Raw genomic sequence first — 57,671 nt, forward strand, 5'->3', positions numbered from 1 at the left:
CAGGCAGCGATAACCGGAGTCGTGAAAGAGAATCATTATCAGCATAACTTCTGCTTTGGACATAGTGGAGGAACGATGATACTTTCTCTTGTGAACCAGCCTTATAGTATATTTTGCCATCATGGCATCAAAAAACTTGCAGAAATCGTCTGCCATACAAAATATTTCAATAACTTTGTCTTCGGTGATCATAGCGATTTTTGTTTGTAATCCTTTGTTTTTTAGTACTATAAAGTTACAACAAATTTCGCTAATCACCAAATTTATAAGCACTTACAATTCGTCGAACTCACGTTAAAGTTACAACAAATTTATCAAATCTTTTAAAGACCGGATATGATAAGTAGGATGAAAAGGAAATTCCGTACGCCCCGTAACATTATAAAAAACTTGATGCATCCCTACGCCCTTGGCCCCGGTAATATCGGCTTCCCAACTGTCGCCTATCATCAACGAATCGCGCAATCCTGATTGAGTGGCGGATAAAGCAAAATGAAAAATCTCCGGCCAAGGTTTCATCACTCCCAAATCTTCGGACAAGATAAGTTTTTTAAAATAACCGTCTACTCCCGACGCACACATCTTACGCCATTGCAACTCTCGAAATCCGTTCGAAAGTATATACAGATTGTATCGTGGCGCCAAATACTCCAGCACTTCTTTCGCATGGGGCATTAAGCCGCTTTTGGTGGGAATGATTGAAAAGAAATCGGCAGAATACCGTTTCGCCAACGCCTCATCATGAATTCCTACAGATTGCAAGGGATAAAAGAAACGCATGCTGTTGAGCTCGTCTTTGCTAATCTTGCCTTCTCCGTATTCGCTCCAGAGCTCCACATTCTTTTGTTCATAAAGGGTGTAAAAATGGTCGAACGAATCGAAGAAACGGTCAAAATGATTTGCGCAATATACTTCTTCGAAAGTGTCGCGCGCGTTCTTGGAAAAAGCCCAGATGGTGTCGTCCAGATCAAAAAATATGTTTTTATATCTCACGTAAATAATGAATAAATAGAATAGCCGGTGTGCAAATTCAGAGGCATCGGCACATCGGCTATTCAGTTACAAGAAATAGTCTTCGTTTATTTCACCAAAATAACCAAGTATTTGGATACGCTCCAGAAATCGGCAGCTTCTTTGATTTTAAAAGTCAACTGTCCTTTATCGTCTTTCACAAATTCATAAGAACCTGCGGGGTGATTGGTCAGCAACTCCGCGCGCTTCGAATAAAGCTTGATTTCTTTTGTTGTACGGATGTCTATTTGAGTAAAATAATCTTTATTGAAATCCGCGCTCTTCAACACGTCTCCGCTTTTCAGAATCTTCTGGTCTTTCAGCTCTGATTTCGTACCGAACACAAACCAAGCAGTGTTCAGACTCTTGTCTTGCTCGGCGACAGTCTTGGATTTTGCTTCGTTTTCCGAAGTTAAAGCTTCTTTGGCAGCCGACAAATCGCTGACAGCCGCATCCAATTCTTGAATACGAATGTTCTTGGAAGCCAGCTCAACCTGAAGTTCTTCAATGCGTTGCTGCTTGGTATTCAGCTCGGCAGTCAACGATTCTACCGCTTTTTTCAGTTGGGTAGAGCTGTATTTGCTGTTCTTGAGTTGCGACTGCAATTTCTCAATCTGAGCCTTATTCTCTTCCATCTGTTTAGTGATAAACTCGATATCGGCAGCAATCTTCTGCTTTGCGCTTGCCGAATTCTCGGTAATGGTGCCACGCTGCAAATCCACACGGCTTTCGGCAGCGTTGATCTTACGGAACCCTTCCTGAATTTCATTGAAAGTTCCCATCATATCATCCAGTTCCGCATTACGCTGTGTCAATTCCAATAAAAGAGAGTCATTTTGGGCCTTCAAACCTTTTCCGCCCTTTAATCCGTCGCACGAAGCCAACATGGCCCCGCATACAAATAAAACTACTAACTTTTTCATACATTTAATTTTTTAAATAAAGTTATTTTTAAATGTCTATTCCTGCTAATACTATCACAATTTCTCCTCGCGGTTCGATAGCGGTAAAGTGTTCTACCAATTCACCCAAAGTTCCACGAACTGTCTCTTCATGAAGTTTGGATATCTCCCGCGAAACCGAAGCCGGGCGTTCAGCGCCGAAACATTCGACAAATTGGTTCAATGTCTTCAGCAAGCGATGCGGTGATTCATAAAAGACCATCGTACGCTTTTCATCGGCCAAAGCTTTCAAACGAGTTTGCCGCCCTTTTTTCTGAGGTAGAAAACCTTCGAAACAAAACTTTTCATTCGGCAATCCCGACGATACCAACGCCGGAACAAAAGCCGTCGCTCCGGGAAGGCACTGTACTTCGATTCCGTTGCGGACACATTCGCGAACAACCAAAAAGCCCGGATCGGAAATTCCCGGCGTACCCGCGTCCGAAATCAAAGCCACCGTTTCACCCGCCTTTATTCTATTAACAACACTCTCCACCGTCTTATGTTCATTAAACTTGTGGTGAGATTGCATGGAATTCTTTATTTCAAAATGCTTCAGCAAAACTCCCGAAGTACGCGTATCTTCGGCTAAAATCAAATCGGCCTCTTTCAAAACCTTGATGGCACGAAAGGTCATATCTTCCAAATTTCCTACCGGTGTAGGCACTACATACAATTTTCCCATACCTTTCGATTATGCCGGTTGATTAAAATATTTTTTCAGCAACTCCAAGAAATCGTTCATCGCTTCGTTTTCCTCCCCTTCTTCCAACTTTGCTTTCGATGAAAGAAAAGCAACGGCGGCATGATAAGAATTCATGGCTGAAATCTGTTCGACCACACGATTCATCAGTTCGTTGTCTCCTCCGAAAATCTCGCGCGAGAAACGAAAAGAATCATTCAAGCTGATGGAACGTCTCAAGTCGACAGCAGGTAGAATGCTGTCCCCCAACACGGAGTTGCGATTCAAAGCCTCCCCTTCTTTCACCATCTGCGCTGTTTCGGCTTCAAGTTCGCAAGATACGGAGAGCGGATTATCCGCCACATAAGCAGCTACCGACTCTTTAGTATCCGAAGCAACTTCTCCGCAATCGGCATTCAACTCTTTCAACAATTCGTCCAGCCTTCCACGCATCTGCAACACATTCCGCGCCATCAGTTCGCGAAAAACCGTGGTAGGTGTTTTCGAAAAAGAATCTGCAAGGCATTTAAGCTCCTGAACATCCAGTTCTATATCTGTCAACAACTGTCGTTTCATCCTCTTTTCTCTGAATTATCATGCGAATGTATGAATAAATTAGTCAAAACCTTTAAAACATCCCAATTATTTAACGGTTCTTAAACTACTACACAGTTTAAAAACCATATTGAAAATGAGGGGAAAGCAAACAAATGCAACGGTTTAACGCAGAGTTTTCCACAGAGTTGCAGCCAATAAACCCAAACGAAGCCAACGCCTTTTCCATAATTAATGCATCATTTGCCAATCCATATTCATTCCATAGAACGAAAAATACCCGGATAAAAACATTAAACCACACAAGAAGAAACTGTTTCATCGGCAGAAACACTTTGTTTCATCAGCAGAAACACTTTGTTTCATCGGCAGAAACACTTTGTTTCATCGGCAAGAACACGTTGTTTCATCAGCAAGAAACACTTTATAGCCAACCGTTTTCAGAGAAAGACATATTAAAGAATAAAAAAACATTGTCCGGCTAATGAATAAAATTCGCAAGGTTTATATACCTTTGTACTTAAATATAAAAAGAAAAACATACAAGAACATAATGGTAGTATATTCAGAAGACCACACGCAAGAAACCCGAAGAAGAGGAAGAATTGAAGTTATCTGCGGCTCGATGTTTTCCGGCAAAACAGAAGAACTCATCCGCCGAATGAAACGCGCCAAATTTGCCCGCCAACGGGTGGAAATATTCAAACCGGCCATCGACACCCGTTATTCCGAAGAAGATGTAGTGTCTCACGACAGCCACTCCATCGCCTGCACTCCGATCGACTCCTCCGCCAGTATTCTGCTGTTCACCTCTGAAATAGAAGTCGTGGGTATCGATGAGGCACAATTCTTTGATGAAGGATTGATCGACGTGTGCAAACAATTGGCCGACAACGGAGTAAGAGTCATTGTTGCCGGACTGGACATGGATTTTAAAGGAAATCCTTTCGGACCTATGCCTCAACTCTGCGCCATTGCCGATGAAGTTTCCAAAGTACATGCCATCTGTGTGAAATGCGGAGAACTGGCATCTTTCTCACATCGTACGGTCAAAAGCGACAAGCAGGTTCTCCTTGGTGAAACCGCCGAATACGAACCTTTGTGCCGAGTATGTTATTTACGCGCGCTCGAACAGGACGACTCAAATAAATAAAGAATTTAATTCCATATTTAACATGAAGAGGAAAAAGATCACATTCGACACGTTTATACGAAGCTCCATCACCATAGTCCTCATTATCGGTCTGCTAATACTCGTAAAACGATTGAGCGGCGTATTGCTGCCTTTCTTCATAGCATGGCTCATCGCCTATATGATATACCCTCTGGTGAAATTCTTTCAATACAAACTACGCCTAAGGAGCCGTGTTCTTTCCATTTTCTGTAGTCTGTTTCTTCTCACCCTTATCGGAGTGGTGTTTTTTTACCTGCTGGTTCCTCCCATCATTTCTGAAATGGGAAGAATGAACGAGCTGATAATGACATATATTACCAACGGAGCAGGCAGCAATATACCTCAAAACCTCTCTGAATTCATCCGCGAATATGTAGATCTCGAATCGCTCAACCGCATATTAAGCGAGGAAAAACTCTTAATTGCCATTCAGGAGGCAGTTCCCAAACTATGGAGTTTAGTAGCCGAATCGGTCAACATCCTGTTCAGCGTCTTCACTTTCTTTATCATCCTGCTATACATCGTATTCATTCTGTTGGATTACGAATCGATAGCCGAAGGATGGCTGCATCTGCTCCCCAATAAATATCGCAAATTTGCGTCCAACCTCGTCCGCGATGTACAAGACGCCATGAACAGATATTTCCGCGGCCAAGCTTTGGTCGCTTTCTGTGTGGGAATTCTTTTCAGTATTGGCTTCCTGATCATCGATTTTCCCATGGCCATCGCTTTGGGGCTTTTTATCGGAGTGCTCAACATGGTGCCATACCTGCAGATCATCGGCTTCCTCCCTACGCTTCTTTTAGCCATTCTGAAGGCGGCCGACACCGGACAAAACTTTTGGGTCATCATTGCAAGCGCAATAGCCGTTTTTGCAGTAGTGCAAACCATACAAGACACGCTCCTGGTACCCAAAATCATGGGAAAGATTACCGGGCTCAATCCGGCCATCATTCTCCTATCCTTGTCCATTTGGGGATCATTAATGGGAATGCTGGGGCTGATCATCGCCCTTCCTCTCACTACGCTCATGCTCTCGTATTACCAACGTTTTATTATCAACAGAGAAAAGATGATAAAACAAGACTGCGTAGAACCAACTGATAATCAAGAAGCAAATTAAAACGGTTGAAAAAAGTTTGCATCTTTTTCGACAAAACACTTGCAGATTAAATAAAAGTAACTACCTTTGCACCCGCAATCAGGAAATAACCGATTCGCAAAAAGGATTGATTCGCTAGCTCAGCAGGTAGAGCACAACACTTTTAATGTTGGGGTCCTGGGTTCGAGCCCCAGGCGGATCACGAAAAACAAACGCAAAACAAAGAAAGAGGGTATGCCGAAATGCACGCCCTCTTTCTTTATGTACAAAGCCCGGACTTTCGCAAGCCAAGGCTTTGTTAGGACCTAAAATAAATTAGAACTAAAGTAAACCCATAACAATGGATTGCCGCGGATCATGAAAATAAAAGAAATCTCCAATAGTCGCTTGTATTATCGGAGATTTCTTTCATCATACTGCGAATTGGATCAAAGAGCGGCGCCGGAATCCACAACCCGCTTTAAAAGATCATGAAGTTCCCGAAGAATATCCGGATGTTTTTCCGCCAAATTCGTTTCTTCGTAAATATCTTTGCTCAGATTATAAAGTTGTGGAACGTTTAAATAACCGGTTTCAATCTTCGGTCCCCATGGAATCATTTTCGGTCCGTCACTTGGCTCTATGTACTTCCAATCTTTTGTACGCACGGACAATGTATGATTAGCGGCTTGTTCGATCACCCAAGAACGCCCTATCCCATCTTTTCCCATCCAAGCGTCCAGATAATCTCTGCTATCGGGAGCCGCTCCTTTCGGAAGTTTGGCACCGATCAAACTCCCCAAGGAAGAGAACCAATCAATTTGCGAAACCAATGCATCCGAAACATGCGCTTCTTTCATGACTTTAGGCCAGCTTGCAATGGCTGGGATACGAGTTCCTGCCTCAAATGCGCTGTATTTACCTCCACGTAAAGGTCCGGCGGGTTTATGCCCTTTTAGCAGTTCTTCAGAACGATCGGCATATCCGTCGTCGGTAACGGGCCCGTTATCGCTGGAAAGAATGATAAGCGTATTCTTTGTCAGCCCCAATCGATCCAAAGCAGCCATGATTTGACCTACACTCCAGTCGAACTGGGCGATAGCATCGCCGCGAAGCCCCATAGGGTTCTTTCCTCGAAAACGTTCGTGCGGGAAACGGGGCACATGCACATCGTTTGTTGCAAAGTACATGAAAAAAGGTTTATCTTTGTTTTGTTCAATAAACGCAACAGCATGCGACGTGATGGAGTCGGCAATGTTTTCATCCTTCCACAATGCTTTTCCGCCGCCTTTCATATAACCGATCCGGCCGATGCCATTCACAATGGCCATATCATGTCCATGGCTCGACTTCAGGTTAAATAACAATTCCGGATGATCTTTCGCCAAAGGTTCTCCGTCGAAAGGTCGTTTATAACTAACCTCAATCGGGGCTTCCGGATCGTAATTGGCTACTTTCCCGTTTTCGATAAAGACGCAAGGCACACGATCGGCGGTAGCTGCCATAATGTAGGAATAGTCAAAACCCAAATCTCCTAAAGCGGTAGCCAACGGCGCATTCCAATCTTGTTCTCCTGTCTTATCTCCAAGACCTAAATGCCACTTTCCAATAGCAGCCGTAGCATAGCCGGCATTTTTAAACATATCCGCTATCGTATAACGCTCGGGACGTATAATCAAACCTGCGTTTCCGGCAGCAACATCTGTCCCGGGTTGCCTCCATGCATATTCACCCGTAAGCATGGAATATCGTGAAGGAGTGCTTGTTGCAGCCGTAGCATAAGCGTTTGTAAAGCGAACCCCTGCGGCCGCCAACCGATTTACATTCGGTGTTTCCACATTTTTAGCGCCATAACACTCCAAATCTCCGTATCCTAAATCGTCTGCATAAATAAAGATAACATTCGGTAAATCAGCTTCACCTTCACCATTTGACGACGCAAAACGATAATCCACATGTTGAGCGCTTACAGATACACTCGCCAATGGAGAAAAAGCTGTAAGTAAAAAAATCTTTTTCATATTATGTTTTTCATTTTAATTTTCTGACTTACACGATAAAAAGAGAGCGATTCTTTATCGAAAAGCAAAAGTAATAATTTGCCATATATAACAGGAAGAAAAAATAAATAAATCATCAAAAATACCAATTATTTGTTCACAAAGCAGCCCGTTTCGTTAAAAATAAACAAAAAGGTTGGCATACGGGTAGGGAGTAAGAGCAATCTCGTGTATTTAAAATAAATTCGCATACGATATCAAAGTTCTAAAACACAAAAACAACTATAATTTATAAACCTTTTAAAACCGAAAAACATTATGCGCAAAATTATTACGATTTTAATCGTTACTGCAACTTTGTTCGGAATCCAAAACGGATATGCACAGAAAACAAAAAGTGACTTCTCTCCTATTCGGATAGAAACTCCCGAACGACCTGCCGGACAAAAAGATGTTCTCCAACTTACTACCCCCAAAATGGAAACGGTTCGTGTAGGATTCATCGGACTCGGCATGCGTGGTCCCGGAGCAGTGGAACGTTTCACACATATTCCCGGCACCCAAGTGGTAGCCCTTTGCGACATTTATCCCGAACGTGTGGAAAAAGCTCAAAAATATTTAGTTAAAGCCGGTCTTCCCAAAGCAGCCGAATATTCCGGTAGCGAAGATGCCTGGAAGAAATTGTGCGAACGGACTGACATCGACCTTGTATATATAGTAACCGACTGGAAAAATCACGCAGAAATGGGAGTTTATGCAATGGAGCAAGGCAAGCATGTAGCCATCGAGGTTCCGGCAGCCATGACTTTGGATGAAATATGGAAGTTGATCAATACTTCGGAAAGAACCCGTAAGCATTGCATGCAGCTGGAGAATTGCGTATACGACTTTTTTGAACTGACCACACTAAACATGGCTCATCAAGGAGTATTCGGAGAAATTCTGCATGCCGAAGGAGCTTATATCCATAATCTGGAAGATTTCTGGGGGCATTACTGGAACAATTGGCGCATGGATTATAACCGTAAATTTCGTGGAGACGTATATGCCACACATGGCATGGGGCCTGCTTGCCAACTGCTCGACATTCACCGCGGAGACCGTATGAAGACTCTTGTGTCCATGGACACAAAAGCCGTTAACGGTCCGGCATATATCAAAAACAAAACCGGAGAAGAGGTAAAAGACTTCCAGAACGGCGACCAAACCACCACAATGATACGTACGGAAAAAGGAAAGACTATGCTGATTCAGCACAATGTGATGACGCCTCGCCCTTACAGCCGTATGTATCAAGCAGTAGGAACTGATGGATTCGCTGACAAATATCCGATGGAGATGTATTGTCTTCGTCCGACTCAGGTAGATTCGGATATAGCACCCGACCACGAGAAACTGAACGCGCACGGTCCTGTAACAGAAGAAGTGAAAAAAGCTCTGATGGAAAAATACAAACACCCGATTCACCGTGAATTGGAAGAAACTGCCAAGAAAGTAGGTGGACACGGAGGAATGGACTATATAATGGATTACCGTTTAATATACTGTTTACGGAACGGATTGCCATTGGACATGGACGTATACGATTTAGCCGAATGGTGTTGCATGGCAGAGCTCAGCCGTATCTCTATCGAAAACGGTTCCGCTCCGGTAGAAGTACCTGATTTCACCCGCGGAGGATGGGAAAGAATCAAAGGATATAGACACGCCTTTGCTAATTAAGAACTTTTAAACATAGCCAACACAGATTGCCCGAATATTTTTACTTCTTTTGTAAAGATATTCGGATGATCTGTGTTTAGTGTGTGAAAATCTTATTAATCTTTATCGTCGGGGCGGCATAATAGTATGAAAACATACATCGGCAAAACCTCTAAGCAAGTTGTGTACAGGGAGGCTAAGGATTATATAACCATTGCTTTCGGGATGGTTTTGTATAGTATAGGATGGGTATTGTTCCTTCTCCCCAATGACATTACTACCGGTGGTGTACCCGGTATTGCTTCCATCATTTATTTTGCCACCGGCTCTCCTGTGCAATACAGCTACTTCGGCATCAATTTTTTCCTTTTAATTCTGGCTCTAAAAATATTAGGCTTCAAGTTCAGCATTAAAACAATCTTTGCGGTATTCACGCTGACTTTTTTTGTTTCAGTGATACAGGAAGTAACCAAAGGAACGCAGTTGCTCCAGAGTCAACCTTTCATGGCGTGTGTTTTAGGCGCATCTTTTTGCGGAGCCGGGGTAGGAACAGCCTTTTCGGCTAATGGGAGCACGGGAGGAACAGACATTATTGCGGCCATTATACATAAATATCGGGAAATAACACTCGGAAGGGTTATATTATTGTGCGATCTGGTAATTATCTCTTCCAGTTATTTCGTTTTAAAAGACTGGGAAAAGGTTGTATATGGATTTGTCACCCTTTATATTTGCAGTTTCGTAATAGACCAAGTGGTAAACAGTTCCCGACAGTCGGTTCAGTTTTTTATTATCAGCAACCAATGGGAAGAAATTGCCCGACATATAAATGAATATCCCAAGCGGGGAGTTACAATCATCAACGCAACCGGTTTCTACTCGGGTAAAGAACAAAAGATGATGTTCGTGCTGGCACGAAAACGAGAATCGGCAACGATTTTCAGACTAATAAAAGACATCGACCCACACGCCTTTGTATCACAAAGTGCCGTTATCGGTGTCTACGGTGAAGGATTCGACCGTATAAAAGTAAAGTAACAACCACCATAAATAAATAACATGAGAAAGAACATCTATCATGCCATCTTCGGCATACTGCTCTTCGGAAGTCTCACACTTCTTCCCCATGCTGCATACGCGCAGGCAGACAAAACACAAACGCCTTATTGGAAAGATGTACAAGTAGTAGCTGTCAATAAAGAATATCCGCGAACAGCATTCATGACATACGATAACCGGACAGACGCTCTTTCCGGCAGATACGAAAAGAGTAATTACTACAAGTTGCTTAACGGCACATGGAAATTCTATTATGCAGACAGCTACAAAGATCTCCCGGCCGGCATTACCGAAGCAAACACAAGTACAGCGAATTGGAATGACATAAAGGTTCCCGGAAACTGGGAAGTGCAAGGATACGGGACGGCTATTTACACCAATCACGGATATGAATTCCGCCCGAGGAACCCGCAGCCTCCCGCATTGCCGGAAGCGAATCCGGTAGGCGTTTACCGCCGTGATATCGAAATTCCTTCCGATTGGATGGATCGGGATATCTATCTGCATTTATCAGGAGCCAAATCGGGAGTATATGTATATATCAACGGAAAAGAAGCAGGATACAGCGAAGATTCGAAAAATCCCGCAGAGTTCCTGATCAATAAGTATGTCACGGCAGGAAAGAACGTACTGACACTGAAAATATTCCGTTGGAGTACAGGATCTTACTTGGAATGTCAGGACTTCTGGCGCATCAGCGGTATCGAACGGGATGTATATATATACTCTCAACCGAAAGCTTCAATCAAAGACTTCCGCGTCAAATCTACTTTGGACGACAGTTATCAAACAGGTGTCTTCTCGTTGGACATAGATTTACGCAACCGCCGGACGGATGCAAGTAATCTGACGGTAATTTACGAACTGCTAAACGCACAGGGAAAAGCCGTTTCTACCGAAGAAAAGGCGATGAACGTTCCCGCAGGCGAAGTGCGTACAGTCTCTTTCGGCAAAGAAATTCCCGAAGTACTCACATGGACTTCGGAACATCCGAATTTGTACAAGCTGATGATGACCATCAAAGAAAACGGCAGGGTAAGCGAAATCGTGCCTTTCAATGTAGGATTCCGCCGCATAGAAATTAAACCGATTGAACAAAAAGCAGCCAACGGTAAACCCTACGTTTGTCTGTTCATCAACGGGCAGCCTCTAAAATTAAAAGGGGTCAACGTACACGAACATAATCCGGAGACAGGACATTACGTGCCGGAGGAACTAATGAGACGTGACTTTGAATTGATGAAACAACACAATCTGAACACCGTTCGCTTGTGCCATTATCCGCAAGACCGCCGTTTCTATGAACTTTGCGATGAATACGGTTTGTATGTTTACGACGAAGCCAACATCGAAAGCCATGGAATGTATTACGATCTTCGCAAAGGCGGCACATTGGGCAACAATCCGGAATGGCTGAAAGCGCACATGGACCGCACGATCAACATGTTCGAACGCAATAAAAACTATCCTTCCGTGACATTCTGGTCGTTAGGAAACGAAGCAGGCAACGGATACAATTTCTATCAGACTTATATATGGGTGAAAGAAGCCGACAAGAATCTCATGAACCGCCCCGTGAACTACGAGCGCGCCCAATGGGAATGGAACTCGGATATGTATGTTCCCCAATACCCCGGAGCGGCTTGGCTTGAAAGCATAGGCAGAAACGGAAGCGACCGTCCGATAGTTCCATCCGAATATGCGCATGCCATGGGCAATTCTACCGGTAATATCTGGGGGCAATGGCAGGCGATTTATAAATACCCGAACCTGCAGGGCGGATATATCTGGGACTGGGTAGACCAGGGTATTCTGCAAAAAGACAAGAACGGAAGAGAGTATTGGGCTTACGGAGGCGATTTCGGAGTGAATGCTCCGAGCGACGGAAACTTCCTTTGCAACGGAATAGTAAACCCCGACCGTACTCCGCACCCTGCCATGGCTGAAGTGAAATATGTGCATCAGAATGTTGCCTTTGAAGCTATCGATGCCGGAAAGGGAGTATTCAGAATCACCAACCGATTCTATTTTACGAATCTGAATAAATACCGGATACACTACAACATATCGGCGAATGGAAAAACCGTTCGTAACGGAAAAGCCACACTGAACATCGCTCCTCAAACTTCGCAGGAGTTTACCGTACCGGTAAGCAATATGAAGGCGAAAGCAGGAACCGAATACTTTGTAAACTTCAGCGTTGTCACAGTAGAGCCGGAACCGTTGATTCCTGCAGGATTTGAAATCGCTTACGACCAATTCCGCCTACCTATTAACGCCGCAAAGACCGCTTACAAAACAGGAGGTCCCACGTTGAAAACCAATGTAGACGGTGACAATTTTGTTGTTTCTTCATCGAAAGTCAACTTTACATTTAACAAGAAGAGCGGATTGGTAACTTCGTACCGAGTAGACGGAACGGAATATTTTAAAGACGGATTCGGCATCCAGCCCAACTTCTGGCGCGGACCGACGGATAACGACTATGGCAACGGAACCCCGAAACGCCTGCAAGTATGGAAACAATCGAGCAAAAACTTCAGGGTGACAGACGTGCAAATGAGTACGGAAGACAAAGCCGTATTATTGAAAGCTACGTATCTCTTGACCGCAGGAAACCTGTATAACATAACTTATAAGATTTATCCGAACGGAGTGGTCAATGTAAAGGTGCAGTTTACTTCCACCGATATGCTCGCTGCTGAAACAGCTGTTTCGGAAGCCACCCGCACGGCAACATTCACTCCGGGCAACGAAGAGGCACGAAAAGCCACATCGAAGCTGGAAGTTCCGCGTATCGGCGTTCGTTTCCGCCTGCCGGCTTCCATGAATCAGGTGGAATATTTTGGACGCGGACCGGAAGAGAATTACATCGACCGCAACCACGGAACACTGGTGGGTATTTATAAAACAACGGCAGACCGGATGTACTTCAACTATGTACGTCCTCAGGAAAATGGCCACCGCACAGACACGCGTTGGCTGACTTTAAGCCAGGCAAAGGGCGGAGGGCTTGCCGTTGTAGCCGACAGTATCATCGGCTTTAACGCCCTGCGCAATTCCATTGAAGATTTTGATTCGGAGGAGGCTCTTCCACATCCTTACCAATGGAACAACTTTACCCCCGCAGAAATAGCCAACCGCAATGAAGAAGCTGCACGCAACGTGATGAGAAGAATGCATCACACCAACGACATCATACCGAGAGACTTCGTAGAAGTATGTGTCGACATGAAGCAACAAGGCGTAGGCGGATACGACAGTTGGGGATCACGTCCGGAACCGATGTATCAGATTCCCGCCAACCGCGAATACAACTGGGGATTCACGTTAATGCCCGTACGCTCTTCAGCACAGGCAAACGAAGCAATTAAATATAATTACTAACCACTTTTAAAATATAAAGAAAACTTTCATGAAAGATTTATCAAACATTGTAGCTAAGTTCAACATTAAGGGTACGGTAGATAAGATCCAACCTTTAGGCTCCGGGCTTATCAACGATACGTACAAAGTACAGACTTGCGAAAAAGACGCACCCGACTATGTATTGCAACGCATCAATCATGCCATCTTCCAAAATGTAGAAATGCTCCAATCCAATATCTCGGCTGTAACCCGCCATATCAGGAAGAAACTGACGGAAGCAGGCGAACAGGATATCGACCGCAAAGTGCTTACCTTCCTTGAGACAGCGGAAGGGAAAACGTATTGGTTCGACGGAGAAAGCTATTGGCGTGTAATGGTATTCATTCCTCGTGCAAAAACATACGAAGCGGTGACTCCGGAATATTCGCGATATGCCGGAGAAGCTTTCGGACATTTTCAGGCAATGCTGGCAGACATCCCCGAAACGCTGGGTGAAACTATTCCCGATTTCCACAACATGGAGTTCCGCCTGAAGCAATTGCGCGACGCGGTGGCTTCGAACGCCGCAGGAAGAGTGGCAGAAGTTCAATACTACCTGGACGAAATAGAGAAAAGAGCGGATGAAATGTGCAAAGCCGAGCGCTTGCACCGGGAAGGCAAACTGCCTAAACGTGTTTGCCATTGCGACACGAAAGTGAACAACATGATGTTCGACGAAGACGGCAAGGTGCTTTGCGTCATCGATCTGGATACGGTAATGCCGAGCTTCATCTTTTCCGACTACGGAGACTTCCTTCGTACGGGCGCCAACACCGGAGATGAGGACGATAAAGACCTGAACCGCGTGAATTTCAACATGGAGATTTTCAAGGCTTTCACCGAAGGATATCTGAAAGGAGCCCAATCGTTTCTGACTCCCATTGAGATTGAAAATCTTCCTTACGCTGCCGCATTGTTCCCATACATGCAATGTGTACGGTTCCTTGCCGATTATATCAACGGTGACACTTATTACAAGATCAAGTACCCCGAACACAATCTGGTTCGTACCAAAGCTCAGTTCAAACTACTGCAAAGCGTAGAAGAGCATACTCCGGAAATGGTAGCATTCATACAAGAATGCCTGAAGAAATAAGAGCCGGTCAGAGAAGGACGGTTTTCTTTTGGAAAGAGCCGTCTTTCCATTCATACACTATAGGGCGGCGGAGAAACGGTTTCAGTTTCTCCGCCGTTTCTTTTACCATATAGTCAAATACGGGTTGCACCGTCAGTTCCGTATTCTCCTTATTCAACAGCACCTTCACCAACGGGATATCGGCAGAACGACGCGAAGTCTCGAAAAGTTGGCTTTGGAGAGAATCGGGACGATTGAAAAAATCGTCCATCGCCGGAAGAACAATAAACGATGAAGCCGGAAGAGACTTCCAGTCGGACGTATAGAAACGGACGGTACTATCGCAAGCAGGCGCGCAGGCAGTGGATACGGTGCAAATCACACGAACGGAATCGTTTACGGGCAACACCTTCATTTGCCAGGAAGTTTGTGCGGACAACTGCATGCAAATGTAGTCTTTCCCCAGTTCGGTCATTTCCGACTTTCCTCCGAAGCGATTGTCTACCTCCGCTTTCATTTTACTTTCCAGAAAGTCGATGCAGTCTGCCCGGTTTACCGAAGTAAGTAAAGGCAGCAGCGAATCGGGCATATTTACAAACAGCGTTTTGGCCTCTTGCGCACGAAGAGGGGTTAAAAAGAAGAAACCTAACGCCACACTCAGTATAAAAGATAAAGACAATTTTCTTTCCATATTTATTCTTATTTTATCCGCACACAAGACAGAACGTCGCTCTCTTTCCGCCTTTTTACCGGCACGTATTTTCTTTCGTGCCTGCTGCTCCGGCGGTTGCGTGCGTTATCGCCGATGATTTGCACGTGCAAATATACATGATAACCTTGAGTTATAAGTATATTCGGCAAAAACATTTTTCTTTTTGGGAGAGAACATGCCGGATTGAAAGGGAAATACAGGTCTTAAACCATATGGGAGTGAGAAAATTTTCCCAAAGGAAGCAACAGGAAGCGGGCAGGAATGAAAGTACGTTAAGTAAGAGGAGTGTCTACACAGGAAGAAAGCAGGACTGTAGAGGGGCAGGAATGAAAGAGTGTTAAGTAAGAAGACTTCACCGGGCACTTCACTCGGGAGCCGAAAACAGGTAGAAGTGGAAGTGTGTTGAACAAGACGAACAATCGCTAAGGTCTTGGGCAAATAAGTTTACAACGTATAAATAGAAGTTGTGTTAAAGAAGATGCTTAATAAAAGGAAAGGCGAAGAGAAACCACACCGCCGCCAAAAGAGAACGGTGCAAGATTACGTTCTCTCCTCCTTTCTATTTGGTTCCCAAGTATAAAAATATCATCCCGATCAGCACCAGAGCCAAGTCGACGGCTTTGCTCCTCAAATTTTTCTCGCGGAAAAGCAAAGCTCCGAAGAGGAAAGAGACGATGACGCTTCCGCGGCGAATCATGGAGACAATGGAGATCATCGAATCGTCGTGGCTCAAGGCGTAGAAATAAGCGAAATCGGCGGCGGAGAGAAAAATCGAGATGAAAACAATCGCCCAACTCCAGCGGAAAGGCGTGGTGGTTCTTCTTCTCGGCCACCAAAGCATCAACAGGATGGGACACATGATGAATACCTGATACACGTTGTACCACGATTGCACCAACATGGGGTTGAGTTGTTTCATCAGGTATTTGTCGTACAATCCGCTCGCGGCTCCCATCACCGCCGCAAGCACGATGAAGAAAATCCATTTGTCGCGCCTGAAATCAATTCCCTCTTTCTTTCCCGAACGGCTCAGCAGGAAGAAAGAGGCGACGGCCAAGACCACACCCGTCCATTGATAAAGGTTTAGCCGTTCGCCGAAAAGCAGCATCGCCCCCACCAGCACCATTACCGGGCGGGTGGCGTTTATCGGCCCGACGATGGTAATGGGCAGATGTTTCATTCCGAAATAACCGCATATCCACGAAGAAAGCACGATGAACGACTTCAGAAGGATATATTTATGCTCTTCCCACCCGGCTGCGGGAACATGAAATATCGTTCTTTCCAGCACGGAACCCTCACCGGCGGAGAGCAAAATAAAAGGAATAAAGATGAAACTTGAGAAAAGCGTGTTGAGGAAAAGTACCGGAAGCACGGCGTTGTCTCGCAGCGAATATTTCTTGAAAACGTCATAGAATCCGAGCAGTGTAGCGGAAAGGAAAGCTAACAGTAACCACATAATGCGATATTAAAAGTCTTTAGTTGAAGATGAAATCAAACCGACGGCTCTCCCGCCATCAGTCCGCAAAAATATCCTGCGGATATGCCACATCGACGAGAAACAAGGCTTGCCCCGGTGCGGAAGTGCCCGCTTTACAACGGTCTTTCTGCTCAATGATGCGGCGGAAACCGTCGACAGAGAGCTTTCCGCGCCCTACTTCGACCAGAGTACCGACGATGGCGCGCACCATGTTCCGCAGAAAACGGTCGGCACGTATCGTAAACACCCAAGTGATATCATCTTCCTGCGTCCATTCGGCATGGGTGATCCGGCAGATATTCGTCTTCACATCAGTGTGCAGTTTGCTGAAACTCGTGAAATCGGAATATTCCAACAACGTGCGCGCAGCCTCGTTCATCCGGTCGTAGTCCAACCGGCTGTGGATCCTCCAACGGTATTGGCGGTTGAAAGGGTATTTGGCTGAAACGATATAATACTTGTAAGTGCGCTCCACGGCATCGAAACGGGCGTGCGCGCCGGGCTTCACCCGTCGGATACGGAAAACGGAAATATCGGGGGGCAACAAACGGTTCAGCTTATCCGCCACCGCGTCAGGCTCCAAAGACAGGCCGCAATCGAAATGAGCCACCATCAGAGACGCGTGTACTCCCGCGTCGGTACGTCCGGCTCCCACCACTTCGATGTCTTCCCGCAGGAAGGTGGCCAACGCTTTCATGAGGCATTCCTGCACGCTGATACCGTTGGGTTGAACCTGCCAACCGTGGTAACGGGTGCCGTCGTAAGCCAAATAGATGAAATATCTTTGCACGAAATCTTTCTTTTTTAGATTTTGACTGCAAAAATAATCATTTTTTCATTCAGAAACTCGAATAATCAAATTTTCCGGTTTCGAACCGGCGCAGAGAACATTCCGTATTCTTTACGGCAAGCAAGCATTTTATACGATGCCGGAAAGCAACGTTTGCCGAAAAACGTTCGGGTTCTTTTACGCTCCTTACGCAATAAACATTATCTTTGCAGACAAAACATAAACTTGTGGCAATGAATCACCGCATACCTCGTTACTCACTCTTTTTCTTCCTGATTGCCGGGTGCATCGCCTTCGCGGCAAGCTGCAAAAAGAAAGACATGTCGCTGAAACTGAATCATCCGCGCAATATCCGGGGCGTAATCAGCTACAAGCGTTCGTTCCCGGACATGAACGAAAAGCACCTGAACGTGGCGCAGGCCATCGGCATCCGCCCCTTGGCCGATCGCAAGGAAGCCGCCCGGATGAAAGGAAAGCTGGTGCATATCACGGGCAACCCATATTACGAAGTGGACTCGCTGACGCACTCCATCCCCTATCTCATACCGCGCGCCGGAGCGCTTCTCGATACCATCGGCGCGCGCTTCATCGACTCCTTAGACGCGAAGGGGCTCAATCCAAACCGGATAATCGTGACTTCCGTACTGCGCACCAAAGAGGATGTAAAGCGCCTGCGCCGCCGGAATGTGAATTCATCGGAAAATTCGGCACACTGTTACGGCGCGACTTTCGATGTTAGTTGGAAGCGGTTCAAGAAAATAGAAGATGAAGACGGTCGCCCCACACAGGATGTCGGCCCCGATACGCTGAAGCTCGTCCTTTCGGAAGTGCTGCGAGATTTGCGGCAGGCAGGCAAATGCTACATAAAATACGAATTGAAGCAAGGGTGCTTCCACATCACGGCCCGGTAATTTTACGGCAAGTGTTTTTCACGGAGGCATATCCCGGCGAATGGAACAGAGGCTCTGCTCAGGCGGAACAGAAGCTCTGCCGGAATGAAACAGAGGCTCTGCCGGAGCGAAACAGAGGCTCTGCCGGAACGAAACAGAGGCTCTGCCGGAATCAAACAGAAGCTCGCTAAGAAGAAACCCTAAGCTCCTCCCCGGCAAAGCACTGCCGCAAAGTAGCGGAAACGCACCGCACGTCATACACAAACACTATTTTGGAAACGCAATCTGCAAAATTCCGTCTCCAAAGTCTAAGAATACGAAAACGATTCACTAAATTTGCAGAAACTTTTCTTTAATACAACTCAATGATAGAAAAACTGATAGTCCTTGAAGATATCGACCCCGTTATCTTCTATGGAGTGAACAACACCAACATACAATTGATAAAGGCTTTATACCCGAAGCTGCGCATCGTTGCACGCGGAAATGTAATCAAAGTGCTGGGCGATGAGGAAGAGATGTGCGCCTTCGAAGAAAATATCACCAAGCTGGAAAAGTACTGTGCCGAATACAACTCGCTGAAAGAGGAGGTAATCATCGACATCATCAAGGGAAATACGCCGCAGGCGGAGCAAAGCGGAAACGTCATCGTGTTCAGTGTCACAGGCAAACCCATCATTCCCCGAAGCGAGAACCAGATGAAACTGGTGGAAGGATTCGCCAAGAACGACTTGCTGTTCGCCATCGGTCCCGCCGGTTCGGGAAAGACATATACCGCAATCGCTCTCGCGGTACGCGCACTGAAGAACAAAGAAATCAAAAAGATTATCCTCTCACGTCCCGCCGTCGAAGCCGGAGAAAAACTCGGTTTCCTTCCCGGCGACATGAAAGAAAAGATAGACCCGTACCTGCAACCGCTTTACGACGCGCTGCAAGACATGATTCCCGCCGCCAAGCTGAAAGAATATATGGAACTCAACATTATCCAGATAGCTCCGCTGGCTTTTATGAGAGGACGCACGCTGAACGATGCTGTAGTCATTCTGGACGAAGCGCAGAACACCACTACGCAACAAATCAAGATGTTTCTCACCCGCATGGGAATGAATACGAAGATGATCATAACGGGAGACATGACGCAAATCGACCTCCCCACCTCTCAAACGTCGGGTCTGATACAGGCGCTGCGCATCCTGAAAGGAGTGAAAGGCATCGGATTCGTGGAACTGGGGAAAAAAGACATCGTGCGCCACAAGCTTGTGGAACGCATCGTAGACGCTTACGAGAAATTCGACAAAGAGGTGAAAGCGGCGAAAGAGGCAGCGAAGAGCACGGCACAAAGCGATGCGGAGCCGCGCAAAGCGGACGGGAAAGAGAAACGGAACGAAACGGAGCGGAAGGATGTTTCCGAAGGCGGTGGCAAACGCGAAAAACCGCAGCAGGAGAATCCGGCGCCGGAAGCTGCAAAGAGCCGAAACAACAAATCAGAAAAACCGTCTAACAATAAATAAAGATGAAAGCATTAACAAAAACAGATTTCAACTTTCCGGGACAGAAAAGCGTATATCACGGAAAAGTGCGCGATGTGTACAACATCAACGGTGAGAAACTCGTCATGGTGGCAACCGACCGTATTTCGGCGTTCGACGTGGTGCTACCCGAAGGCATTCCATACAAAGGACAGATGCTGAATCAGATTGCGGCGAAGTTTCTCGACGCCACGACAGACATCTGCCCGAACTGGAAGCTGGCTACTCCCGACCCGATGGTGACGGTCGGCGTTTTGTGCGAAGGGTTCCCGGTAGAGATGATCGTGCGCGGATACCTGTGCGGAAGCGCGTGGAGAGCGTATAAGAACGGGGCGCGCGAAATTTGCGGCGTTAAGTTGCCCGAAGGCATGCGCGAGAACCAGAAGTTCCCCGAACCTATCGTTACACCCACCACCAAAGCCGAAATGGGACTGCACGATGAAGACATCTCGAAAGAGGAAATCCTCAGACAAGGCTTGGCTACTCCCGAAGAGTACGCCACTTTAGAGAAATACACGCTGGCGCTTTTCAAACGCGGAACGGAGATTGCCGCCGGGCGGGGACTGATTCTCGTAGATACGAAATATGAATTCGGCAAGCACAACGGAACCATCTACCTGATGGATGAGATTCATACTCCCGACTCCAGCCGCTATTTTTATGCCGACGGCTACCGCGAACGCTTCGAAAAAGGCGAACCGCAGAAGCAGCTTTCGAAGGAGTTTGTCCGCGAATGGCTGATGGAAAACGGATTCCAGGGGAAAGAAGGGCAGCAGGTTCCCGAAATGACTCCGGCCATTGTGCAAAGCATCAGCGAACGATACATCGAGCTGTTCGAGAACATTACCGGCGAGAAGTTTGTAAAAGAAGACACGGGAAACATCGCCGAACGGATAGAGAAAAACGTTCTGCAATACTTGAAATAAACGTAAGCGGCAACCATGGATTACCCGCAACAACATATCAAGCCTTACGACAAAGAGGGCAAAAAGAGCGAGCAAGTGGAACGGATGTTCGACAACATCGCACGAACTTACGACAGACTGAATCATGCCTTGTCATTAGGCATCGACCGCCGCTGGCGCCGCAAAGCCATCGCATGGCTCCGCCCCTTCCGCCCGCAACGCGTCATGGACGCGGCTACCGGAACGGGCGACTTCGCCATCCTTGCCTGTCGCAAGCTGCGCCCCCGGCAACTGATAGCCACAGACATTTCGGAAGGCATGATGAACGTGGGGCGCCAAAAGGCGAAGGAGCAAGGTCTGGCGGATACAATATCGTTCGTCCGCGAAGATTGCACTTCCCTTTCTTTTGCCGATAACGAGTTCGATGCCGTTACCGTGGCGTTCGGGATACGTAACTTTGAAGATCTGGACCAAGGTCTTTCGGAGATGTGCCGCGTGCTGAAACCGGGGGGGCATCTGGTTATCTTAGAGCTCACCACCCCCGACCGTTTCCCGATGAAGCAACTGTTCGCGATTTACTCGAAGGCTGTGATTCCGCTGTTGGGTAAAATTCTCTCTAAAGACAAGAGTGCGTATCATTATCTGCCGGACACGATCAAGGTGTTCCCCCAAGGGGAAATCATGAAAGAAGTAATCGGCAAAGCCGGGTTCAGGGAAGTGAATTTCCGGCGGCTCACCGGTGGCATCTGCACTCTTTATACGGCTACTAAGTAACAGACAACCAGCAAATCGGCCGAAGGAGACAAAATATCCCGCCGTTTGCGCAACCACTAAGACGATGGATAAATACGGTTTAATAGGGTATCCCCTGAGGCATTCGTTCTCTATCGGATACTTCAACGAGAAATTCAATTCCGAAAGAATCGACGCGGAGTACGTGAACTTCGAGATTCCCCGCATCGAAGATTTCATGAAAGTAATCGAAGATAATCCCGACCTGCGGGGGCTGAACGTCACCATCCCGTACAAGGAGCAGGTGATTCCTTTTCTCGACGGGCTCGATCCGGACACTGCCGAAATAGGAGCCGTCAATGTAATTAAACTCATCCGCGAACCGAAAAAGAAAGCAAGGCTGGTCGGTTATAATTCAGACATTATCGGATTTGTCCAGTCTATCCAGCCGCTATTGCTGCCTCATCATAAGAAAGCGCTGATTCTGGGAACGGGCGGAGCTGCCAAAGCGGTTTTCCACGGACTGAAAAAACTGGGCATCGAAAGCACGTTCGTCTCTCGCACGCAGAAAACGGAAAAGACGCTGACCTACGAGGAACTGACTCCCGAAATCGTACAGGAGCATACCGTCATCGTCAATTGCACGCCGGTAGGCATGTATCCCAAAGTGGATTTCTGTCCCGACATTCCTTACGAGCACCTCACACCGAGCCATTTGCTGTACGATTTGCTCTACAATCCCAATACCACGCTTTTCATGAAGAAGGGAGAAGCCAAGGGGGCTGTCACTAAAAACGGGCTGGAAATGCTTTTGCTACAGGCTTTCGCAGCTTGGGAAATCTGGCAAAAATAAAAAGAAAGGAGACGGAATGAGAAAGAAATCGCGGAAATCGCTCTTGAAATTTATACTAAGTCTGTCGGTTATCGTACTGATATTTGTGGGCGGGGGAAGCTGGTACCTGATTCGGTATGCGCTGACGCCCTCCCGGCAAATCAAGCAAAAGAACGATTCTACCGACTTGTTCATGGCCGAACGCTATCCGTTTTACAAGTCATGGACAGACAGCCTGAAGCAAGCCGAAGCGTTGCGCGATACGTTCATCACCAACAAAGAGGGTATCCGGCTGCATGCATACTATGTGCGCGCGGCACGCCCCACGCGCAACACAGCCGTCATTGTGCACGGATATACGGACAATGCCATGCGCATGATGATGATCGGCTATCTGTACAGCCGCGATTTAGGGTTCAACATCCTGCTTCCCGAGTTGCAATATCACGGAGCAAGCGGCGGGAATGCCATCCAAATGGGATGGAAAGACCGGTTGGATGTAATGGAATGGATGGATGTGGCCGACCGCCTGTATGGCCCGGACACGAAGATGGTGGTACACGGTATTTCGATGGGAGCGGCTACGACGATGATGGTATCGGGTGAGCGGCAGCCTCTTTACGTAAAGGCTTATGTGGAAGATTGCGGCTATACCGACGTGTGGGATCAGTTTGCCAAAGAGCTGGACGAAGGTTTCCGCCTCCCCCCTTTCCCCCTCCTCCACACGGCAAGCCGGCTGTGCGATATCTTATACGGATGGAACTTTAAAGAGGCTTCGGCGCTGAAGCAGGTCGCCCGATGTAAGCTTCCCATGCTTTTCATACACGGCGACAAGGACAGGTACGTCCCCACTCGGATGGTATATCCGCTGTACGAAGCCAAATGCGAACCGAAAGAACTCTGGATTGTCCCCGGAGCCGCGCATGCGGTTTCCTATCAGGAAAACCCCGAAGAATATACCCGCAAAGTGCGCGGCTTTATCGATCGCCACGTCCGATGATGCCGAATAACACAAGGAGTATGGAACGAGTTTCCGAAAAGTTGCTATATTTGCAAAAGTAAACGAATTCGTATGAAATCAATCCTCACTCTGATATGTGCCGTTTTCCTGTGGTTTCCCTTACAGGCAAAGGAGAAAATATATACGGTAGACAATCTTCCGAAGGTTCATCTGCAAAACAAAATGAAATATGTGTGCAACCCCGAAGGAATTCTTTCGCAAGCGGCCTGCGACACGATAGATGCCCGGCTTTACGCATTGGAGCGACAAACAGGGATCGAGACCGTAGTGGCGGTAGTTCCTTCCATCGGGGAAGCGGAATGTTTCGATTTCTCTCACGAACTGCTGAACCGGTGGGGAGTGGGGAAAAAAGGGAAAGACAACGGGCTGGTCATCCTGCTGGTGACCGATCAGCGGTGTATCCAGTTCTATACCGGATACGGGCTTGAGGGGATTCTCCCCGACGCCATCTGCAAAAGAATCCAGACACAATACATGATTCCTTATCTGAAAGACAAGAAATGGGACGAAGGAATGGTGGCGGGAGTCGTAGCTACCTGCGGTCGTCTCGACGGTTCGATGGAAAACGATACGGAAAACGAATCGGAGGACGGCGCAATGGGCATCATTCTCATCGTATTCGGATTCATGGCCATAGCTATAGGCGTTTCGTTATTCGCCGCATGGAAGGAAAGCCGCTGCCCCAACTGCGGAAAACACCGGTTGCAGAGAAGCGGTTCGCGAATCGTTTCGCGCAGCAACGGAATAAAGGCGGAGGACATCACATATACGTGCGGCAATTGCGGGCATACGATCGTCCGACGTCGGCAAACCTATGACAGTAATTACCGGGGCGGAGGCGGAGGACCTTTCATCGGAGGTTTGGGAGGAGGAAGCTTCGGTGGCGGGCGAGGATTCGGCGGTGGAAGTTTCGGTGGAGGAATGGGCGGAGGCGGAGGTGCCGGCTCACGATTTTAAACGGACAGAAAATATAAAAGGGAAACTTCGCAATAGAAACGGCGGGAATAAAAAAAGAACAAATCTTTATCACACTATATCATTAAAAAAACGATGAACGAGTAGAAACTATAAAGCAAAAGAATTATGAAAAAGTCAACTATTATCTTTTTAGTCGTAGCAGGTGTTTTGGTTATCTGGGCTATCAGCGCTTACAACGGATTGGTAACCATGGAAGAGAAAGTAAGCAACCAGTGGGCGAATGTAGAAACACAGTATCAGCGCCGGGCCGACTTGATACCCAATCTCGTGAACACGGTGAAAGGATATGCCGCACACGAGAAATCGACACTGGAAGGCGTGATAGAAGCTCGCAGCAAAGCCACGCAAATCAAAGTGGAAGCTAAAGACCTGACACCGGAAAAGCTGGCGGAATACCAGAAAGCTCAGGGAGAGGTGACATCGGCATTGGGCAAACTGCTTGCCGTGAGCGAAAGGTATCCCGACCTGAAGGCCAACCAAAACTTCCTCGAATTGCAAGCACAGTTGGAAGGTACGGAAAACCGCATCACTGTAGCCCGCAAAAACTTCAACGATACCGCCAAAGAGTATAACACAGCCGTCCGCCGTTTCCCGAAAAACATCTTTGCGGGTATCTTCGGATTCGACAAGAAGGCTTATTTCGAAGCGGAAGCCGGATCGGAAAAAGCGCCTAAAGTAGAGTTTTAAACGATAATCTGTGTCGATGGACTGAGAGGTTTTGCCGGAAAAAAGTTTTTAAAGCAGAACCCTAAGGCATCGGCTCGAAGAATATTCTTTTTCCTGTAACATCCCCTCCTGTTATTTTCTGCGACATTACTACCGATTTCTGAGATAAACCGGCACGATGCGAAGAAAACGACAGGAGGGGATGTAGTATATGGCATATTGCATCTGCCTAAGAAAGCTGTCGCGTTTGCGTAAGAAAAAAATTCCGCGTTCGTTCGAATACGAAAAATCTCTTAGGGAAATACGGTCTTTTCAGGCAATAACCTTTTATCGTTTATGGGAGAAATAAGCGTAAATCTCCCGAAAACGAGTATCGCGAGTAAAGGCAATATGAGTCGGTTGAAAGAAATTAATACCACTGAATATTGCTTTGCGTCTGGCTGCGTTGCTCGTATTTCAAATCTTGCAGAATGCTTGCATTGGCGCGAATCATCACATTGTAGTATTTCCAGCGTCCGAACGGGGAAAGGCTGGCGGAAAGATTGAAGCAGTGCAAGTCGCGGGAAATGGTGCAGGAGGTCTGAGTAATCTCTTTCGCCTGAAAGTCATATCCCGAGCTGAACGAGATCGACCATTTGTTTGAGATCTTCACATTACCGTTTGCATTGATATTGTGCGTATAAGTATAAGGATACCTCATTGAATGTCGGTTGATAGGCTTCGAATGGTCTTCACGGATATTGAACGAATAACTGACATTCAATGACCAGGGCATCTTGAAAGCCTGGTAGCCGTCCGGATCAGATTCCGCCTTCTTGACCTTTTTAGTCTTTACCTCTTCCTCCTTGTACTCATCCTCCGATTCGTCGTCTTCCTCTCCGGGTTTCTTTTTGGTTTTCTCCTCCTCTTCTTTCGGGCCGAACCACTTTTTCCAGGTATCGTTGTTGAAAGTATAGCTGAACGAAGAGCCATATCCTTGGAATCGTCCGAATCGTCCGTACGACCACTCGGTACGGTTGCTCGTCACCACATTCCCGTTCTTGTCGAAAGCATAAGCGTATGTAGCGAATGAGGCGTTCATACTAAAGGTATAGTTATTTGGCAGCTTCAATCGAAGATTCATGCTCAAGTCACTCCACGGTCTTTCTTTGGCTGCCATATTATAAGACATGCTGGCCCCCAACTCGTCGATCAGACTTACCTTTTGAATCGAGTCGTTCTTGTCTTTATACTTCATCTCCAGATTGTTCGAAACCGAGAAGCTGACCGTCCCCGAGCCCTCGCGTGAGGGAACTCCGTAAGGTTGCCCGCTGAAAGGAGAGTAGTATTGCGTCATGCCGTTGTTGTCGGTATACTCTTTCCAGTATTTGCTAAAGCTCGGCGCGCCGCTGAGGCTTACCTGCGGAGTGAACACATGGCGGATCTGCATCTCTTTCTTTTTCATGAAAAGAGGCTTGTACATACCGTATAGTTTGGTGCTCATGCTCAGGCTTGCCGAATAATTCGCTACCCGGTAAAAACCGTTGATCGTATCTTTCAAGGCAGGATCCAAAGCGTTTTTCTCGGGATTGTAAGTCTGATTAACCTTACGGGTGTACCAGCGTTCCGTGTAATTCACCGAAGGAGACAACTGGATATACTTCAGCAAAGTGAACGTGGCGCTGACGGGAATATTATGGTTCATCGAGTGCTCCCAATCACTGATTCCGGCTTTAAAGAGCCGATCGTCTTTGGTGCGGATGCTATTCGTAAAACGTCCGGAGTAACTCACCGAGATCTTTTCATACCAACGTTCCGCTCCTGCCGCTTTCTTGCGTTTGAAAGGGAACAGGCGATTCAGTGTGATATTCAAGTCGGGCAAGGTGACCGCTATAGATGAATCGCGCATGGTCTGCGCAATATTACTGGTTCCCGAAAGCGTCAGCCCGATATCGGGGAAGCTGCGGGAATAACTGATGCTCGATGTTTTTGTGTTTTGAGTCATCGCCTGAGCGTTGTACAAGTTGCCGATGTTGGAACGCTCGTAACTGCTGGTCGAAAAGTTCACACTGGCGGAAAAAGTAGTGTTGGGGCTTGCCTTCGGATCCTGCCTATGGCTCCATACTACCTTGAAGTCTTTCGCCACGGCATAATCGGGCATACCTTTATCACCGGTCTTGGTCACCTGATAATCGGCTTGCACCATTCCCGAATATTTGTATCTTCTGTTGTAATTGGTCAGTCCGGATAATCTCCAGGAACCTTTCGTAAAAATATCTCCCGTAAACTTCAGGTCCATCATGTCGCTGATGGCGAAATAGTATCCCCCTTCCGCCAATCCGAACCCGCGGTTGGAGTCGTCCATGTAAGTGGGCATAATGAATCCCGAAGAATAGCTGCTGGAAAAAGGAAAGAAGAAAAAAGGCACGGCTATAGGCAAAGGGACGTCTTCGACAACAAGATAAGCGGGTCCCGTCACCACATTTTTTTTGGGCCGGACTTTCGCCTTTGTGAGTTGCATATAAAAGTGAGGATGATCGTGATGGTCGCAAGTGGTGTAGCGTCCATCCTCCATGAATATTTCGTCATTAGCTCCTTTCTTTGCCTTTTTACCGGTGACGTAACCCTCGCCCTGCTGAGTCACGATGTCACTGATCCCCGCTTTCTTACTCTTGAAGTTGTAACTTATCAATTTCGTATCATACGACGTATCTCCGTCTTTAAACACCGGCTTTCCCTTGATTACTCCGGTAGAGTCTTCTATCCCGTAAGCATGCACTGTGCTGCTGTCGAGGTTCATCGAAATCACTTCGGCTGCCAGCTCTATCTTCTGATAGTTTACCTTTCCGCTTCCATACAGTGTAGCGGTCCCCCCGAGAGTAAAGACCATAGAGTCGGTGGATTCGTAGATAACGGGAGCTTCAAGCGGCTGTTTCTTAGAAAAGGGAGTAACGGAGTCAATGCGCAATGTGTCCGATTTAGCCGTCGGGGTTCTTGAAAGAGAATCCTTTTGCGCGGCATCGGAGCCTGTCACTCTTCTTCTCGGTCGCTGAGATGCGGCCTTATCGGGAAGAAACAACAAAACAAATAACAGTATAAATGATGTAAGTATTTTCGCTTTCAACGACGTCATTAACTCATAAGTTTACGCTTGAAGTGGCAAAAGTACACAATCTTCACCAATAATACGTGAGAACCTGTGTTATTTAATTATTTTTTAGTGCTATAGAAACAGCGAGCACCACCTGTCGAAACGGGCTAATCCTTCCTCTCCGTACCGTTCGATACTTTTCCGTGCGTGAGCTACTGTCTTTTCCCTGTCGAGATGTGTTTTCGAAAAGAACTTATCGGCAAAACAAATCAGCTGTTCTTCCAAACTCACAGGAAGCATTTCCCGGTGAGGTACGGGCAGTTCTTGCTGAATAATCTCCTTCAGCGACAGTCCTGCTCCCGTATGCCGTTCGCAAACAAGCGCATGGCGATACAGTCCCTCCTCACGCAGCAAATCGGCCCCTAAATATCCGTGGCAAATATACGGGTAAGTGCCCTCACAATGTATGCCCGGAGCGTGAGTTCGGAATATACCGATATCGTGGAGCAAGGCGGCTTCTTCGACAAAGCGGCGGTCGAAAGCAAGTTCGGGATGCGCTTCCGCCATCGACAGTGCTTTCCGGGCTACAGCAGCACTGTGCGCTACTAAAATATGTTTCAATTCATTCTCTTGCGGGTAATACTTGTCAATCAGTTGAACCGGACTCATTTTATCGTTTATTTTTCGTATACATAAATGAACATTCCAATCACTTCAATGAATATTCTTTGCAATATTACTAAAATTTACGATATTCACCCCCAACAGTTCTCATTATTATCTGTTTGCACGAAACTCTTTTCTTTTTTTCCAGCGCTCAACTCCTTCACAAAACTTCTTCGCTTTCCGCCCTTTCAACCAAGGCTGCTCCAATATTTCAGGAATATGGCGGGCATTATCTATCACCCGAACAGGGGCGGAAGCTGTTTTTATAATCTCCACATCGTCATACAAAGAGTTATCTTCTAAAAAGGCTTTCATGCGGAGCGTATCACCTTTCACATCAATCATTTGGTAGAAACGGTGATTCGTACCAAAGTGGTCATATTTGTCGTTAAATCTTAAACGGTATTCCTTAGGCGAAGCATGACTTACCAGATAGATCGGTACAGTCATTTCTCCATTCTTTTTCTTGTTTGTCATACGGGCATAATTGTGTTCATGTCCCTGAAGCACCAAGTCAACCCCGTACTCCCGAAGCAACGAATCGAACATCCAGCGCACCGGAAGATTGTTCATTTTCCCTTTAATGGAATATACCGGATGATGAAACATCACTATTTTCCACTTTTTATCCGAAGCTTTCAGCGTTTTTTTCAACCACTCTCGTTGTGAGAACAAAAACCAAGCATCTCGATTACTGTCGAGTGTAATAATAGTAGCGTCTTTATAATCTATCGCATACACATTATTCCGCTTGTAACGCGAATCGAGAAGATAAGAAAAAGCATACGCGAACCGCTTTTCCATAACACGTGTCAAACCTTTAATATATTCATGATTGCCGGGAGAAACCATTACAGGTTTGCAAGGAGCAATCGAATCTATACTTTGGTAGGCTTCCTCCCAATAGCAATTCATCGGACGTTCCACAAAATCGCCGGCAAACATGTAGAAGTCGGTATCGGGATAACGATGGCGTATATTTTCCATAAACTCGCGTGTTTTACCACGCAATGTATCTTGCACGTCTCCGATAAAGGCAAAAGAAAAATAATCTGTCGAGTCGGGCTGTGTAGAGAAAGAATACCATTTGGAAACATCAGAATCATTCCAAACCCTGTAAGCGTATGAAGCTCCATACGCAAGTTTCCCGAATTTCGCCCAATTGGCATAACAAAAGCCGCCCAATGTCCTGAAGAATTTGGAATATCCATCCACCCAAACGGTATCTCCCGATCCGACTTTCGTATATTCCAATTTTGCCTGTTTCGAGACGCCGCCGCATACCCAACTGACATTACGAGAAAGTTCGCCATCATTTCCAAAAGTAAGAAGCACACGTTGCGGTTCGTCAGTGAGCACATAGCGTATCTCAGGAAGATTTTCGAACCATGCCTTCCATCTTTTTTTACAAATAGCGACACTAACTATCAGCAAAAGCAAGATTATTCCCCCAATTATTTTTGTTCTTTTTTTCATCACAATATCGTCCTTTAAGCAAAAACAAAGATAAAAAATTATGTTCCAAAAATCGGAACACTTGTTCTATATTTAACCTTTTTCTATTTTTCTCTTCTTCCAGAGTTGCCAACTGTTAATAATATTTTGCCACAATACATATGAACCGGGGGCAATAGACGACAGCGGGTTTAAATAGGTATGCGCCATCCAAATAGCCAAAATCGTGTTTTTCTGTCCTAGGGCCTGTCCACCACTGATGCGATCGTTATAAGCGCTTCCAATCATTTTCCCAAGGAAGAATTGCAGACCGCATACGACCAAGGCACCTGTTACAATCATAATCTCCGTGAACCCGCCGGCAGGCTCATTCACTAATGAATGTGTAGTTTGAGCAGTAACAATGATTAATGAAACGGCCCAAAGGTAAAAAGACAAATCATGATATCCCAGCAAACAGCGATGAAGCTTCGGAAGGAACTTCTGTAAGAGCCAGGCCAAAAAGAAAGGGAAAATAAGTAAAGGGAACACCCTTTCTACGATAATCAAAAAAGAACTCCAAAAACCAACATCAATTCCGACTTCAACCAAAGGGAAAAATAAAGGAACTGCAATAGCCGCTCCGATATTGCCAAGCAATGTGTATGTGGCAACGCTTGCTATATTTCCTCCCAACTTCGATGTAACCACCGCAGCAGCTGTAGCGGTAGGGCAAATGATACAAACCATCACTCCTTCGGCCAAAATTTTATTGACGCGACAAAGCTGAAAATAGGCGATTAATGCTCCGGCAATCTGAATCAGCAACAACCATCCGTGTAAAGGCTTGATTCTTATATCCTGAGGCGATACTTTACAAAAAGTAAGCAACAGCATAACAAAAATAAGATATGGAGTTAAAAAAGAGAAAGTAATAAACAAAGGATAGCCTATGGCACCTAGCAACATGGCAAGAGGCAGTGTCCAATTCTTCAAGAGCTTAAGCATTGCAGTATTGTTTTTTGAATGCAAAGTACGGAGATTTCAAAGAAAAACTATCATCAAACCGAAAAAAACTCAAAACTTAATGGTAAATCACGAGTTTTCTACAAAATTCTACTACATTTGCATCATCATTTTTGAGATTATGAGAATGCAAAAGTCCTACATAGTATATATATCCATTATTTTGGGGTTGCTCATGTCGCCCGGATATAATGGAAACTTATGGGGGAAAGATTTCACTGTAGTCATTGATGCCGGACATGGCGGACATGACCCGGGAGCTATCGGCAGAATTTCCAAAGAAAAAAACATCAACCTGAATGTAGCTTTGAAATTAGGTGGACTCATACAAAAAAACTGCAGCGATGTAAAAGTTATTTATACCCGGACAAAAGATGTTTTTATTCCACTTAATCGAAGAGCCGAAATAGCGAACAACGCAAAAGCCGATCTCTTTATTTCAATACATACCAATGCATTAGCCAATAACCGAACAGCTCAAGGGGCTTCCACATGGACACTCGGTCTCGCAAAATCAGAAGCAAATTTGGAAGTAGCCAAACGGGAAAATTCGGTAATTTTATACGAAAGTGACTATCGCACAAGATATGCAGGATTCAATCCAAACTCCTCCGAGTCATATATTATTTTCGAATTCATGCAAGACAAATATATGGCACAGAGCGTACATTTGGCTTCATTGGTACAAAAACAGTTCCGCCATTCGTGCCGTCGAATAGATAGAGGAGTGCATCAAGCCGGTTTTTTGGTATTAAAGGCGAGTGCCATGCCCAGTATATTGATAGAATTGGGATTTATTTCCACACCCACAGAAGAACGTTATCTGAACTCATCAAACGGAATCAACGAAATGGCTAAAGGTATTTATTATGCTTTCTTAAACTATAAAAGAGAACATGAATTGAGATTGACCGGAAGCAGTAAAACAATAGTGCCCACCGAACCGGGAAATACAAAATCAGAAACACCTTCTCCAATAACAGAAATTAAAGAGGAAAATAAGGGAAAGATTGATGACAGGCAAAAAATGGAATTAACGGCAGACACAACACCGCTATCTCAAACTTCCGAACAAACAACAGAATCTTACACTAGAATAGAAAGCAAGAAAGAACCGGAAATCATATTTAAATTGCAAATATTGACTTCTAGACAACCGTTATCCCAAAACGACAAGCGACTAAAAGGGTTGAAAGATGTTGATTATTACAAAGAGGAAGGCATTTACAAATACACATACGGCGCATCACCTGACTACAACAAAGTATTACGCACCAAACGAAGTATTGCTACATTATTCAATGATGCATTTATCATAGCCTTTCGAGGTAATGAGAAGATAAATATCAATGAAGCAATCGCTGAATTCAAGAAAAGCAGAAATAAATAAAAACATGAAATATATTACGAAAGAAGTAAAAATAGGTCTGGCCGGGATCATCGCATTATGCATAATCGTTTATGGAATTAATTGGTTGAAAGGTATACACATGTTTCAACCGTCAAGTTATTTTTATGCCAAATTTGAAAACGTGAACGGGCTGACTAAATCCAGCGCAGTGTTTGCTGATGGGGTTCGGGTAGGTATTGTCCGTGACATATCCTACGATCACCTACAACCCGGAAATGTAGTCGTGCAAGTTGAATTAGATAATGACTTGCGTATTCCGAAAGGCAGTATGGCCGAGTTAGTACCCGAACTGATGGGTGGCGTGCGAATGAATATCCTTATGGCCAACAACCTGCGTGAAAAACATTCCGTAGGTGATACGATACCCGGAATATTAAATAGCGGTATGGTAGAAAGCGTATCGAAACTCATGCCTCAAATAGAAAGCATGCTTCCTAAGCTGGATTCCATACTAACATCCCTCAATTCTATCGTAAATGATAAAAGTATTCCTGCCACTCTTCACTCCATGGAAGCTACAACCGCAAATTTGGCTGTAGTCAGCACACAAATAAAAAGTTTGATGAACAACGACATTCCCCAACTTACAGGTAAACTTAATATTATCGGCGATAATTTTATCGCTATCAGCAATAACCTGAAAGATATAAATTACGCCGAGACTTTCAAAAAAGTAGACGACACATTGGCCGATGTAAAAATAATGACAGAAAAGCTGAAAAGGAGAGATAATTCACTCGGCCTTCTTCTGAATGACGCATCCTTATACAACAACCTTAGCGCGACAAGTAAAAATGCAGCCGATTTACTGGAAGATTTAAAATTGCACCCGAAACGCTATGTCCATTTTTCCGTTTTCGGCAAAAAAGGGAAATAAGAAAAATAGAATAAATTAGATTACATCTAAATAAGAAAGAGTAAACTAAAAGAATTTTAAATCATTGAAACATGCATCTATAAACCAAGATGCGTCTTTAAAATAAGCTGATTAAAATAAGAAACACAAAAGATATAGAAGGATTAAATAAATGATAATCAAACTATTATAAAGATACAATAGTCCGTTAATTTACACCCTTCATATATAAAAGCATAAGTCACTGAATGTAAACGGATTATTAGTCGAACGAGAAATACAAGAAAAACATGGATTTGTTTTTCTCAAATAAGATTCCCAAATTTGCAAAACGTAGAAGTTTCGCTTAACTAAATAAATGTACTAAAGTCACTATGATTGAATCAAATCATGTTGTGCTTTGGAACCGCTGTCTTACGATCATAAAAGACAATGTTCCCGAGACAACATATAATACTTGGTTTGCCCCTATCGTCCCATTAAAATATGAGGACAAAACGTTGATCGTACAGATTCCAAGCCAGTTCTTTTATGAAATTCTGGAGGAGAAATTTGTAGATTTGTTACGAAAAACGTTATATAAAGCTATTGGTGAGGGCACCAAGCTAATGTATAATGTCATGGTTGACAAAACTTCGATTCCTAATCAGACTATAAATCTCGAAGCAAGCAATCGTTCCATAGCTGTTTCCCCTAAAAGCAGTACCAATCTCAATAAAGCGCCGAACTTCCTGAAAGCCCCCGCCGTTCAGGATTTGGATCCGCATTTAAATCCAAATTACAATTTTGAGACTTTCATTGAAGGATACAGCAACAAACTATCGAGAAGCGTAGCCGAAGCCGTTGCACAAAATCCTGCGGGAACAGCGTTCAACCCCTTGTTCCTGCATGGAGCATCCGGAGTCGGAAAAACTCATTTAGCGAATGCAATTGGTACGAAAATCAAAGAGCTTTATCCTGAAAAAAGAGTATTGTACGTTTCCGCACACTTATTTCAGGTACAATACACCGATTCGGTACGAAACAATACGACTAATGATTTCATCAATTTCTACCAGACAATCGACGTTCTGATCATTGATGACATTCAAGAATTTGCGGGCGTTACTAAAACTCAAAATACGTTCTTCCACATCTTCAATCATTTGCACCAAAACGGCAAACAGCTGATTTTGACTTCCGACCGTGCACCGGTGCTGTTGCAAGGAATGGAGGAACGATTGCTTACCCGTTTTAAATGGGGAATGGTGGCCGAACTCGAAAAGCCGACTGTAGAATTGCGAAAAGATATTTTGCGAAACAAAATACATCGTGACGGTCTAGAGTTCCCACCCGAAGTCATCGATTATATTGCAGAGAATGTCAACGAAAGCGTACGAGATCTGGAAGGAATTGTCATCGCCATCATGGCGCGTTCTACAATCTTTAACAAGGAAATAGATCTGGAGCTGGCTCAACACATAGTGAAAGGCGTGGTACACAGTGAAACGAAAGCCGTCACCATCGATGATATCCTGAAAGTCGTATGCAAGCATTTTGGCTTGGAATTGGCTGCCATACATACAAAATCCAGAAAAAGAGAAGTGGTGCAGGCACGACAGATAGCCATGTATCTGGCCAAAAGCAACACAGACTTCTCTACATCAAAGATTGGAAAATTCATTGGAAACAAAGATCATGCAACCGTACTCCACGCATGCAAAACCGTAAAAGGGCAGCTGGAGGTAGACAAAAGCTTTAAAGCAGAGGTCAAAGAAATCGAAAGTTTGTTACGGAAAAGAGGATAGTTGAAGCAGCCGTTACCTGCAAACACATGCCTGCTAACTTTTCACAGCATCCCCCATCGGCTTATTCATATCGAAGAAAGACGGAATGTACGAAAGTTTGGCGGAACTCTCGCGAGCATCTTCGACCTTAAACAAGCCCGGACCACTACAAGCAAGCCCCGCGAAAGCTTTCAAACGATAGCCTTGCAAAGCCCCCACATCAACAAGATGCAATAGAGATTAAAGGAAGAAACCTTGCTTGCGAAGCACCTTCAACAGATTCTCAGACATAAACTCATTATCTTTTTGGGTATAACGGACATCAGTAAACACTTGAGCCAAAGTTTCTTTTCCATTCTCCACCACAAATTGCTTGTTCACCGGCAACGATTCTTTGCAAGCATAGATCCGGTCAATATCATCCGACGTGTAATCGCGATAAAACTCTTGATGCACAATCGCTTCCCGAGACAAACGATCAACTTGAGGCGGCATTTCGTCGGGATAACCCACCGTAACTGTTGTCACAGGGAATACCAACTCCGGCAATCGAAGCGCATCAATAATCATTTGAGGGTTATAAGTAGTTGTTCCCAAATAACAAATCCCCAATCCCTTTTCTTCTGCCAATGTGCAAAATGTCTGAGCCACCAATAACGTGTCCATAGCCGCATTCATGAAAGACATCAGATTATTATATCCCGGCACAGCTTTCCGTTGCTCACACCATAGGCTGAACCGCCGAAAATCCGCGCAAAAAGTCAATACCACCGGAGCCTCCTCAACCATCGGTTGATGAAAATGGGCAGGCGAAAGCAGACTTTTCATTTCCGCATCGCGAGTAACCACTACGCTGTAAAGCTGCATGCCTCCCATAGTAGAGGCACGAAAAGAAGTTTCAAGCAAATCATTTAACAAATCTACGGGAATATCCTCAGACAGATACTTCCGGATAGTCCTTCTGTTTCTGACAGTTTCAATCATATCTTTTTTTTGCAAAGATACAAAAAAAGAAAGAACATTTTATGTTATTCCAATAATATAGCAATTTTCTTTTTGGAAAACTTTCCGCATCTACAAGGATTCATACAACGCTGATAAACAATCAATTAACATTTTAAAATGGAAAACTTACAACCTGTTCATAAAATCATTCCTTTTTATTTTGAAAGATTAAAAAACATTCTTAGCTTTGCAAACACATTTGTTAATGATAAGTAAACTTCTACGCACATTACTTATTGAACAAAAAATCTAAGATATAGAAATCGTGGAAAAACAAACTTATTCTTACGAAGAAGCCTATGAAGAATCTTTACGATATTTTCAAGGCGATGAGCTTGCTGCAAGAGTGTGGGTAAACAAATATGCAGTAAAGGATTCTTTCGGAAATATCTACGAAAAGTCTCCGGAAGACATGCATTGGAGAATAGCCAACGAAGTAGCCCGCATCGAAGCGAAGTACCCCAACGGACTCACGGCAAAAGAGCTTTACGACTTGCTCGATCACTTCAAGTACATCGTTCCTCAAGGAAGTCCGATGACCGGTATCGGCAATGATTACCAGGTAGCTTCACTGTCCAACTGTTTTGTTATCGGAGTAGACGGCTCTGCCGATTCGTACGGCGCCATCATCAAAATCGACGAGGAACAGGTACAACTGATGAAACGGAGAGGAGGCGTAGGACACGATTTATCGCACATACGCCCGAAAGGTTCTCCTGTGAAAAACTCGGCACTGACTTCCACCGGACTGGTTCCTTTCATGGAACGTTATTCGAACTCCACCCGGGAAGTAGCGCAAGACGGGCGACGGGGAGCACTCATGCTGAGTGTTTCAATCAAGCATCCCGACTCGGAAGCTTTCATCGACGCTAAAATGACCGAGGGGAAAGTAACCGGAGCGAATGTCTCCGTGAAGTTGGACGACGCCTTTATGCAGGCGGCGGTAGACGGGAAACCATACATTCAGCAATACCCTATCGACTCACCGAACCCGAAAGTGACGAAGGAAATAGACGCTTCCACTTTGTGGAAGAAAATTGTACACAACGCATGGAAGTCGGCAGAACCCGGAGTCCTCTTCTGGGATACCATCATTCGCGAGTCCGTACCCGATTGCTATGCCGACTTAGGATACAGGACCGTATCGACAAATCCTTGCGGAGAAATACCCTTGTGCCCCTATGACTCCTGCCGTTTGCTGGCTATCAACCTATATTCTTACGTAGTGAATCCATTCAAGCCGGACGCTTATTTCGACTTCAACTTGTTTAAGAAGCACGTAGCTCTGGCACAACGCATCATGGACGACATCATCGATCTCGAGTTGGAAAAGATCGAGAGCATCATGCATAAGATTGACGCCGACCCTGAAAGCGAAGAGGTGAAACACTCGGAGCGCTTGCTTTGGGAAAAGATTTACAAGAAAAGCGGACAGGGACGCCGGACAGGTGTAGGCATCACTGCGGAAGGAGACATGCTGGCAGCCTTAGGACTTCGCTACGGTACGGAAGAGGCTACCGAGTTTTCGGAGGAAGTACATAAAACAATCGCCTTGTGCGCTTACCGTTCATCCGTAGACATGGCGAAAGAGCGGGGAGCGTTTGAAGTTTACAGCAGCGAACGCGAACAGAACAACCCGTTCATCAGGCGTCTGGCTGAAGCCGATCCGCAGCTATACGAAGACATGAAGAAATACGGACGGCGCAACATCGCTTGCCTGACTATCGCCCCGACAGGAACAACCAGCTTAATGACGCAAACCACTTCGGGAATCGAACCGGTATTCTTGCCCGTGTACAAGCGTAGAAGGAAGGTGAACCCGAATGATACCAATGTACGCGTGGATTTTGTGGATGAAACCGGCGACGCTTTCGAGGAATATATCGTGTTCCACCATAAGTTTGTGACGTGGATGGAGGCTAACGGATACGACCCTGCCAAGCGATATACACAAGAAGAAGTGGACCAATTGGTGGCGAAATCGCCTTACTACAAAGCCACTTCCAACGATGTCGACTGGCTGATGAAGGTCAGAATGCAGGGAAAGATACAGAAATGGGTAGACCACTCCATCAGTGTAACGATCAATCTGCCGAACGATGTGGACGAAGACTTGGTGAACCGCCTCTATGTGGAAGCATGGCGCTCAGGGTGCAAAGGTTGCACCGTATATCGCGACGGATCGCGTTCGGGAGTTCTGATCGCAGCAAAAGCGGAAAAGAAGAAAGACGACGAGCTTCCTCCGTGCAAGCCCCCCACAGTGGTGGAAGTACGCCCCAAAGTGCTGGAAGCTGATGTGGTACGTTTTCAGAACAACAAAGAGAAATGGGTGGCATTTGTCGGCTTGATGGACGGACATCCGTACGAGATATTCACCGGATTGCAAGACGATGATGAAGGGATTTTATTACCCAAGAGCGTAACGATGGGACGCATCATCAAGAATGTGGACGAGGAAGGAAACAAACGCTACGATTTCCAGTTTGAGAACAAGCGGGGATACAAAACAACGATCGAAGGATTGTCCGAAAAGTTCAACAAAGAGTATTGGAACTATGCGAAACTGATCTCGGGAGTACTTCGTTACCGGATGCCGATTGAGCAAGTTATCAAACTCGTAAGTTCACTGCAATTGAACAGCGAGAGCATCAACACTTGGAAGAACGGTGTAGAACGCGCTTTGAAGAAGTATGTACAAGACGGAACGGAAGCCAAAGGCAAAAAATGCCCGAATTGCGGAAACGAGACTCTGGTATATCAGGAAGGTTGCCTGATCTGTAAAACTTGCGGCGCTTCAAGGTGCGGATAAAAAAAACAGGAATAGCGTACGAAACAGAAACGCACTGTAAGACTCATTGCCGCCTGCTTTAAAACTCGGATTCATACGGATTGATGTAAAAACGCCAAGTTCGGCTTATGCAAATCCGCATGAATCCGAGTTTTTAGCGGCATAACGGTTCTTTTTTACCGCAACCGCTTTATTTTTCTCGGAAAATTATCTTATACTTGCACCGACATTAGTCGTTAACCCGAAAAAGCAGTCGATAAATGCACGTATCATTTCATATAGAATACCGCACCAATTGGGGCGAAGAAGTAAAAATAGCCGGTCTGTTCCCCCATCCCGTCGCTTTACAGACCACAGACGGCATACATTGGACGACCGAAATAGAGCTCGAAATCCCCGAAGAAGGCGCAACGATTCATTACAACTACCGGATAGAAGAAAACGGCACAGTGACACGGAAAGAGTGGAACCATCTGAAACGAAGCCTTTTCCTGTCGGGTTCTTCCAAAAAGCGATACCGGATACACGATTGTTGGAAAAACATTCCCGAACAGCTGTACTACTACAGCTCCGCTTTCACCGATATTCTTCTGGCGCATCCCCACAGGGATGCCCTCCCGCCAAGTTACAACAAGGGTCTGATAATAAAGGCATACGCGCCCCGTATCGATGACAATTACTGCCTCGGCATTTGCGGAAACCAAAAGTGCCTGGGAAACTGGGACCCCGACAAAGCCGTATTGATGAGCGACGCGAACTTCCCCGAGTGGCAAGCGGAACTCGACGCTTCCAAACTGAAGTTCCCGTTAGAATATAAGTTTGTGCTGTATAACAAGCAACAGAAGCAGGCAGATTGCTGGGAAAACAACCCCAACCGCTATTTGGCAGCTCCGTCACTGAAGGCCAATGAATCCATCGTCATTTCCGACCGGTATGTTTTTTTCGACACGCCGCTGTGGAAAGGAGCCGGTACGGCCGTGCCCCTTTTCTCGCTGAGGTCGGAACAGAGCTTCGGAGTGGGCGACTTCGGCGATTTGGAACGTCTGACCGACTGGGCGGTAAGCACCAACCAGAAGATTATACAGATTCTGCCCATCAACGACACGACGATGACGCACACATGGACAGACTCTTATCCGTACAACAGCATTTCGATCTACGCCCTGCACCCGATGTATGCCGACATCAGCCGGATGGGAAAGCTGAAGGACAAAGAGGCGGCTGCCGCTTTCGAAAAGAAGCAGCAGGAACTGAACAGCCTGAATTCGGTAGATTACGAGGCTGTGAACCGGAACAAATGGGGGTTTTTCCGGCTCATCTTCGCGCAAGAAGGCGAAAAGACGCTGCGTTCGAGAGCGTTCGAAGCATTTTTCGAATCGAACAAAGAGTGGCTTCTGCCCTACGCCGCATTCAGCTACCTGCGCGACAAATACGGTACGCCCGACTTCCGGCAATGGCCCCGACACGCAGTGTTCGAACCGGAAGAAATCGCCGCGATGTGCCGCCCCGATTCCGGCATATACCCCGAAATAGCGATTCATTACTTCGTTCAATATCACCTGCACAGGCAGTTGACCCGTGCAACGGAATATGCACGCCGAAACGGTGTAGTACTGAAAGGAGACATTCCGATAGGCATCAGCCGCAACAGTGTAGAGGCATGGACAGAGCCGCATTATTTCAACATGAACGGACAAGCGGGCGCGCCGCCCGACGACTTCTCGCAGAACGGACAGAACTGGGGATTCCCCACTTACAATTGGGAGGCGATGGAAAAAGACGGTTACGCCTGGTGGATGAAGCGTTTCCGCAAAATGGCAGAGTATTTCGACGCTTACCGGATCGACCACATCCTCGGCTTCTTCCGCATCTGGGAGATTCCCATGCACGCCGTACACGGTCTGCTGGGGCGGTTCGTACCCTCCATCCCCATGAGCCGGGAAGAGATAGAAAGCTACGGCATCGGCTTCCGCGAAGAGTTGCTCAGCCCCTACATCCACGAATCGTTTCTTCATCAGATCTTCGGCCGCCACACCGAATCGGTGAAAGCCGCCTTCATCGAACCGACAGGCGAAGCGGGATTGTACCGGATGAGAAAAGGTTTCGAGATGCAACGGCAAGTGGAAACCTTTTTCGCGGACAAGGCAACAGACTCCGACACAGAGATAAAGGAAGGGCTTTACAGCCTCATCAGCAACGTATTGTTCATTCCCGACCCGAAAGAAGAAGGCAAGTATCACCCGCGCATAGGCGTGCAACGCGATTTTGTGTACCATGCGTTGAGCCATGAAGAGAAAGCGGCCTTCGACAAATTGTACGACCGGTATTACTACCATCGGCACGACCTTTTCTGGCAGCAGCAAGCCATGAAGAAACTGCCGCAGCTTACGCAAGCCACCCGCATGCTCATCTGCGGCGAAGATCTGGGGATGATTCCCCACTGCGTGCCTTGGGTGATGAACGAGCTTCGCATTCTCAGTCTGGAGATACAGCGAATGCCCAAGGATCCGGCGCACGAATTCGGACGCCCCGAAACATATCCCTACCCATCGGTGTGCACCGTCTCCACACACGACATGTCGACTTTGCGAGGCTGGTGGGAAGAAGACCATCAGCAGATACAGCGTTATTACCGGGACGTATTGGGGCACTACGGCAACGCTCCTGCGTCTGCCACGCCGGAATTATGCGAAGAAGTAATCAGAGATCATCTGGGCAGCCGCTCCATGTTCTGCATCCTGTCGCTGCAAGACTGGCTTTCCATCGACAAGAAGCTGAGAAACCCGGACGTACGGGAAGAGCGTATCAACATTCCGTCGAACCCGAGCCATTATTGGCGATACCGGATGCACCTCACGCTGGAGGAGCTGATGCAGGCGGAGGAGCTTAATAAAAAGATACGTGAACTGATTAAGTACACCGGCAGAAATCCGAAGAAATAAGCACGCTTTCGAACCGGCGGTGTGTCCCCGGAGTTCAACTGATCCATCCGGCAAGAGTGAGTATCCACGCACACAACACCGCACGCCCGCCGGCTCATAAGGCTATGAGTTTCAAAAAAGAAAGTCGCCAGACGAAAAACGCAGTTTCCGATTGAAACCAACAGAACCTTTGTTTGAGGAAAATAAAGCCTCTGATTGAAACAAGCAGAGCTTTTATTTAGAGGAAACGAAGCCTCTGATTGAAACCGACAGAGCTTCTATCTGAACAGAAATACTGCCGCCGGTTGAAGCAGGCAAAGCCCTTAGCTGAGCACAATACTGCCGGCGGTTGAGACAAGCACAACTTTTACCTGAACAGAAAACTGACACCGATTGAAACAAGCAGAACATTTATTCGAACGAAACGAAACCACTCTCCTGCAACAGCAGCTTTCGTCCTCCCCCGCCGCTGCATTCCACAACTCATCGAACAGCCCCGCTACAATAAGAAAAGGCTGTAACCGCCATCGACAGTTACAGCCTTCATCCAATCATATATTAAAAGTATATTTATTATTCAGCCAACTTATTGTCTGAGCCCAACACGTTGATGATCTTGTGCTTGTACAGTTTCTCCATGCTGTCGCGAGCCGGTCCCAGATACTTGCGGGGGTCGAATTCAGCCGGTTTCTCAGCAAACACACGACGAATAGCAGCCGTCATAGCCAGACGTGAGTCGGAGTCGATATTGATTTTGCAAACCGCAGATTTAGCAGCTTTGCGCAACCACTCTTCGGGAATACCGATAGCAGCCTTCAACGCTCCACCGAATTTGTTGATCGTTTCCACCTCTTCCTGAGGAACGGAAGAAGAACCGTGCAGAACGATGGGGAATCCGGGCAACTCTTTCATCACAGCATCCAACACGTCGAATGCCAAAGGAGGAGGAACCATACGGCCTGTTGCCGGATCTACATGACATTGTTCCGGAGTAAATTTGTAAGCTCCGTGAGAAGTTCCGATAGAAATAGCCAAGCTGTCGCAACCGGTCTTCGTAACGAAATCAACCACTTCATCCGGCTCGGTATATGTATGGTGGTCTGCGGAAACATCATCTTCCACACCGGCCAATACACCCAGCTCGCCCTCTACAGTCACATCGAACTGATGAGCGTATTCAACCACTTTCTTGGTCAACGCAACGTTTTCATCGTAAGGAAGGTGAGAACCATCGATCATAACCGAAGAGAATCCCATATCGATACAAGATTTGCAGGTTTCGAAAGAGTCTCCGTGATCGAGGTGAAGAACGATTTCCGGCTTTTCGCATCCCAGTTCCTTTGCGTATTGCACAGCGCCTTCCGCCATATAACGCAGCAAAGTCTGGTTGGCATATTGACGGGCTCCTTTCGAAACTTGCAAAATCACCGGAGATTTAGTCTCGACTGCAGCCTTGATGATGGCTTGCAACTGCTCCATGTTGTTGAAGTTGAAAGCAGGGATAGCATATCCGCCTTTGATAGCCTTTGCAAACATCTCTCTGGTATTTACCAGGCCTAAATCTTTGTAATTAATCATTTTGTTTAAAGTTTATTGTTAGTGAATAAAATTCTACGCAAAGGTAGAAATAATCCTTTTAATAGAAAAAAGAGAACGTGGAAATATCTCATTGATAATAATAATTTAATCCTATTTCAATATATTAAAAGATATTTCCGCGGGTTATTGCCACCTCTGCGTGACAAACTTTTCTTTTTGATTCTTTTTCTTTGCTATTTCGTTGAAATGCATTATCTTTGCGCACTGAAAATGACCATTACACTATTTCTTACCAAAATAGTAACAGAATATATAATTTTTAAAAGCAGATACTGAAATGAAAAAAGGTCTTCATCCAGAATCATACCGTCCGGTAGTGTTCAAAGATATGTCAAACGGCGATATGTTTTTGTCGAAATCAACTGTAGCAACCAAAGAGACCATCGAATTCGAAGGCGAAACATATCCGTTGCTGAAGATTGAAATCTCGAACACGTCACACCCGTTCTATACAGGTAAATCTACGTTGGTAGACACCGCCGGCCGTGTCGACAAGTTCATGAGCCGCTACGGTAACCGTAAAAAGAAATAATTCTATCTTTTTAGAATGAGACGAAGGGATTGTCCGACATACGGGCAGTCCCTTTCTTTTTGCCTTTTATGACAGGCGACAAAAGGACACATGCGCGTACTTCTATATTTTTTTTGCAAGTCCGCCCGCAGTTCCCATAAAGGCGAATAGGCTTTTCCGCAACTTTTGCCATCGCTTTGCAGAGGATATATTCAGGTATTTCTGAAAGCGAATGAAGACTTCCGATACACGCTTATTTCATTTCTTTCTGAAATATTTTCAATATATCTAATCCGGGCGTCCGGTTTTTTTCGTACTTTTACCCCTCGTTGGGAAATTATGCTTTTTCCAACCCTGAGAACAGAGAAAGAAAAAACAATATATAAAAATGAATCACAAATGGAATTATCGACCCATTACACCCGAACAGGCGGAGAAAAGCCGGAAATTAGCTCAAGAGTTAGGGATTAGCCCTATACTTGCACAACTTCTGGTGCAACGCGAAATAACGGAAGCGGCAGATGCCCGGAAGTTTTTCCGCCCGCAGTTGCCCGACTTGCACAATCCGTTTCTGATGAAAGATATGGATATTGCAGTGGAGCGCCTCAACAAGGCGATGGGAAAGAAAGAGCGTATTTTGGTTTACGGAGACTACGACGTAGACGGAACTACTGCCGTAGCTTTGGTTTACAAGTTCATCCAACAGTTCTATTCGAACATCGACTACTACATACCCGACCGCTATAGTGAAGGATATGGAGTTTCCAGACAAGGGATAGACTATGCCGCCGAAACCGGCGTAGGGCTGATTATTGTGCTCGACTGCGGAATCAAAGCAGTGGAAGAGATTACGTATGCCAAAGAGAAAGGCATCGACTTTATCATCTGCGACCACCATGTGCCGGACGATGTTCTGCCGCCTGCCGTAGCGATACTGAACGCCAAACGCCCGGACAACACGTATCCCTACACACATCTTTCGGGGTGCGGAGTGGGTTTCAAGTTCATGCAGGCATTCGCCATGAACAACGGCATCGAATTTCACCACCTCATTCCCCTGCTCGATCTGGTAGCAGTGAGCATCGCCTCAGACATTGTGCCTATCATGGGCGAGAACCGTATCTTGGCTTTCCACGGACTGAAACAGCTCAACAGCAATCCCAGCATCGGCATTAAGGCAATCATCGATGTGTGCGGATTGTCGGAACGGGAAATCACGATCAGCGACATTGTATTCAAAATCGGACCGCGCATCAATGCCTCCGGACGTATACAAAGCGGGAAAGAGGCTGTCGACCTGCTGACGGAAAAGGACTTCTCGACAGCGCTGGAGAAAGCCGGACAAATCAACCAGTATAACGAAACACGCAAAGACCTCGACAAAAGCATGACGGAGGAGGCGAACCGTATTGTCAGCCACTTAGACGGACTTGCCGACCGGCGGTCTATCGTGCTCTTCAACGAAGAGTGGCACAAGGGGGTCATAGGTATCGTCGCCTCACGGCTTACGGAAGTTTACTATCGCCCGGCGGTGGTATTGACACGTACCGACGATACGGCGACAGGTTCCGCGCGTTCCGTATCCGGATTCGATGTTTATAAAGCCATCGAATATTGCCGCGATCTTCTGGATAACTTCGGCGGGCACACTTATGCGGCAGGGTTGTCGATGAAGGTGGAGAATGTGGAAGCCTTCGTCCAACGGTTCGAAGAGTATGTGTCGCAGAACATCTTGCCGGAGCAGACGAGCCCGGTGATAGATATCGATGCAGAGATAGATTTCAAGGATATCACTCCCAAATTCTTCAGCGACCTGAAGAAATTCAATCCGTTCGGACCCGAAAACAGCAAACCGATATTCTGCACGCATCATGTGTACGACTACGGAACGAGCAAGGTGGTGGGACGCGAACAAGAACATATCAAACTCGAACTGGTGGACAACAAATCGAACAACGTAATGAACGGCATCGCTTTCGGACAAAGTTCGCACGTGCGCTACATCAAGACGAAACGCTCGTTCGACATCTGCTACACCATCGAAGAAAACACCCACAAGCGGGGCGAAGTCCAACTGCAGATTGAGGATATAAAGCCGATTGAATAAATACCGGGAAATATTAAAGCAATATTGGGGATACGACTCTTTCCGCCACCTGCAGGAAGAAATCATCGACAGTATCGGCGAAGGCAAAGACACATTGGGATTGATGCCTACCGGAGGCGGTAAGTCCATCACATTCCAGGTACCCGCCCTTGCGAAAGCAGGATTGTGCATCGTCATCACGCCTCTTATCGCCTTGATGAAAGACCAGGTGCAGAATCTGCGTAAACGGGGCATCAAGGCGGTTGCCGTATATTCCGGAATGACACGGCAAGAGATTATCACCGCGCTGGAGAACTGCATCTTCGGCGATTACAAGTTTCTCTACATATCGCCCGAACGGTTGGACACGGAGATATTCCGCATCAAGCTGCGGGCAATGAAAGTCTCCATGATTACAGTAGACGAAAGCCACTGCATCTCGCAATGGGGATACGACTTCCGCCCTGCTTACCTGAAAATAGCGGAAATAAGAGACATGCTGCCCGGTGTTCCCGTTTTGGCGCTCACCGCCACCGCTACTCCCGAAGTGGTGAAAGACATTCAAACACGGTTGAAGTTTGCCGCGACGAATGTGTTCCGCATGAGCTTCGAACGCAAAAATCTGGCTTATTCGGTGCGGAAAACAGATGATAAGACCGGAGAGATGCTGCGCATTCTGCGAAAGATACAAGGCAGCGCCATTATCTATGTGCGCAACAGACGGCGGACGAAAGAAATCACCGGGCTTTTGGTAAACGAAGGCATTACCGCCGATTTCTATCACGCGGGGTTGGACAATGCCGTGAAAGACCTCCGCCAGAAACGCTGGCAAAACGGGGAAGTACGTGTAATGGTAGCTACAAACGCTTTCGGAATGGGTATCGACAAGCCCGATGTACGCATCGTGTTGCACCTCGATTTGCCCGATTCTCCCGAAGCCTACTTTCAGGAGGCGGGACGCGCCGGAAGGGACGGGGAGAAAGCCCATGCCGTCATCCTTTATGCCCGGTCGGACAGAACAGCGCTCCATAAACGGATAGCCGACACTTTCCCGCCGAAAGAATACATACTTGATGTGTACGAACACCTGCAATACTACTATCAGATGGCAATGGGCGACGGTTTTCAATGCGTCCGCGAGTTCAACCTCGAAGAGTTTTGCCGGAAGTTCAAATACTTCCCCGTACCGGTGCACAATGCGCTCAAGATTCTCACACAGGCAGGATATCTCGAATACACCGACGAACAAGACAATGCTTCGCGCATTCTTTTCACCATCCAACGGGACGAGCTGTACAAATTGCGGGAAACAGGAGCGGAAACAGAAGGACTTATACAGGCCATCCTCCGTTCGTACACCGGCGTCTTCACCGATTACACATACATCAGCGAAGAAACGCTCATGGTACGTACCGGGCTGACCCGCCAACAGGTGTACAACATATTGGTCATGCTCACCCGGCGACGTATCGTAGACTATATCCCCCGCAAAAAGACACCATATATAATATACACCCGCGAACGGATGGAATTGAGGCACATGCATATTCCTCCTTCCGTATATGAAAAACGGAAAGAAAGATACGAAGCCCGCATCCGCGCGATGGAAGAGTATGTCGTCTCCGAACATGCATGCCGCAGCCGCATGTTGCTGCGTTACTTCGGAGAGAAGAACGACCACAATTGCGGACAATGCGATGTCTGTCTCGACAGGGGGAATACAAACCGGCTCACAGAGTCGTCGTTCGAAGACCTGAAGCGCCGGATTCTTCATCAATTGTCCCGACACCCTCTTACTCCCGCAGAGATAAGCAATGCAATGGAAGCGGAAAAAGAGAGAATCAGCGAAGTGGTTCGTTACTTATTGGAAGAAGGAGAACTGAAGATGCAAGACGGAATGATACATATTTCGAAATAAGTTGCTATTTTTGCAGAGAAACCTAAAAAACGATACAGCATGCCTAACTTTTTTAAATCTTTCTTTTCCGGAAAGTCGGAAACTCCGGAAAGTGAAAAGAAAAAAAACGACCGAAAGAAATTCGAGATATTCAAATTCGACGGCTTGCGCGCTCAGCGCATGGGACGTCCCGATTACGCAGTGAAATGCTTTACCGAAGCTCTTGCCATCGAAGAAGAGTTCGAAACGATGAGTTACCTCAGCCGTCTTTACATCGGGATGGGCGAAATGGAGAAAGCCCGTACTTTGCTCGAAAAGATGGGGAAAATGGAACCTCATTTCGCGGATACGTTTCTTACACTCGCCAATGTCTGCTACATGCAGGAAGATTATCGGGGAATGGAAGAAGCAGCCAACCGGGCAATCGGCATCGAAGAGGCGAACGCAGTCGCTCACTTCCTTTTGGGGAAAGCCCGCAAAAGCCGGAACGACGACCTTATGGCTATCGGGCATCTGACTAAAGCCATTGTTTTAAAAGACGACTTTACAGAAGCCCGGCTGATGCGCGCGGAATCATTGCTGCAAATGAATCAATACAAAGACGCGGAAGAAGATATCGATGCCGTGCTTTCCCAAAATCCGGAAGAAGAATCGGCCATTCTCCTGCGCGGAAAACTCAAAGAGGCGACCGGATTGGAACAGGAAGCCGAAGCGGACTACCGGCTGGTTACGGAAATGAATCCTTTCAACGAACAGGGATACCTTTATCTCGGACAGTTGCTCATCAGCCGAAAGGATCCGGCCGAAGCCATCCGCGTATTCGACGAAGCCATCGACCTGAATCCCGACTCCGCCGAAGCGTATAAAGAACGCGGACGTGCCAAACTGCTGAACGGAGACAAGGAAGGTTCTGTAGAGGACATGAAAAAATCATTGGAACTGAGTCCTAAGGAGGAGACCCGGTTGAGCGGAGAGTTTAAAAACATCGGCTCCAACACCGAAACGTTGCCGGGAATATTCTGAATAAGCGCCCTGCCCGCTTTACGCGGAGACACGTCCCCCCTACCTTGGTAATCCAAAGAAACAAGAAATAAATCTGTGCCTTATGAGAAGCCTTCTTTACTTCATCTTCGCCCTACTCCTGCTCTCATGTAAGGAGTCCGACAAACATCGGATAGCACGGCTCACGGAAGCATGGACAGGAAAGACCGTCTACTATCCGGCAGACAGCGTGTTCGAATCGTTCGACGCCGACTCCGTACGCAAGTATTCCTTGAAGCGCACCGAATATACCGTGGTTACCTACATCGACTCGTTGCAATGCGCCTCAGACCGGTTACGGCTCGAAGAATGGGAATCATTCCTGCAAGCTTTGCGTCCGGTAGCGAAAGGAAGAGTCACCTGCCTTTTCTATCTCCATCCCGAAAACAGGGAGCAAATGATTGCCAAACTTCGGCAATCGGCATTCAACTTTCCGGTTTGCATAGATGAAGACAATGTGTTCTACAAGCTAAATCGTTTTCCTGCCGACACGCTTTTTCGAACTTTTCTGGTGAACAGCGAGAATAAGATTGTGGATATAGGCAACCCCGCAGAAGATCCGAAAGTAAGAGAACGATACCTCCAAAGAATAATGGATACAAAACCCGATCCCGACTGACGATAACACCGGAGCAGACGAAAGACGAACCGACCGTTACGGCAGGTGAAGATGTTCCGACTGACGACAACACCGAAGCGGGCGAAAGACCTTTGGCAGTAGCATGAATGTTGAAAACAAGCCCGGAATCCACTCTCTTCCCGATTACGAAACCATCGTATCATCGATCTCAAGCTATCGCATCACTGTTCCCGGAACCATCGCATCATCCGCCACGGAGCCATGGCATCATCGATCTCAAGCTATCGCACACTGTTCCCGGAACCATCGCCTTACCGATGACGGAGCTAGCGCCGGTGCGCTCCAAGGCTCCTTTCCCTTACGAATCCTCCACAATCTGCCTTTTTTACTCTAAATAACCGAAAAGAATAAAAAAACTTTGTTTTTTACTTGTATATAATGTTTTTTTATTACTTTTGCCTCAGAAATCGAAACACTAATTGAAATTCGGATGAAATCGTTTACTTATGCATATTACTTCTTTTTTTACTTTTACTTTTATCACAAAGTAGAGCGGGAGTTTGTATGTATCAAGTGACAGTGATGCTTAAAGACCAAAGGAAAGAATAAATCATATAAATCCCGCTCCGATTATGGACGCGGGATTTTTTTATATCATATCGTATACCAATGAAAAAGATAGCCATTCAAGGAACAACCGGTTCTTATCACGACATAGCGGCGCACAACTACTTCGAAGGAGAAGAGTTGGAAATAATCTGTTGTCCCACTTTCGAAGAAGTGTTCGCTTCGGTTCGCAAAGACAGCCGGACCATAGGGATGCTGGCCATCGAAAACACGATTGCCGGAAGCCTGCTCTACAACAACGAGTTGCTGCGACAGAGCGGGACGCAGATTATCGGCGAATATAAGCTGCGAATTTCGCACAGCTTTGTCTGCCTGCCCGATGAAGATTGGGAAGACCTGACGGAAGTCAACTCCCACCCCATCGCTCTGATGCAATGCCGCGAGTTTCTGAACCGACATCCGCAACTGAAAGTGGTGGAGAGTGAAGACACCGCCCGCAGCGCGGAAATCATCAGCCGCGAAAACCTGAAAGGACGTGCGGCCATTTGCTCCAAAGTAGCGGCGGAACGCTACGGAATGAAAGTGCTTCAGGAGGGAATAGAAACGAACAAACACAACTTCACCCGCTTTCTTGTCGTGGCAGACCCGTGGCAGGCGGACGAACTTCGCGGGCATGGCACCCCCAAGCCCGACAAAGCAAGCATCGTATTCATGCTGCCTCACACCGAAGGAAGCCTGTCGCAGGTTCTTTCCATCCTCTCTTTCTACAACATCAACCTCACCAAGATACAGTCTCTCCCCATCATCGGACGGGAGTGGGAATATCAATTTTATGTGGACATCGCTTTCGGCGATTACCTGAGATACAAACAAGCCATAGCGGCAATTACTCCATTGACCAAAGAACTTAAAATTTTAGGAGAATATGCAGAAGGAAAATCAAACATATAACATCGCTCCGGCGAGCCGGTTGGACGGCGTGAGCGAATACTACTTCTCGAAAAAACTGAAAGAAGTGGCGCAAATGAACGCGGAGGGGAAAGATGTAATCAGCCTGGGCGTCGGCAGTCCCGACATGCCGCCTTCGGAGAGGGCGATAGAGACGCTGTGCAGAAATGCGCACGACCCTGCCGGGCACGGCTACCAGCCTTACACGGGCATTCCCGAACTTCGCAAAGGTTTTGCCGATTGGTACAGCCGCTGGTACGGAGTAGACTTAGATCCGGCTACGGAGATTCAACCGCTGATCGGTTCGAAAGAAGGTATCCTCCACGTCACGCTGGCATTTGTCAACCCCGGCGAGCAGGTATTGGTGCCTAATCCCGGCTATCCCACATACAGTTCCTTGAGCAAACTGCTGGGCGCCGAAGTGGTTTATTACGACCTGAAAGAAGAGAACGGGTGGTTGCCCGATTTCGAATCTCTGGAACAAATGGATCTGAGCCGTGTGAAGCTGATGTGGACGAACTATCCGAACATGCCCACCGGCACGAATGCCACGCCCGAGCTGTACGAACGCTTGGTAAGCTTCGCGCGGCGGAAGGGGATTGTGATTGTGAACGACAATCCATACAGCTTTATCCTGAACGAAAATCCCGTCAGCATTCTCAGCGTACCAGGAGCCAAAGAGTGCTGCATAGAGTTCAACTCCATGAGCAAAAGCCACAACATGCCCGGATGGCGCATCGGTATGCTGGCATCGAACGCAACCTTTGTGCAATGGATACTGAAAGTGAAAAGCAATATAGACAGCGGAATGTTCCGTGCCATGCAACTGGCTGCCGCGACGGCCCTTGAGTCCGGCCGCATCTGGTACGAAGGAAACAACAGCCGTTACCGCAACCGCCGCCGCCTTGCCGGAGAAATTATGCAGGCATTGGGGTGCAGGTACGACGAAAAGCAAGTCGGCATGTTCCTATGGGGAAAGATTCCCGACTCGTGCAACGATGTGGAAGAACTGACCGAAAAGGTTTTGCACGAGGCCCGCGTGTTTATCACTCCGGGATTTATCTTCGGAAGCAACGGAGCCAGATATATACGCATTTCACTCTGCTGCAAGGAGGAGAAGCTGGAGGAAGCCCTCCGGCGAATCCGCCGGATGTAAGATATTGGAGACAAAGATTCGGTTACTGCCTTATATGGTCTGAAGGCGTATCGGCTTGTCGGTTTATTCATTCGTCAACTAAAAAAACAAAAATATGGAACTGGAATCTATTCTATTACCGGGCATCGACGTAAAAAGGCCCATTGTCATCGCCGGACCGTGCAGTGCGGAGACAGAAGAGCAAGTGATGAACACAGCCAGGCAATTGGCTGCCAAAGGACAAAAGATATTCCGCGCCGGAATATGGAAGCCTCGCACCAAACCGGGTGGTTTCGAGGGAATTGGAGTCGAAGGACTTGTCTGGTTGAAAGAGGTCAAAAAAGAAACAGGCATGTATGTCTCTACCGAAGTAGCGACTGCCAAGCACGTATACGAGTGTCTAAAAGCAGGAATAGATATGCTTTGGGTGGGAGCGCGCACCACAGCCAACCCCTTTGCCGTTCAGGAAATAGCAGACGCTTTAAAAGGCGTCGACATTCCCGTATTCGTAAAAAATCCCGTAAACCCTGATCTCGAACTTTGGATCGGAGCATTGGAACGAATCAACAACGCGGGGCTGAAACGTCTGGGAGCCATTCACCGCGGATTCAGCAGTTACGATAAAAAGATATACCGCAATCTGCCTCAATGGCACATTCCTATCGAGTTGCGCCGCCGCATTCCGGAGCTGCCCATCTTCTGCGATCCGAGCCATATCGGAGGGAAGCGCGAACTAATAGCTCCGCTTTGCCAGCAAGCCATGGACCTGAATTTCGACGGGCTCATCGTAGAAAGCCACTGCAACCCCGATGAAGCATGGAGCGATGCCGCACAACAGGTGACTCCCGACGTACTCGAATACATACTCAACCTCTTGGTCATCCGCAACGAAACACAGTCTACCGAAAACCTCTCGGAACTTCGCAAACAGATAGACGAATGTGACGACAACATCATTCAGGAGCTCGCCAAAAGAATGCGCATTGCACGAGAGATAGGCACATACAAGAAGGAGCACGGAATCACCGTGTTGCAAACGGGAAGATACAACGAGATACTCGAAAAGCGCGGAGCGCAGGGCGAACAATGCGGAATGAACGCCGAGTTCATGAAGAGTATATTCGAGGCCATTCACGAGGAGTCCGTCCGCCAGCAGATGGAGATTATCAACAACGGTCAATAACAGATGCACCCATTAGTAAAACATCGAAAAAAGATATGAGAATATTGATATTGGGAGCCGGAAAAATGGGTTCCTTCTTTACAGACATACTGAGTTTCCGGCACGAAACGGCCGTATTCGACGTCAATCCGCATCAACTGCGCTTTGTTTACAACACCTATCGGTTCACCACACTGGAAGAAATCAGGGATTTCGAGCCGGAGCTGGTCATCAACGCCGCCACGGTGAAGTACACGCTGGACGCCTTTCGCAAAGTGCTTCCCGTGTTGCCCAAAGACTGCATCATCAGCGACATCGCCTCCGTGAAAAACGGACTGAAGAAGTTTTACGAAGAGAGCGGCTTTCGTTATGTTTCCACTCATCCCATGTTCGGCCCCACCTTCGCCAGCTTAAGCAATCTGGGGAACGAAAACGCCATTATCATCAGCGAAGGCGACCACTTGGGCAAGATTTTCTTTAAAGATCTCTATCAGACCCTGCGCTTAAACATCTTCGAATACACATTCGACGAGCACGACCGGACTGTAGCCTACTCGCTCTCCATCCCATTCGTCTCCACTTTGGTGTTTGCCGCCGTGATGAAACATCAGGAAGCGCCGGGAACTACTTTCAAAAAGCACATGGCTATTGCCAAAGGGCTGATGAGCGAAGACGATTATCTGCTGCAGGAGATTTTATTCAATCCCCGCACACCGGGACAAGTGGAGAATATTCGTTTGGAGCTGAAGCGGCTATTGGAAATCATCACCAACAAAGATGCCGAAGGTATGAAGAAATATCTGGCTAAGATACGGCAGAATATTAAATGAGGCACACAGTAGGAAAACGGCCATAGAAGCGTTTCGGACGCTTCGGGGAATCCGTAAAAAAAACAAGCCGTTAGGCAAGAGAAAAAAAGCCCGCCGCCTCTGAAAAAAAGCCCGCGGGCTTTAAAAAAAAGGCGGCGGGCTTTGAAATCAAACACGGCGGGCTTTGAAAAAAAGGCGGCGGGCTTTTCTCTCAAGCACCGCCGCCTTTTTTACACTATATCTTCATCGAATTGCCATGGGGTTACTGCTTTAGCTCCAAACGCCGCCCTGCTTACTGAACTATACATTCACCAAGCGGGTGCAGGCTTACTGCTTCAATTTCAAACGCCGCCCTGCTTACTGCATCATACATTCACCAAACAGGTGCAGGCTTACTGCTTCAATTCCAAACACCGCCCTGCTTACTGCATCATACATTCACCAAACAGGTGCAGGCTTACTGCTTCAATTCCAAACATCGACCTGCTTACTGCATATACATTCATCAAGCGGGTACCGGCCTAATGCTTCAATCTTAAAACATCGCCTGTTTGTTGCAAGCAAATTGTAACTCACGGCAATCGGCGTTATCCCTCACGGCGTTTCTTCTTAAAGAAGCCCTTTTTCCGATAAATAGCGCTCGGCTTCAATCGCAGCCTTACATCCGCTGCCTGCCGCAGTAATTGCCTGACGATAATGGGAGTCGGCTACATCGCCTGCCGCAAAAACTCCCGGAACCTTTGTACGCGGTGTGTTTCCTTCCGTAAGAATGTAACCCACCTCGTCGGTATCGAGGTATTGCTTGAATATATCCGAATTAGGCTTATGCCCGATTGCCAGGAAGAAGCCGTCTATCGGCAATTCATAACGTTCTTCGTCAGACTCGCCCAAACGTTTCACCAGCTTGACGCCTTCCACTCCTCCATCTCCGAACAGCCCTACGGCATTGTGTTCGAAAAGAATTTCGATCTTTTCATGAGCCATCACACGTTCCTGCATAATCTTTGAAGCCCGCAAATAAGGTTTGCGAACAATCAGATAGACTTTAGAGGCCAAACCTGCCAGATAAATGGCTTCTTCGCAAGCCGTATCACCGCCGCCCACTACCGCAACCACTTTCTTACGATAGAAGAACCCGTCGCATGTAGCACAAGCGCTCACACCCATGCCCGCATATTTCTTCTCGTCATCCAGGCCCAAATATTTGGCTGTCGCGCCGGTAGAGATGATAAGCGTATCGGTTTCGATCACTTTCTCCTCATCGATAGTTACTTTGTAAGGAGCCTTGCTCAAGTCTGAAGCGGTAGCTACGCCGAAACGGACATCCGCTCCGAAGCGAACAGCCTGCGAGCGAAGGTCTTCCATCAGTTGCGGACCGCTGATTCCTTCCGGATATCCGGGGAAATTCTCCACATCTGTGGTCGTTGTCAACTGGCCTCCCGGTTGCAATCCTTCATAAAGCACGGGATTCAGGTTGGCGCGTCCCGCATAAATCGCCGCAGTGTAACCGGCCGGTCCGGACCCGATAATCAAACACTTTACTTTTTCTATTTCCATCACGTTATTTCTTTTTTATATTTACTTTCCATCATACGCCCATCCAAGCACAAAAGCCCGAACAGAACGGCCTTATCTCAAATCAATGATTTCTGCTTTCGGAAACTTCTTTTTGTCGAACACAAAATCGGCATCGGCATATTTCTTGCCGATTTGATAGGCGGTAACCGTTATTTCGGAACGGTTTTTTGCTCCCGGCTGCTGAAGCGAAATAAAAACCGGCTGATAAGTATTCCGGGCTACGTAAAGAACGATACGCGAAAAACTCTGTTTCCGGTCTGTTGCCGTCAGAATTACTTCAAAAACCGGCTTCCCATGAAAATCGGCAACTTTCCCCAAGGCATAAGAGAAGCCTTTCCGGTAACTATATAATAAAGCGTACGGATTTATAGTCCGAAGTTCTTCCTGCGTAGGGTTACTGATATTCACTTCATCGCTGCCGTCCATATAGCTCCATTGCGTTGTTCCGTCGAACCAAGTTGTCGCTTCCGAAGTTTTCAGCAGAAATTTCTCGCCTTTCAACCGAATCAAGCCATCGGAAAAGCTCTCCAATTGGCCGTTGTTATACGTCTTAACCGCAAATTCGGCCTGAACTCCTCCCGCTTTGCGAAAGGCTTCCGCCGCATTGTCCAAAACAGTTTTAGCCTGCGGCTGCCGTTGCTGGGCAGCCACAGGTAAAGACAATAAAGCTACTATAATACTAAAGATATATTTTCTCATTTTTGAATAAACGGACTGTTATTGTAAATTGTTCAAACGCATTTCCAAGTCATTGTCATCCACGCACATCACATCACGGGCTTTACTGCCTTGTGCCGGACCGACAATGCCGGCTCTCTCCAATTGGTCCATAATTCTTCCTGCACGGTTGTACCCGATCGAGAATTTACGCTGGATTAATGAGGTAGACCCTTGCTGATGAATAACCACCAAGCGGGCGGCATCCTCGAACAACGGATCGAGGCGTCCCATATCGACATCACCCGGTTCGCCTCCGCTCTCTTCATTCACATATTCAGGCAGAAAGAAAGCAGTGGGATATCCTTGCTGACGAGCGATGTATCTGGTAATCTCCTCCACTTCCGGCGTATCGATAAAAGCACATTGCACACGCACCGGATCGGCTCCTTGCAAGAAAAGCATATCGCCTTTACCTATCAGCCGATTGGCACCGGGACGGTCGAGAATGGTGCGGGAGTCCATCATGGCGGATACACGGAAAGCAATACGGGCGGGGAAATTCGCCTTAATGGTTCCTGTAATGATGTTCGTGGTCGGACGCTGAGTAGCAATAATCATGTGAATACCCACCGCACGTGCCAACTGAGCGATGCGCGCAATCGGAAGTTCCACCTCCTTGCCGGCAGTCATGATCAAGTCGCCGAACTCATCGATTACGACAACGATGTACGGCATGAATTTATGTCCTTTTTCCGGATTCAGGCGGCGATTGATGAACTTCTCGTTGTATTCTCTGATGTTACGCACATGAGCCATTTTCAGCAGGTCATACCGAGTATCCATTTCCACACAAACCGAATTCAACGTCTGCACCACTTTGGTCACATCCGTAATGATAGGTTCTCCCTCATCGGGCAGTTTGGCAAGGAAATG

At 46.7% G+C, this 57,671-nt stretch carries 43 protein-coding genes, 1 tRNA gene and 3 pseudogenes (1 of these 47 running past the window's edge); 29 read left to right on the forward strand and 18 right to left on the reverse strand.

All coding sequences use genetic code 11. From position 1 onward, the window contains the following. From C234_RS17875 to C234_RS0104540, 5 genes and pseudogenes are all read right to left on the reverse strand, one after another. Positions 1 to 192 (reverse strand): annotated as a pseudogene (locus C234_RS17875) (IS982 family transposase); the annotation flags it as partial. A gap of 108 nt (positions 193 to 300) precedes the next feature. Next, positions 301 to 993 (reverse strand): YjjG family noncanonical pyrimidine nucleotidase, encoded by a 693-nt coding sequence (locus tag C234_RS0104525; RefSeq protein ID WP_021645663.1) that lies wholly within the window; start codon positions 991 to 993, stop codon positions 301 to 303. An 86-nt stretch (positions 994 to 1,079) separates the two neighbouring features. Next, entirely contained in the window at positions 1,080 to 1,934 is an 855-nt protein-coding gene (locus C234_RS0104530) for a Cbp1 family collagen-binding glycoprotein adhesin (RefSeq protein WP_027324806.1), read from the reverse strand. 28 nt (positions 1,935 to 1,962) lie between these two features. Then, the gene (rsmI, locus tag C234_RS0104535; protein WP_027324807.1) at positions 1,963 to 2,637 is read right to left on the reverse strand and encodes a 16S rRNA (cytidine(1402)-2'-O)-methyltransferase; all 675 of its coding nucleotides are present in this window, start codon (positions 2,635 to 2,637) and stop codon (positions 1,963 to 1,965) included. A 9-nt stretch (positions 2,638 to 2,646) separates the two neighbouring features. After that, positions 2,647 to 3,210 carry a hypothetical protein gene (locus tag C234_RS0104540; protein ID WP_027324808.1) on the reverse strand — a complete coding sequence of 188 codons (564 nt, stop codon included), beginning with the start codon at positions 3,208 to 3,210 and terminating at the stop codon, positions 2,647 to 2,649. Between the two features lie 532 nt (positions 3,211 to 3,742). Here C234_RS0104540 and C234_RS0104550 point away from each other — a divergent pair. The 3 genes from C234_RS0104550 (at position 3,743) to C234_RS0104560 (ending at position 5,667) form a co-directional block, all read left to right on the forward strand. After that, a complete protein-coding gene (locus C234_RS0104550) occupies positions 3,743 to 4,342 on the forward strand; it encodes a thymidine kinase (RefSeq protein ID WP_027324810.1) in 600 nt (199 codons plus the stop codon). A gap of 22 nt (positions 4,343 to 4,364) precedes the next feature. Continuing rightward, complete coding sequence (locus C234_RS0104555; protein WP_027324811.1) at positions 4,365 to 5,486, forward strand: AI-2E family transporter; 1,122 nt, start codon at positions 4,365 to 4,367, stop codon at positions 5,484 to 5,486. Between the two features lie 108 nt (positions 5,487 to 5,594). After that, a tRNA-Lys gene (locus tag C234_RS0104560) sits at positions 5,595 to 5,667 on the forward strand. A 226-nt stretch (positions 5,668 to 5,893) separates the two neighbouring features. On the opposite strand, the gene C234_RS0104565 is transcribed toward C234_RS0104560, so the two are convergent. Beyond that, positions 5,894 to 7,465, reverse strand: coding sequence for a sulfatase family protein (locus tag C234_RS0104565; RefSeq protein ID WP_027324812.1), 1,572 nt, complete (start codon positions 7,463 to 7,465; stop codon positions 5,894 to 5,896). 297 nt (positions 7,466 to 7,762) lie between these two features. Between C234_RS0104565 and C234_RS0104575 the strand changes: the two genes are divergently transcribed. The 4 genes from C234_RS0104575 to C234_RS0104590 all read left to right on the forward strand — a co-directional run bounded on the left by C234_RS0104575 (position 7,763) and on the right by C234_RS0104590 (position 14,708). Further along, positions 7,763 to 9,166 (forward strand): Gfo/Idh/MocA family protein, encoded by a 1,404-nt coding sequence (locus C234_RS0104575; protein ID WP_027324813.1) that lies wholly within the window; start codon positions 7,763 to 7,765, stop codon positions 9,164 to 9,166. 126 nt (positions 9,167 to 9,292) lie between these two features. Next, complete coding sequence (locus C234_RS0104580; RefSeq protein ID WP_027324814.1) at positions 9,293 to 10,183, forward strand: YitT family protein; 891 nt, start codon at positions 9,293 to 9,295, stop codon at positions 10,181 to 10,183. A gap of 21 nt (positions 10,184 to 10,204) precedes the next feature. Further along, entirely contained in the window at positions 10,205 to 13,591 is a 3,387-nt protein-coding gene (locus C234_RS0104585; RefSeq protein WP_027324815.1) for a glycoside hydrolase family 2 TIM barrel-domain containing protein, read from the forward strand. 28 nt (positions 13,592 to 13,619) lie between these two features. Then, entirely contained in the window at positions 13,620 to 14,708 is a 1,089-nt protein-coding gene (locus C234_RS0104590; protein ID WP_027324816.1) for a phosphotransferase enzyme family protein, read from the forward strand. A gap of 7 nt (positions 14,709 to 14,715) precedes the next feature. Here the strand turns inward: C234_RS0104590 and C234_RS0104595 are convergent, their stop codons facing one another. The 3 genes from C234_RS0104595 to truA all read right to left on the reverse strand — a co-directional run bounded on the left by C234_RS0104595 (position 14,716) and on the right by truA (position 17,669). Continuing rightward, positions 14,716 to 15,390 carry a DUF3256 family protein gene (locus C234_RS0104595; RefSeq protein WP_027324817.1) on the reverse strand — a complete coding sequence of 225 codons (675 nt, stop codon included), beginning with the start codon at positions 15,388 to 15,390 and terminating at the stop codon, positions 14,716 to 14,718. 568 nt (positions 15,391 to 15,958) lie between these two features. Beyond that, complete coding sequence (locus C234_RS0104605; protein ID WP_027324818.1) at positions 15,959 to 16,858, reverse strand: DMT family transporter; 900 nt, start codon at positions 16,856 to 16,858, stop codon at positions 15,959 to 15,961. 58 nt (positions 16,859 to 16,916) lie between these two features. Next, positions 16,917 to 17,669 carry a tRNA pseudouridine(38-40) synthase TruA gene (truA, locus tag C234_RS0104610; RefSeq protein WP_027324819.1) on the reverse strand — a complete coding sequence of 251 codons (753 nt, stop codon included), beginning with the start codon at positions 17,667 to 17,669 and terminating at the stop codon, positions 16,917 to 16,919. Between the two features lie 233 nt (positions 17,670 to 17,902). Here truA and C234_RS0104620 point away from each other — a divergent pair, with 233 nt between their 5' ends. The 8 genes and pseudogenes from C234_RS0104620 (at position 17,903) to C234_RS0104660 (ending at position 25,243) form a co-directional block, all read left to right on the forward strand. After that, positions 17,903 to 18,580 (forward strand): DUF5715 family protein, encoded by a 678-nt coding sequence (locus C234_RS0104620; RefSeq protein WP_027324821.1) that lies wholly within the window; start codon positions 17,903 to 17,905, stop codon positions 18,578 to 18,580. Between the two features lie 344 nt (positions 18,581 to 18,924). Then, positions 18,925 to 19,890 (forward strand): annotated as a pseudogene (locus C234_RS15830) (PhoH family protein); the annotation flags it as partial. A 182-nt stretch (positions 19,891 to 20,072) separates the two neighbouring features. After that, positions 20,073 to 21,014 carry a phosphoribosylaminoimidazolesuccinocarboxamide synthase gene (locus C234_RS0104635; protein ID WP_021646446.1) on the forward strand — a complete coding sequence of 314 codons (942 nt, stop codon included), beginning with the start codon at positions 20,073 to 20,075 and terminating at the stop codon, positions 21,012 to 21,014. Between the two features lie 15 nt (positions 21,015 to 21,029). After that, complete coding sequence (gene ubiE / locus C234_RS0104640) at positions 21,030 to 21,767, forward strand: bifunctional demethylmenaquinone methyltransferase/2-methoxy-6-polyprenyl-1,4-benzoquinol methylase UbiE (protein WP_021646445.1); 738 nt, start codon at positions 21,030 to 21,032, stop codon at positions 21,765 to 21,767. 64 nt (positions 21,768 to 21,831) lie between these two features. Further along, positions 21,832 to 22,578, forward strand: a complete 747-nt coding sequence (locus tag C234_RS0104645) for a shikimate dehydrogenase family protein (RefSeq protein WP_021646444.1) — start codon at positions 21,832 to 21,834, stop codon at positions 22,576 to 22,578. A 16-nt stretch (positions 22,579 to 22,594) separates the two neighbouring features. Continuing rightward, a complete protein-coding gene (locus tag C234_RS0104650; RefSeq protein ID WP_021646443.1) occupies positions 22,595 to 23,557 on the forward strand; it encodes an alpha/beta hydrolase in 963 nt (320 codons plus the stop codon). 72 nt (positions 23,558 to 23,629) lie between these two features. Further along, positions 23,630 to 24,535, forward strand: a complete 906-nt coding sequence (locus C234_RS0104655; protein WP_027324822.1) for a TPM domain-containing protein — start codon at positions 23,630 to 23,632, stop codon at positions 24,533 to 24,535. A 126-nt stretch (positions 24,536 to 24,661) separates the two neighbouring features. Further along, positions 24,662 to 25,243: a LemA family protein gene (locus C234_RS0104660; RefSeq protein WP_021646441.1), complete on the forward strand. Its 582-nt coding sequence runs from the start codon at positions 24,662 to 24,664 to the stop codon at positions 25,241 to 25,243. Between the two features lie 388 nt (positions 25,244 to 25,631). On the opposite strand, the gene C234_RS0104665 is transcribed toward C234_RS0104660, so the two are convergent. The 4 genes from C234_RS0104665 to C234_RS0104680 all read right to left on the reverse strand — a co-directional run bounded on the left by C234_RS0104665 (position 25,632) and on the right by C234_RS0104680 (position 31,400). Beyond that, positions 25,632 to 28,334 carry a putative LPS assembly protein LptD gene (locus C234_RS0104665; protein WP_027324823.1) on the reverse strand — a complete coding sequence of 901 codons (2,703 nt, stop codon included), beginning with the start codon at positions 28,332 to 28,334 and terminating at the stop codon, positions 25,632 to 25,634. A gap of 90 nt (positions 28,335 to 28,424) precedes the next feature. After that, complete coding sequence (locus C234_RS0104670) at positions 28,425 to 28,961, reverse strand: HDIG domain-containing metalloprotein (protein ID WP_021646438.1); 537 nt, start codon at positions 28,959 to 28,961, stop codon at positions 28,425 to 28,427. A gap of 108 nt (positions 28,962 to 29,069) precedes the next feature. After that, a complete protein-coding gene (locus tag C234_RS0104675) occupies positions 29,070 to 30,434 on the reverse strand; it encodes a purple acid phosphatase family protein (RefSeq protein WP_027324824.1) in 1,365 nt (454 codons plus the stop codon). A gap of 72 nt (positions 30,435 to 30,506) precedes the next feature. After that, a complete protein-coding gene (locus C234_RS0104680; protein ID WP_027324825.1) occupies positions 30,507 to 31,400 on the reverse strand; it encodes a bile acid:sodium symporter family protein in 894 nt (297 codons plus the stop codon). A gap of 139 nt (positions 31,401 to 31,539) precedes the next feature. On the opposite strand from C234_RS0104680, the gene C234_RS0104685 reads away from it, so the two are divergent. From C234_RS0104685 to dnaA, 3 genes are all read left to right on the forward strand, one after another. Beyond that, positions 31,540 to 32,808 carry an N-acetylmuramoyl-L-alanine amidase family protein gene (locus tag C234_RS0104685; protein WP_027324826.1) on the forward strand — a complete coding sequence of 423 codons (1,269 nt, stop codon included), beginning with the start codon at positions 31,540 to 31,542 and terminating at the stop codon, positions 32,806 to 32,808. Positions 32,809 to 32,812: 4 nt separating this feature from the next. Next, on the forward strand, positions 32,813 to 33,706 hold the full coding sequence (locus tag C234_RS0104690) for an MlaD family protein (protein ID WP_027324827.1): 894 nt from the start codon (positions 32,813 to 32,815) through the stop codon (positions 33,704 to 33,706). A gap of 353 nt (positions 33,707 to 34,059) precedes the next feature. Then, on the forward strand, positions 34,060 to 35,472 hold the full coding sequence (dnaA, locus tag C234_RS0104695) for a chromosomal replication initiator protein DnaA (RefSeq protein ID WP_021646433.1): 1,413 nt from the start codon (positions 34,060 to 34,062) through the stop codon (positions 35,470 to 35,472). Positions 35,473 to 35,691: 219 nt separating this feature from the next. Here dnaA and C234_RS0104705 read toward each other — a convergent pair whose 3' ends face one another. Beyond that, the gene (locus C234_RS0104705; RefSeq protein ID WP_027324828.1) at positions 35,692 to 36,435 is read right to left on the reverse strand and encodes an NADPH-dependent oxidoreductase; all 744 of its coding nucleotides are present in this window, start codon (positions 36,433 to 36,435) and stop codon (positions 35,692 to 35,694) included. Between the two features lie 286 nt (positions 36,436 to 36,721). Here C234_RS0104705 and C234_RS0104710 point away from each other — a divergent pair, with 286 nt between their 5' ends. Together C234_RS0104710 and C234_RS0104715 are read left to right on the forward strand one after the other, a co-directional pair. Next, entirely contained in the window at positions 36,722 to 39,265 is a 2,544-nt protein-coding gene (locus C234_RS0104710) for an adenosylcobalamin-dependent ribonucleoside-diphosphate reductase (protein ID WP_027324829.1), read from the forward strand. Positions 39,266 to 39,504: 239 nt separating this feature from the next. Further along, complete coding sequence (locus tag C234_RS0104715; protein WP_027324830.1) at positions 39,505 to 42,186, forward strand: 4-alpha-glucanotransferase; 2,682 nt, start codon at positions 39,505 to 39,507, stop codon at positions 42,184 to 42,186. A 552-nt stretch (positions 42,187 to 42,738) separates the two neighbouring features. Here C234_RS0104715 and C234_RS0104720 read toward each other — a convergent pair. Continuing rightward, positions 42,739 to 43,743, reverse strand: coding sequence for a class II fructose-bisphosphate aldolase (locus C234_RS0104720; RefSeq protein ID WP_021644499.1), 1,005 nt, complete (start codon positions 43,741 to 43,743; stop codon positions 42,739 to 42,741). A 298-nt stretch (positions 43,744 to 44,041) separates the two neighbouring features. Between C234_RS0104720 and C234_RS0104730 the strand changes: the two genes are divergently transcribed. The 9 genes from C234_RS0104730 to C234_RS0104775 all read left to right on the forward strand — a co-directional run bounded on the left by C234_RS0104730 (position 44,042) and on the right by C234_RS0104775 (position 54,521). Continuing rightward, positions 44,042 to 44,296, forward strand: a complete 255-nt coding sequence (locus C234_RS0104730; RefSeq protein WP_027324831.1) for a type B 50S ribosomal protein L31 — start codon at positions 44,042 to 44,044, stop codon at positions 44,294 to 44,296. A gap of 367 nt (positions 44,297 to 44,663) precedes the next feature. Next, positions 44,664 to 46,382, forward strand: coding sequence for a single-stranded-DNA-specific exonuclease RecJ (gene recJ / locus C234_RS0104735; protein WP_027324832.1), 1,719 nt, complete (start codon positions 44,664 to 44,666; stop codon positions 46,380 to 46,382). After that, positions 46,375 to 48,279: a RecQ family ATP-dependent DNA helicase gene (locus C234_RS0104740; RefSeq protein ID WP_027324833.1), complete on the forward strand. Its 1,905-nt coding sequence runs from the start codon at positions 46,375 to 46,377 to the stop codon at positions 48,277 to 48,279. Before recJ ends, C234_RS0104740 begins: the two co-directional genes overlap by 8 nt. Positions 48,280 to 48,318: 39 nt before the next feature. Further along, on the forward strand, positions 48,319 to 49,281 hold the full coding sequence (locus C234_RS0104745) for a tetratricopeptide repeat protein (protein WP_027324834.1): 963 nt from the start codon (positions 48,319 to 48,321) through the stop codon (positions 49,279 to 49,281). Positions 49,282 to 49,363: 82 nt separating this feature from the next. Further along, complete coding sequence (locus C234_RS15845) at positions 49,364 to 49,918, forward strand: hypothetical protein (protein ID WP_051290159.1); 555 nt, start codon at positions 49,364 to 49,366, stop codon at positions 49,916 to 49,918. Between the two features lie 630 nt (positions 49,919 to 50,548). Next, on the forward strand, positions 50,549 to 51,397 hold the full coding sequence (locus tag C234_RS0104760) for a prephenate dehydratase (protein WP_021646592.1): 849 nt from the start codon (positions 50,549 to 50,551) through the stop codon (positions 51,395 to 51,397). After that, a complete protein-coding gene (locus C234_RS0104765; RefSeq protein ID WP_027324835.1) occupies positions 51,372 to 52,550 on the forward strand; it encodes a pyridoxal phosphate-dependent aminotransferase in 1,179 nt (392 codons plus the stop codon). Before C234_RS0104760 ends, C234_RS0104765 begins: the two co-directional genes overlap by 26 nt. A gap of 94 nt (positions 52,551 to 52,644) precedes the next feature. Beyond that, positions 52,645 to 53,712 carry a bifunctional 3-deoxy-7-phosphoheptulonate synthase/chorismate mutase type II gene (locus C234_RS0104770; RefSeq protein WP_027324836.1) on the forward strand — a complete coding sequence of 356 codons (1,068 nt, stop codon included), beginning with the start codon at positions 52,645 to 52,647 and terminating at the stop codon, positions 53,710 to 53,712. A 35-nt stretch (positions 53,713 to 53,747) separates the two neighbouring features. Continuing rightward, a complete protein-coding gene (locus tag C234_RS0104775) occupies positions 53,748 to 54,521 on the forward strand; it encodes a prephenate dehydrogenase/arogenate dehydrogenase family protein (protein WP_027324837.1) in 774 nt (257 codons plus the stop codon). 588 nt (positions 54,522 to 55,109) lie between these two features. Here the strand turns inward: C234_RS0104775 and trxB are convergent. The 3 genes and pseudogenes from trxB to C234_RS18245 all read right to left on the reverse strand — a co-directional run. Further along, positions 55,110 to 56,057, reverse strand: a complete 948-nt coding sequence (gene trxB / locus C234_RS0104780; protein WP_034536929.1) for a thioredoxin-disulfide reductase — start codon at positions 56,055 to 56,057, stop codon at positions 55,110 to 55,112. A gap of 72 nt (positions 56,058 to 56,129) precedes the next feature. After that, positions 56,130 to 56,777: an outer membrane lipoprotein periplasmic chaperone LolA1 gene (gene lolA1, locus C234_RS0104785; RefSeq protein ID WP_027324839.1), complete on the reverse strand. Its 648-nt coding sequence runs from the start codon at positions 56,775 to 56,777 to the stop codon at positions 56,130 to 56,132. A gap of 18 nt (positions 56,778 to 56,795) precedes the next feature. Continuing rightward, positions 56,796 to 57,671: pseudogene (locus C234_RS18245) on the reverse strand (DNA translocase FtsK) (its annotated part continues 702 nt past the right edge of the window); the annotation flags it as partial.

It is taken from the genome of Bacteroides pyogenes DSM 20611 = JCM 6294 (assembly GCF_000428105.1).
Classification (GTDB): domain Bacteria; phylum Bacteroidota; class Bacteroidia; order Bacteroidales; family Bacteroidaceae; genus Bacteroides; species Bacteroides pyogenes.

Coding starts and splice junctions, on each gene's coding strand:
- C234_RS0104760 (WP_021646592.1), top strand. CDS start 50,549: ATGAAAAAGATAGCCATTCAAGGAACAACCGGTTCTTATCACGACATA.
- C234_RS0104690 (WP_027324827.1), top strand. CDS start 32,813: ATGAAATATATTACGAAAGAAGTAAAAATAGGTCTGGCCGGGATCATC.
- C234_RS0104775 (WP_027324837.1), top strand. CDS start 53,748: ATGAGAATATTGATATTGGGAGCCGGAAAAATGGGTTCCTTCTTTACA.
- C234_RS0104585 (WP_027324815.1), top strand. CDS start 10,205: ATGAGAAAGAACATCTATCATGCCATCTTCGGCATACTGCTCTTCGGA.
- C234_RS0104675 (WP_027324824.1), bottom strand. CDS start 30,434: ATGAAAAAAAGAACAAAAATAATTGGGGGAATAATCTTGCTTTTGCTG.
- C234_RS0104730 (WP_027324831.1), top strand. CDS start 44,042: ATGAAAAAAGGTCTTCATCCAGAATCATACCGTCCGGTAGTGTTCAAA.
- C234_RS0104605 (WP_027324818.1), bottom strand. CDS start 16,858: ATGTGGTTACTGTTAGCTTTCCTTTCCGCTACACTGCTCGGATTCTAT.
- C234_RS0104680 (WP_027324825.1), bottom strand. CDS start 31,400: ATGCTTAAGCTCTTGAAGAATTGGACACTGCCTCTTGCCATGTTGCTA.
- C234_RS0104555 (WP_027324811.1), top strand. CDS start 4,365: ATGAAGAGGAAAAAGATCACATTCGACACGTTTATACGAAGCTCCATC.
- C234_RS0104635 (WP_021646446.1), top strand. CDS start 20,073: ATGAAAGCATTAACAAAAACAGATTTCAACTTTCCGGGACAGAAAAGC.
- C234_RS0104715 (WP_027324830.1), top strand. CDS start 39,505: ATGCACGTATCATTTCATATAGAATACCGCACCAATTGGGGCGAAGAA.
- C234_RS0104565 (WP_027324812.1), bottom strand. CDS start 7,465: ATGAAAAAGATTTTTTTACTTACAGCTTTTTCTCCATTGGCGAGTGTA.
- C234_RS0104550 (WP_027324810.1), top strand. CDS start 3,743: ATGGTAGTATATTCAGAAGACCACACGCAAGAAACCCGAAGAAGAGGA.
- C234_RS0104620 (WP_027324821.1), top strand. CDS start 17,903: ATGAATCACCGCATACCTCGTTACTCACTCTTTTTCTTCCTGATTGCC.
- C234_RS0104530 (WP_027324806.1), bottom strand. CDS start 1,934: ATGAAAAAGTTAGTAGTTTTATTTGTATGCGGGGCCATGTTGGCTTCG.
- C234_RS15845 (WP_051290159.1), top strand. CDS start 49,364: ATGAGAAGCCTTCTTTACTTCATCTTCGCCCTACTCCTGCTCTCATGT.
- C234_RS0104670 (WP_021646438.1), bottom strand. CDS start 28,961: ATGAGTCCGGTTCAACTGATTGACAAGTATTACCCGCAAGAGAATGAA.
- C234_RS0104540 (WP_027324808.1), bottom strand. CDS start 3,210: ATGAAACGACAGTTGTTGACAGATATAGAACTGGATGTTCAGGAGCTT.
- C234_RS0104575 (WP_027324813.1), top strand. CDS start 7,763: ATGCGCAAAATTATTACGATTTTAATCGTTACTGCAACTTTGTTCGGA.
- recJ (WP_027324832.1), top strand. CDS start 44,664: ATGAATCACAAATGGAATTATCGACCCATTACACCCGAACAGGCGGAG.
- lolA1 (WP_027324839.1), bottom strand. CDS start 56,777: ATGAGAAAATATATCTTTAGTATTATAGTAGCTTTATTGTCTTTACCT.
- rsmI (WP_027324807.1), bottom strand. CDS start 2,637: ATGGGAAAATTGTATGTAGTGCCTACACCGGTAGGAAATTTGGAAGAT.
- dnaA (WP_021646433.1), top strand. CDS start 34,060: ATGATTGAATCAAATCATGTTGTGCTTTGGAACCGCTGTCTTACGATC.
- C234_RS0104765 (WP_027324835.1), top strand. CDS start 51,372: ATGCAGAAGGAAAATCAAACATATAACATCGCTCCGGCGAGCCGGTTG.
- C234_RS0104685 (WP_027324826.1), top strand. CDS start 31,540: ATGAGAATGCAAAAGTCCTACATAGTATATATATCCATTATTTTGGGG.
- C234_RS0104645 (WP_021646444.1), top strand. CDS start 21,832: ATGGATAAATACGGTTTAATAGGGTATCCCCTGAGGCATTCGTTCTCT.
- C234_RS0104665 (WP_027324823.1), bottom strand. CDS start 28,334: ATGACGTCGTTGAAAGCGAAAATACTTACATCATTTATACTGTTATTT.
- C234_RS0104660 (WP_021646441.1), top strand. CDS start 24,662: ATGAAAAAGTCAACTATTATCTTTTTAGTCGTAGCAGGTGTTTTGGTT.
- C234_RS0104655 (WP_027324822.1), top strand. CDS start 23,630: ATGAAATCAATCCTCACTCTGATATGTGCCGTTTTCCTGTGGTTTCCC.
- C234_RS0104705 (WP_027324828.1), bottom strand. CDS start 36,435: ATGATTGAAACTGTCAGAAACAGAAGGACTATCCGGAAGTATCTGTCT.
- ubiE (WP_021646445.1), top strand. CDS start 21,030: ATGGATTACCCGCAACAACATATCAAGCCTTACGACAAAGAGGGCAAA.
- C234_RS0104770 (WP_027324836.1), top strand. CDS start 52,645: ATGGAACTGGAATCTATTCTATTACCGGGCATCGACGTAAAAAGGCCC.
- C234_RS0104745 (WP_027324834.1), top strand. CDS start 48,319: ATGCCTAACTTTTTTAAATCTTTCTTTTCCGGAAAGTCGGAAACTCCG.
- C234_RS0104720 (WP_021644499.1), bottom strand. CDS start 43,743: ATGATTAATTACAAAGATTTAGGCCTGGTAAATACCAGAGAGATGTTT.
- C234_RS0104580 (WP_027324814.1), top strand. CDS start 9,293: ATGAAAACATACATCGGCAAAACCTCTAAGCAAGTTGTGTACAGGGAG.
- trxB (WP_034536929.1), bottom strand. CDS start 56,057: ATGGAAATAGAAAAAGTAAAGTGTTTGATTATCGGGTCCGGACCGGCC.
- C234_RS0104650 (WP_021646443.1), top strand. CDS start 22,595: ATGAGAAAGAAATCGCGGAAATCGCTCTTGAAATTTATACTAAGTCTG.
- C234_RS0104590 (WP_027324816.1), top strand. CDS start 13,620: ATGAAAGATTTATCAAACATTGTAGCTAAGTTCAACATTAAGGGTACG.